Raw genomic sequence first — 57,671 nt, 5'->3', positions numbered from 1 at the left:
AGGTTCTACATCAAATTTAGATAATGCTTCTTTTATTGATTCTAAATCAACATCTTTAAGTTCTATATTTTTAAGGTCTTTATATCCTTCAGCTTCATTTTGAGATATTATATTAATTCCAGTGGATTTAACATATTCTAAATTATCTCTTACTGTCCTTGCAGCGTATTCTGTCATATAAACCTTGTATCCTTTGTCTATATGGTCTTTTATTGCCCTATTTACAGGACCTCCGCCCATAGTTTCCCCGTTTATAAATAAATCTTCATTACTCTTTCTTATTTTATTTGCGATTATTTTGGTTGGAGAGGGCATCACCAATTTTGGTGAGTTTTCTATAGGCTGTGTGGAATCATAAAACATTATATCCTGGGTTCCAACACCCACATCAACTGTTAAAATCTTCATGCTATTATATTTAATTTTATATCATATGAAATCATAGGAATTAAATAACTACAAGTAAATTATAGTACAAATATGTACGACAAAGATTTAAATAGTACCCTAAGGTCATATATTATATATAAAGAGAGATGGTGATTAGATGTATAAAGTTACATTATCAGAGAAAGAAATTCCAAAAAAATGGTATAACATAGTAGCAGACTTACCTGTAGAACCACCAATGCCCGATCAAACAGAAGAGGGGCGACAGATTGAAAGTTTACCAAAAATATTTTCTAAAGGCGTTTTAGAACAGGAAATGTCCACAGACCGGTGGATTGAAATTCCAAAGGAAGTAAGAAAAGTATATAAAATGATTGGAAGACCAAGCCCACTATTCAGAGCAACCGGACTTGAAGATTATCTTGATACTCCTGCAAAGATTTATTATAAAAGGGAAGACTATTCACCAACAGGAAGCCATAAACTAAATACGGCCATTGCACAGGCATATTATGCTAAGCAAGATGGTGTAGAACGACTTACAACAGAAACAGGTGCCGGACAATGGGGTACAGCGTTATCACTTGCATGTTCCATGATGGGCCTTGATTGTACTGTTTACATGGTTAAAGTTTCATTTGAACAAAAACCATACAGAAAAACAATAATGCAGGTCTACGACGGAGAAGTTATACCTTCACCAAGTGATAGAACCGAATTTGGAAGAAAAATTTTAGCTGAAACCCCTGACCACCCAGGATCCCTAGGAATTGCCATATCTGAAGCAATGGAACAGGCATTAAATGATGAAAAGACATATTATTCACTTGGAAGTGTTTTAAACCACGTTATGTTGCATCAAACCGTTATAGGTCTTGAAACCAAGAAACAAATGGAAAAAATTGGTGAAGATCCTGATACAATTGTTGGATGTGTAGGTGGTGGAAGTAACTTCGCTGGAGCCACATTCCCATTCATTAAAGATCAGCTTGATGAAAAGATTGATTGCAAATTCATTGCAGCAGAGCCTTCATCATGCCCAACACTTACAAAAGGAGAATATAAATACGACTTTGGTGATACAGCCGGTTTAACACCGCTTCTTAAAATGTACACCCTTGGGCATGATTTCGTGCCTCCATCTGTACATGCAGGGGGCCTCCGTTACCATGGAATGTCATCATTAGTATCATTACTTGTACATGAAGGAATTGTAGAAGCCCGTTCAGTAGAACAGGAAGACATATTCAAGAGCGGTACCACCTTTGCCAAATGTGAAGGAGTAGTTCCAGCTCCAGAAACCTGTCACGCAATAAAAGTAGGAATAGACGAAGCATTAGAGTGTAAGAAAAATAAAGAAGAGAAAAACATCATAATCAACTTTTCAGGACACGGAATGCTCGACCTTAAAGGATACGATGATTACATAAACGGTACTCTTAAAGGTAAATAATTCCTTTCCCTTTATTTTTTTCTTAATTCATGCTTGTAATCATCTATTACAACTTCGTTAATGGCAACATTAAACCATTCTATAAATCTTCTGGCTTCTTTTTCCATAGAATCCTCATTACCAACTTCTGAAGGTTCTAATTCCACGCCAATTAAAGCTGTTTCATCTGATTCATTATATTTATAGGAAGTTTTTCTGTCGTAATGTCCAACTACAATTCCAAGCATTTTTTCGTATACTTTGTTAATTTCATCAGCTATAAACAGTAATTCTTTTTTATTCTGACTGGATTCTTTAAGATATCTTATCATTTTTAACACAACCCTACGATCTTAAGTATGACTTTGTATTATATATTTATGATTATTATTAATTAGTCTTCTGAATTTGATGCAGAATTTATAAATTCACCCATTCAAAGAGAATAATTAGAATTATTAGAATTTCAAAAAACTAAAACTATTTTAAACTGTAAGAATTATACAATATTTTAGAGTAAATGGAGGATAACAACTATGTATCTTATAGGAGAAGCTTTAATAGGAAGCGGAAATGAAATAGCTCACGTTGATTTAGTAATCGGAGATAAAAACGGCCCTGCAGGGGCAGCATTAGTTAATAGTTTAACACAACTTTCAATAGGACACACACCACTTCTTTCAGTTATTAGACCTAACCTAATGACAAAACCAGCTACAGTAATCATACCTAAAGTAACTGTATGCTGTTTAGAAGATGCAAACAAGATATTTGGCCCAGCTCAAACTGCTGTAGGTAGAGCTGTTGCAGATGCCGTAGAAGAAGGGTTAATCCCCGAAGATAAAGTAGAAGACATCGTGATCCTTGCTTCAATCTTCATACACCCTGAAGCAGAAGATTACCGTAAAATTTATCAATACAACTATGGGGCAACCAAATTGGCAATAAGAAGAGCAATGGAAGAATATCCAACAGCAAACAAAGTTTTAGCAGAAAAAGACCGTGGAACACATGCAATAATGGGCTTTAAAGTAGTAAGACTATGGAACCCGCCATACTTACAGGTTGCACTTGATTTAGACAATATGGATGAAATGGAGAGAATTATAAAGAGCCTTCCAGACAGAGAAAGGATATTACTTGAAGCAGGGACACCGCTGGTTAAAAAATTCGGTGTGGGCATAGTAAGTAAAATCAGAGAACTCAGGAAAGATGCATTCATTATTGCAGATCTTAAAACCCTTGATGTAGGAAGAATAGAAGTTAAAATGGCTGCAGACGAAACTGCTGATGCTGTTGCAATCTCTGGACTTGGAACCATCGAATCCATTGAAAAAGCAATCCATGAAGCAATGAAACAGGGAATATACTCCATTTTAGACATGATGAACGTGGATAATTTCGTTGAAAAGCTTCAATCCCTCAGATACAAACCAGACATCGTATTATTACACAGAAATGTTGACTTGGAAACAATGGCAGCCGAAAGAGGAGAAGAACTAGGAGAAGTCACTGAATGGGGTAATATCAACCAGATTAAAGAAATTCTTGGTAAAGGAAAACGTGTAGCAGTTGCAGGTGGAATAACTCCTAATAAAGTCAATATGGCACTTACAAATGGTGCAGACATCATTGTTGTAGGAAGGTACATCATTGGTTCAAGAGACGTAAGACGTGCAGCTGAAGACTTCTTAGAGCATATGCCCCAAGATCCAGACACAATGAGGCTTGCTCTGGATGAAGACGAGTCAATTTAAAAAAAGAATTTAATTTATTTTTAATTTTGCATAGATCACTCTATGCTAAACCTATTTTTATTTAATTAACTTTTTTTATCAGAGCAAGACTTATCTTTCAGATTAACTATACTATATTCTGGAGGATTAATATGATTGTTGGAATATGTGGAAGTCCACGGCAGCAGGCCACTGATTTTGTAACAAAAGAAGCTCTAAAGATGCTTGAAAAAAAAGGTTTTGAAACCAGCTATTTTAGTACAAGAGGAAAAGATATCGCTCCCTGTATGCACTGTGATTACTGTATAAGGGAAAAAGAGTGTATTAAAAAAGATGATATGTATGAAGTCTACAGCTTAATCAAAGATTGCGAAGGGCTAATAATGGCTTCCCCCTGCTATAACGGCGGAATAAGTGCACAATTAAAAGCAGTTATGGACAGGACTAGAGCAATGGGTGCAGCTGATATCGATTTTTTAAGAAATAAGGTTGGTATGGCCATTGCAGTTGGAGGAGATAGAGCTGGAGGCCAGGAACTTGCAATCCAACAGATCATTACCTATTATGTCCTCACTGGAGCCATACCCGTAAGCGGAGGAGCATGGGGTGCAAATTTAGGTGCCTCATTTTGGTCAAAAGACACTCTCCAAGGGGTTAAAGAAGATAAAGAAGGATTTAAATCCCTTAAAAAAACTGTAAATAAATTTGCTGAGTTTTTAGAGAACATTGAAATAGAATAAATCTTCTGACACAATTAATTTTTAAAATACTTTTTTGTACTATAGAATTATTTTAGATGCTGATTTGAGCAAGACATTTATATCAGATGAATCACTAATCAATTAAATCTGTTAATTGCTGATTTTTTACATGTTATTATTTTTGGTGAGTCAATGGGAAATTCAGGTAAAAATTCAAAGATACTCAAAGGAAGCCTTTTAATGATGGTCAGCTACCTGTTCTTTCGAGCTGGTGGCTACATCTACAGAGCCATATTAACCAGGATGCTTGAACCTGCCGGATATGGTCTTGTAGGCCTTACATTGCCATTACAAGGTATTTTTCAGTCATTGTCGTCAGTAGGATTCCAGCCTGCAATTGCTAAATTTGTAGCACAGCATAATGCTGTTAACGAAGAAGATATATCAAGACAGGTGATTATAACTTCCCTTAAATTTATGATGATTTCAGGTACGCTTATTGGTCTTCTCATATTCTTTTCTGCTGACTGGATAGCGAATTTTTATTTCCATAAACCAGCTATGGTTTATCCTCTTCAAGCTGTTTCACTTATAACCCCATTTAGTGTTATAGTTAGCGTCTTTAGAGGTTCATTTCAGGGTTTTTTTAAGATGGAATTTATCGTGGCAAGCCGTGCAGTAGAACAAATAGGCATGATTAGTATTGCTGTTATATTAGTTTCTATCGGCTTTTATGCAGCTGGGGCAGTACTTGGAACTGGATTTGGATTTATGGCTTCAGCCATAGTTTCTTTTATCCTTTTCAAGAAATACATTTGGGTACATTTTCCACAACCTGCTACCAAAATTAGCTTTAAGGATGAACTGATACTTCTTAAGACTATTTTAACCTTTTCAATACCCATAGCAATAACAGGTCTTTCTGAAATGGGTATATATGATGTAGGACCCCTTGTTATTGGTAGATATTTGACTGTAGAAGATGCAGCGTACTATACAACCGCAGATCCTATTGCAAGACTCCCCCTCATAATTTCGCTTTCTGTAGCAGCCGTGATTCTTCCTGCAGCTTCCGAAGCTGCAAGTTTAAAGGATAAAAAGCTTCTTGAAACTTACATAACCCAGTCCTATCGTTATGTAGTCCTATTAGTACTCCCCATTTGTGTTGGAATTGCAATATTTGCACGACCTCTACTTAGCTTGTTGTTTGACCCTAAATATATTTTTGGAGCTCCTGCTCTGAGTATTCTCGTATTTGGAATGACATTTTACACACTTTTCATGGTATCATCAAGTATAGTGCAGGGAATTGGATATCCAAGGCTTCCCATGTATATTATGCTTGTAGGAACAGCGATCAATATTGGATTGAACTTCCTTATGGTCCCATTATATGGACTTATTGGAGCTGCTGTTGCAACAACCATAGTTACATTTTTAATAATGACTGCAATACTGTGGAAAACAATACAGCTGACTGGAGTAGGGCTTCCATATATTGATTTCGCTAAAATAGGATTTACATCAATTATTATGGGTTTACCCTTAATCTTATTACCTCAAACATATATTGGACTCTTTGTAGCCATTATAATTTCTCCAATCATATTTACAATCGTTTTTGCAGTTATAGGTGGATTTACAAAAAGAGATTTAAGAATGCTTCAAAGGTATGGAAATAAATTCGGACCTCTTTCTGGAGTATTAGAAATAATAGTTAAATTTATAGAAAGATTTGCAAAATAAAATAATAGATAATTCATTTATGTGAAGAGGATTAACATGGCTGACCAAAAAAAGCCAAAATATAAACTGGATATGGAAGTAGAAGTTGACGATAAGATTGTTTCTTTGAATAATAAGAAATCCAGGCTTCTTCAATGCATAGACAAATGCGGATCCATAGTAAAAGCCTCAAAAGAGACAGGTATTCCCTATAGAACTGCCCTTAAAAATATTGAAATAATGGAAAATGAATTAGGGCAGCCCATTGTAGTCACCCATAGAGGTGGAAGAGGAGGGGGAGGAAGCAGCGAGCTTACAGATAAGGGAAGAGAAATGCTGTACAAATTCATCAAGATAAACAGATTTCTAAAAAAACACGCCGATTTAAATGAAATAGAGGGTATTATCTCTGATGTTGATAAAGAAAAGAAAATTATGAAGGTTTATTTAGATAAAAAAGAAATTTTACTCCCTATTTCTAAAGGATTCAATGTTGAAGATAAAGTTCTTATTTTAATAAGTCCAAGCGATATATTTATAACCCTTGAAGCCCAGGAATCAAGTGTCAGGAATATTCTTGAAGGAATAATAACTGAAATGAAATTTAAAAAAGATATAGTGCGTTTAACTGTTAATATCAATGAAAATGATGTTATTGTTGATATAACAGAATTATCAAGAAAAAAACTTGATTTAAATCTTGGAAAAAAGGTATTTATTGGGTTTAAAGCAGCTTCTGTTGATATAATAAAAGGATAATTAAATGTTCAAATTTTACTTTCGAAATAATGGATTTGACTGGAAATGAGAATTGAAGTTGATAAAAAAAAATGCACTGGATGCGGAGAATGTAAGGAAGCATGCCCTAAAGGAGCTAAAATCTGGAATGTTGAAGATAAAGCAATGGCTACAAACCTGAGATTCTGCCACCTATGCACAATCTGCGCTTCAAAGTGCCCTGAACAAGCAATACTTGTAGTTAGAGATGATAATGAACCCCCAGAATAATGATTTATGTTTTGGGAGATGAAAACTATGAAAAGAAAAAAGAAAATGAAGAGAAAAACATCTGAAACAGATATTGAAATTCTGATTGATATTGATGGTGAAGGAAAATCAAATATAAACACTGGAATTGATTTCTTTGACCATATGCTGGATTCATTTGCACGACATGGCTTTTTTGATCTTCAAATTCATGCTGCAGGAGACACCAAAGTGGATGACCACCACACAGTTGAAGATGTGGGTATTCTGCTTGGAAAAGCATTTTCAGAGGCTTTAGGAGATAAAAAAGGAATAAAACGAATGTCACATGCCATAATCCCTATGGATGATGCCCTTGCAACAGTTGCGGTGGATATAAGCGGACGAAGTTACACCATACTGGATATTAAATATAAAAAAGAAAAAGTGGGAAATTTAAGTACAGAAAATGTTGAACACTTTTTTGAATCCTTTGCAAATTCAGCAAGAATAAACATCAATGCCAAAGTTGAGGGTGAAAATGATCACCATAAAATTGAAGCTCTCTTTAAAGCATTTGCAAGATCTCTAAAAGATGCTATAAGGATTGAACATGATATAATTCCCAGTACAAAGGGTGTTCTTTAACTTAATATTTTAATCTTACTATTTCTTCATCTATACCTCTTTTTAGCCTGTCAGCATCTAATTTTAATGCTTTAATGTTTTCATATTCATCTTTTACATCAAATAAATCTTTTTCCATTCCATTTAATTCATACAGGGAGATTTCAGTATCAATATTGTAATAATCAGAAATAATAAGGTCTATTTGGCGTAACATCTCCCCAATTTTTCCATACTTATATAAAAATGTGTTTATATCATCTTCTAATGCTTCAATACCTATCTTAAGACCTTTTAATGAATTTAATAGATTTTGGGGAGATTCCTTCATTAAATCACCATATCCTCTATGGATTTCAGCCATTTCAAGCTTCACATTTTCAAATTTATGTCTGTTGGAACTTGCAAAGAGCATCGTCTGAGTATAGTTATCATATAATTCCTCAAAATCTCTTTGATTCAATTTCATTCCTCCATCCAGCAAAAATCTAAAGTACTTTGCATCATATATTATTAATATAATATTGATGATACAAAAAAATTACTGAAATCAGCTTTTCAAATAATGATTAGTCATTTTAGTAGTCTATGTTCTGAATAATATCATGATCTGGCTTAGAATTTAAGGAGGAATTTAAAGATGGAATTCATAGAATTGGTTAAAAAAAGATACAGTGTAAGGGCTTACAAAAATAACCATGTGGAGGATGAAAAATTGAATACAATCCTTGAAGCCGCCCGTCTTGCTCCAACAGCCGTTAATTACCAGCCTTTTCAAATAATAGTCATTAAAACTCAGGGGAAAAAAGAAGAATTAAGAAGCATTTATCAAGCAGAATGGTTCAGCGAAGCCCCCTTACTGATCTGCGTGTGTACGATTCCGGAAAAGGCCTGGACCCGCAGAGACGGTAAAAATTATGCAGATGTGGATGCTACAATCGTTATGGATCATATCATCCTCGCTGCAACAAGTCTTGGTCTTGGAACATGCTGGATTGGAGCATTTGATGTCGAAGCTGCTCGAAGAGTTTTAAATTTGCCCGAAGGTGTTGAACCACTTGTATTTACTCCTCTTGGCTACCCTGCAGATGAAATTGGAACAAAAAGTCGTAAAGAACTGTCAGAACTGGTTAGATATGAAAAATTTTAATATTTAAAAAAGATTTTGAACAATTACTACCACTGCTTCTTATAGAAATAATCAAAAATTCTTCCAAAATCTGTTCCAGAAATCTTACGGTTTTTAAAATGATTATATATATTTTCTCTACCTTCTTCAAGATATTTAGAAGTTATACCATATTCTATTGATAAATTAGCTTCTATAAATGCTGCGAGTTTATCACAGGCTTTTATAAGCTCACCATCAACCGGGGAAAATTTGTTTTCATTATATTTTTTGTTGATCTCCTCAAATTTAATGCCCTTTTGAGTTTTCTGGCCTTCGTTAATTCTATTTTCAAATTCATTCTCAGTAAAATATTTCATCTCATCATGCCACGTTTTTGGTATAAGAGGCAGTACCTCTTCATTCATGCGTTCATTTTCATAGTCTTTGATTATGTCTTCTAGATCTGCTGCAGATTTGACTGGAGAAATGATATCTCTGGTAGATACTTCTGGTAAATCATGAAATAAACCTGCAAAGAAGTTGTTATATATTCTTTTTTCACAGGGAGGAGTTTTCAGTTCAATAGTGCATAAATAAGCTGTTATAGCTACTATCAGCATGTGACCAAGGACAGAAGTTTCTGGTATTCTGGGTGAATGGGCCCATCGTTTCTGAAACCTCAGCTGACCGCAGAGATCCACAAATCCATAGGATTTCTTTCCAAGCAGTATCTTTTGAACACCGATTAAATCATAATGGTCCTCTATCTGGTTTTCTATGTTTTCTTTTGTCTTTTCTATGCCGTAGATAAAGGGCGCTGCGTGATATATGATTTTGAATTCCCAGTTTGTGGCCAGATAATGTGCAGCACGGAGAATTTTCCGTTCAAAAGTACTTTCAGCTTTAGAAAAATAGATTTCAAACTTCTGCCTGAATTCTTTATTATTAAGTGAATTTAAATCTTCTTTTAACTGTTTCAAGACGTGTGAATTCATTTCTTCCCGTCTTTCACCCATCATTCTGTGAAATACAGGAGGTTTAATATCAGTTAAGACCAGTCTATACAAAAATTCAAATATTGAACCCTCTATTAGATCCAGCCAGTTAACTTTACTTCCTCTATCTTCTTCAATTTTGGCTATAACATATGCTATGACCATTTTATGGGCCTGTTTATCCAGTTCTGTTAATTCAACTGGCCTTATGTGATCATTCCACCGCTGCATGCTCGCAGCTTCAAAAAATCTTTCAATCAGTTTTTCTACCATGAATTCACCAAATGGTTAAACTTAATTATTCTAAAATAATATTATCTAAAAGTATTTATAAATATTGAACTTTTATCTGCGCAATTTACAGATAAAATAAAGAAAATATTTTAAAAATTAGTTCATTATTCAAAAAAAACATAAGATTATGTATAAACTTTTCTATAGCTTCATCACGCTTAATTACAGTGATTCCATGACACTTTTCAAGAGCAAGTACATATAAGGAGGTATAAATGCTGAGAGCGAAAGTTCTATGATCAATTTTGCTACTGGGAAGATTATTTTTTAAAATATTCAGTTGTAATATTAATAAAATTCATTCATCAACGGCTCGAGCATTTTATATCTTCACTGAGGGAAAGATTATAAACTTCAAAGTGATCATCGTACCATTTAGCGGCGCCTTTAACGAAGAATTCTTAAAATCACTGGAACTTTCAAAATCATTTACACTGAGTTTATCAAAATCTTATTCATTTTGATATTATTTTCAAATAAAACCGTCGTATAAAGATTTTTTTAGTTTTGAACTTTAAAAATAAATTCAACCATTAATTAATTGTAGTGAATTGTTTATAAACCCATCAAGGACTTCTTCATGATTTATAAAAGTCTCTCCACGGTGTTTACTAAGACTTATGCCGTATGAAACCATGAAAATAGTAACTGCTAATGCTTTATTGTCTATTTGATTATCAGGGATGTTTTTCTTGATATAAGTGCTTAAATCGTTGATAATTTCTTCTTTAAAAGGCTGAGATTCTTCACTCTTTTCATTATTGGTTATATGGATAAATTCAAAGTTATCGTCCACTATTCTTGCCATGTCCTTGATTAATGTCCTTAAAAATTCTCCAGGATCTTCTGATCTATCTTCTAAAATTACGGATTGAAATTCATCTTTGAATTTTACAATATTTTGAGTTAAAGCCATGTCAAAAAGATTTTCCTTGGTTTTAAATTTCCTAAACAATGTTAATTCACTAAAACCTGCTTCTTCTGCTATAACTCTGGTTGTAGCGCCCTTGTATCCTTTTTCACCGAAAACTTTTAAAGCTGCATCAATTATTTTTTGAACTGTATTATCTGCCATATAATCACTTGTAAAAAACCATTTTTTAATATTAACAGTAGAACTAATTAATAAATATCACTTTTTTTATCTATATAACCCTCTATTTAAGGTTTTTGTTGTTTATGTGAACACATAAACCAAAAAAACACAATTTAAGACTAAATAATGGCCCATTAATAAATAAAATTTTTTAGGAGATAACTGATCATTGCAAAGTATCAAGTCAATTTTCCTTAAACTTTTCTGTCTATAATTTCCCCATAGGTAATTAATAACCAATTAGGTAACATCTATGATTGTATAAACTTAATAAAAGAAAAAGATTGTTTTTATTAAAAATAGATAAATTTATAGAGTTATTCATTTTTATGCAGGGATTAAAAAATATTAAAATTAGACTTCTTATTTAAAAATAAAGAATTTAAGCAGTCCGAAGACCGCTTTTTAACCAAAATTATTCTGGTTTTTTCATTAAATCTGTTTTGGAGAGTGTTTGGCCTTCTCCACCGTGAGGTGTTCTGCAAACGGTGTTTCCAGCTTTTTCTAGCTCTCTTGCTTCTGTAGCTAATTTAGCAGCGGTTGCAATCATTTCGTGTGCTGATGCAACGATTGGTACATATTTGTCCATTTCACGGACCATGAAACAACCTTTAAGGTCAACATCTGCCACTTTTTGAGCCATTTCGTATGCAGCCATTGCTTTAGCTTTAGCGTATGGGTTGGTAAAGTTACCAGCTTCAACGGCTTTATCTGTGGTTATAGCTACTTTTGGTAGTTCTATATTTCCACTTTCAGCTCCTGCAATTACACCGTCGAGTGTTTCCTGAACAACACGGTATGCACCGGTTAATGCTAACACTTTTATAACATCGGAGTTGAATGATGCCATTTCAGTTGGGTCCAGTAATTCTCTTCTTGCACCAATCATTGGGTCTCCCTGAACGATGATGTAACCTAATCCCTGTTCATCCATTTCGTCCTTTTTACCCATTCCAGGAGCGTCTCCTATAATGATAGCAGGTACGTCCATTTCAGATAGTAATTCCCTTGCTCTTGCTGGTCCTGGAGCACCAGGGTTAGGGCTTATAAATACAACAAAGTCTGGATCGAAATCTGCTATTCTTGGTACAACATCTTCAATCTGTTCTGGGTTCATCTTAGCGCCAGAACCTACTGTTCTAACATCTATGTTTGGTCTGTCAGCCCTCTCGTCGAGTAATAAGTCAAGTACTGGAGAGGTACCAATGTTACCACATTTAATGATTCCTATTTTTACAACCATTATATCACCGGCTTTAGCTATTTTTTTTTTCTAATAAGTATTTTTTGATTTAATCTTAGGGGACAATGTTTTTATATGGGATATAAATCAGACTGTAAAAAGAAAAGTAAAATAATTAATATTGGGATTTATTTTAATATTCAAAAGTTTTATAAATGGTGTATTAAACCTATTCGCCCTTAAATTCTTTAAATATATGAATAAAAGTTTTATGGTGCAAATACTCCAACAAACACCAGCCATGCCAGTATGGTTTTTGCGGTGAAACTTAAAAGTATGTAGGCTCTTTCCCCATATAGATAATCCTTCCATTTCCCAATACCCTTGTACTGTAAAATCATGTTTATAGAGAAGGTGTTGAATATAATGAAATAGAATGCTAGAATGGCGTAAACAAATGTCGGAGGCTCTGTTTCTGCTGATCCTAAAGCAGCGATAAAGTAGGCTGCAAGAACTACCCATGGAGTGAAGCCGGCTAAACATCCTAAAAGATATGCGGACCAGTCTGTTTTTTTGGTATAGAAATTTATTTTCTCCATCAGGTAACCGCACATGATCATTACTGCATTTAAAACAAATATCATCACCAATGACCATAAATCCCAAACACCAACGAAAGTAGCGATTATTACCAGCATAATTGAACTGGAGAAGAAGTATTCATACCATCTGTAGGGATTCATCCCCTTCTTTAAATTTTCAACGTAGTTTTTATTTTTCCAGAAGGCTATGCTCAATAGTGCAAATGCTGAAATGAGAAGGAAAGAAGATACAATTATCCCCAAGTAAGAAAGTGTGAAAATCACCTGTGGATCAGGCAATATCTGGAAATTCAGCGGATTAAGGGAAATTACTTTAAAATTAATATAAAATGTGTATATATCCTGATTCCATTCTAAGAGATATCCTATAATAATCATTATTATTCCCTGGATACCCAGGAATATTCCTGCACCGATATTAAGCTTTTTAAGCCCTGAAAAGGATATTGGCGACTTTTCTATTAGTTCTCTTCTTAACTCATTATCCATAATTATACCCCCTACTAACATATGTATAATGATCTGTCAATCTTTTTAATATAATTAACTACATTTGTATTAAGGTAGTTCAGGCGTTATTAATTCAAAACATATAATAAACCATAAAAATAAGCCATACTAATATTATTAAGTAAAAATATTGTTTTACAAATCAATTAAATAAATTAAAATAACTAAAATAGAAAATAAAATTAAATAAATTGTTTTTAATTGGATTCTTGCTCTTTAAATTGAATTTTATTGTTCCGGACAAACACTAAAAGGAATGCAACTGCAAGGAAATAGAATAACCATACAATTGAATCAGTTGGACCTGTTTCAATCCAGATTAATGTATGTGCAAGAATTATAGCATAAATTGCTGTATATGCACTGTCCACTGTTCTCTGGGCAATGTGCATTAATTTTAAGATTAATCCAAGTATGAACATTTGGATTGCAAGTGCAATATAGCCAAAATCGAACATTGCAGGGCCAAAAATCGTTGGCGTTATCATTTTGTGGTATCCAAGTGCTACTTCCCCTACAATATATCTTGGATGGCCAGCAGTGAATGTATTATAAATCATTGCCCCCTTAGTAGCTCCTGCCATGTGAACTATCTTATCAAGAACCATTAATGTGAATCCCGCCCTATAAAATACCAGTTGAATTGGATTAAGAGTCCATTGTTGCCATTCTATAGATTTAACTGCAATATAACCCACTGAAATTCCAATAATTGCTGCAATTACTGCAAAAATTAAAAAGTGCTTGAATTTCAACCCTCTTGTATAATAAACTGTAATAAAGACGCTGATTAATACGGCCATTGTGGTGGTTCTATATCCAGTAGAGGCAAATAGAGCAAGGCCGATTAAAAACAGTGCAAAATACCATTTTCTATGATATTTTGCAATTAAAAGGTTAATTGCCGGTAAAAATACGATATATGAAATTCTCCAGATGTCTGTAGTTGCCTTTGCCTTTAGATAACCACTGAAAAGTGGAATCCCCCCCAGCAAATACATGTTCAGAATCTGCAGGAAGATGCCAATAAAAACGATTGAAAGTAAAACCTTTTCATTTAAAAAGTTATTCAGTTTAGATTTTTGAAGTTTATTTTTTATATTATCTCTCTGGATACTATCGTGTATATTGAAACTTTTAAGTAAATTAAACCTACCAAGTACTTTTGGAGTAAGCACACCAATAACAAAGAATAATGTACCAAAAAATACTACAAAATATGTTTCATTGGATACAAAGTCCAAACCTCTTAAATGATATTGATAAGCAACAATAGCAAGCGCCATATATAATATTATGGCTGCAACAACGATATAAGGTGAAAATATGTCTATATCTTTTACTTTCATGATTTCACTGTTTTAATTTTATTATAGAAATTATATTCTGTTTATCTACATAACCTATAAAAATTTCTCATCTACAGAATTTAATCTCCAGCACTTTGAGTAAAATTAGAAGCAAACTGAGGACATGCGGCAGTATGGGTATGTAGATAACTTGCAACGGTGTTTTTACTCATTAATCCGTCCAATTCCCCTTTAATTCCCCTTCCCCTAAGTATTTTAAAGGCAAATTCAGGTTTTCCGTTTATCAGGACCTTTGAATAATGGAATTCATGTCCTCTAAATATTTCGCCTTCCTTAGTTATAGGATTGTCCTTTTGAGTCTCTGCAATTACATAACTTAAACCCTGAACATTTTTGGTCATTTCTGATTGATAATTAAAAATTCCACACATTTCTCTGCCGTTAATTGAGTTTGTAAGGTACATAAGCCCTCCACATTCCCCATATATTGGATTTCCTTCTTCATGGAATTTGAGGACGGATTTTCGCATGGACTGGTTAGATTCAAGCTCCTTTGCAAAGATTTCAGGGTATCCTCCCCCAAAATAAATTCCATCAACATCCGGAACCTCTTCATCTTTATAAGGGCTAAAAGGAATTATCTGTGCATTGTTGGCTTTTAATGCCTCCAAATTTTCAGTATAATAAAAATTAAACACTTCATCCATGGCAACCCCAATTTTCACCTTTTTACGGTTTTCAGCCTGCCATGTATCTTCTCTTCCTTCAGGGAGCTTTCCAGCATTTTTCATGATAGAAATAAGCGCGTCAATATCTATATTTTCCTTAATCACTTCTCCCCATCTTTCAATATAGTTCAATAAGTTTTCACGTTCCACTGCAGGTACAAGGCCAAGATGTCTCTGTTCAACCTTGATTGCATCATCTCTTTTGATTCCACCAATCACATCGGTCTTTGCAAGGGTTTCAATGGCCTCTTTAGTTTTTAGATAGTGCCTTTTATTTTTTACATGATTTAAAATCACGCCCTCAATTTTAATGCTAGGATCAAGGGTTTTAAATCCAATTACAATGGCCGCAGCGCTTTTAACCAGACTTCGAGAATTAATAATAAGTATTACGGGAGAATCAAGCGCCTTCGCAATTGATGCCGTGTTTCCAACATCTTCAATAGGACTTATCCCTTCATAAAGGCCCCTTACACCTTCAATTATTCCAAAATCAGCTCCAGAGGTTTTTAAACCCCTTTCAAATGAGGTTCTAATTTGCCCATCTGACATGAAAAATGAATCAAGGTTTCTTGAGTTATTCCCAGTTGCGAGGGTATGATATGAGGTATCTATGTAGTCTGGACCAGCTTTAAACGGCTGGATCCGATATTCCTCTGATAATGCTTTCATTATCCCTGTTGAAATGGTTGTTTTTCCTACTGCGCTTCCTGTTCCTGCTAAGACTATTCTCATATAATTTAGTAAGGTGAGATGTTATTTAAAAATTTAGTTGGTTTATAGAAAAATCACATTTAAATATGAATGTGGGTTTGGAGCCTAAAAAGCTCCTCCACCCCCTCCACCGGCGCCACCGCCTACTCCGCCGACTCCTCCAGCCCCACCACCTGTAGCTGTGCTCATACCAGTATCTAAACTGGATGAGAGAAGCACATATCCGCCATAGTAGTGGAAGAGATAAATGTCACTTCGAGCCAGCTCCTCACCTGGAAGACTCATCTCCATTGTTTTTCTGACTTTATCTGCAACTCCGAGGGCAGTTGCATATACAAGGTATTTATTCCAGATGTTAACAGATTCTGGTGGATACTCTTTTATTAAGCTGAAATCCTGGATGTATTTCCTGAAGTTATGCCATTTTGCATCATATTCCTCACCATAAGTAGTCCATTGTCCTGCAACCTTTTGGGACATTATTAATGATATAACCGCCACGACTCCTAAAATAATAGATGAAATCAAAGCTAAATTTGATGTGGGTAGTGGATCTGAAACTGTGAAAAAGAATGTTATTGCTGCAATAATTAAACCAATTATTCCGAAAGCTTTGAGGTATGTATCTCCTTTTTTGAGAATATTTTATTCATGGTTTCATCATCTAAAAATTCATTTTTTAAATTATCCTTCCAGAGGTTGTATGAATCTCTAAATGATTCTGCTGTGCTTTTATCCTTTAAATCATGTTTAAGACTATCCAGATAGATAATACCTTCTTCTTCAAACTCCCTCAAGAAATTAATAACATCTGATTCAAAATTTTTAAGCCCGTTCAAGCCTTTATCATAGTTTATTTTTAATGAAAGAGACGCATCTTTATTCTCATCGAGTTTTGAGGGAATATTCTGCATTAGCAGATATTTACGGTTTATCAAATCCATTATGGTGGCTCTAAATCCATCCATATCAGGTCCCCTACTCTTTTACCTAATCCTCTGCCAGATATGGCATTTACTACAGCAGGTAAATCATCAGTCGGTAAATCACGCTCGTATTCTGCCCGATAATCAATTTTTGGCTCTCTTCCGAATTTGAAATATATTAGTACAGGTAAAAATATGCTTAAAAACATTAATATGGCCAGTATTGAGTATAAACCTGTTTTCAGATTTAATTCATTTTCATAATCCCTTTGAATTCGTTCAATTTCAGGCAATCCATCTATGTTGATTTTTTGTGCAAATTGTGGGTCGGCTGCAAACTGATCTTTGGGTATGGCCATTCTCAACTCAAAATAGTTGCCCGAAGAAATACTTTCACTCGCTACTTGTAGAGTTCCATCCTGCCAGTTATCATTTTGAACAAAGTAGGGCGGATTTAACCAGTATTGAACCCCATCACCTGATTTAAGATGTATATTGCTGTTAACCTGACCTACATCAACATCCCAACCTTCTCCCCATAGTTTATAATGAAGTTCAGCGATGTCATTGTAGATTTTTATAACATTGATAAAATCGTATTCTATGAAAACATCCACATCTCTATCTGTAACTGGAATTGTTTTTTGAGAATTAGAATACAGAAATATCTTTAAAGATTGTATATCTCCATTTCTGTTAACTTGATAACTTGAATACGCTCCCTGGATCGATATTTTAAGGTTTTCTATTTTTTGTCCGCTTGCAAGCGGTATGTCCCTGTAAACTCCATTATAAGTGCCTGAAAACGAGTAATGGAGTTTCTCTTTTACATGAAGATTACCATTCTCTTCAACGAAAAGATCGATATTTGCATAAGGGATTGAATAGCTTCGATCATCATCCTGTGCAAAAGTAACACCAGGAATGATTGAAATTGTAACAAAAAATAGTAAAATTAAGGCGATGAAATGTTTCTTATCCATTATAACACCTAAAATTCAACTTTTGGAACTGAACGAACAGATTCTTCAACTTCAAAGAACTCTGCCTCGGTAAAGTTAAATTGTCGAGCTATTATACTGCTTGGAAACATTTGAATCTTATTATTGTACATCAGCACTGTATCATTGTAGAATTGTCTTGAATATGCTATTTTATCCTCTGTTTCTTGTAACTGGCTTTGTAACTCCAAAAAATTTTCATTGGCCTTTAATTCTGGGTAATTTTCTGCCACAGCAAAAAGACTTTTTAATGTGTCAGTTAAGATATTATTTGCTTCAGCATTTTCTTGAACGGTTTTAGCATTCATAAGGTTAGCTCTTGCTTCAGTAACATTTTGAAATACAGTTTTTTCGTGTTTAGCATAACCCTTAACTGTTTCTATCAGGTTAGGTATCAGATCAGCTCTTCTGTTCAGTTGAACATCTATCTGAGACCATGCATTTTTAACCCGGTTACGCGATCCGACCAAACTGTTATACATACCAACAATTAAAAGCACTAAAACTATTATGACGAATAAAATAATTCCTATAACTAAGATGGACATTTTTAACACCATTTGAAGATGGAAATCTTTTATTATATAAACTTTAGGAATTAATAATCCATTAAATAGGATAAATTACTCTAAAATATGCTTATGCAGATTTGGCTCATTAATATAATTCCCTAAAATAAAAAGGTTAATAAAATGTTTTTTTAATCAAATCTCTGCAAATTCATTATTTATGCTGATCTTAGATATGTTGCACCACGATATACATGTTCTTTACCATGTACTGCGCAGAAATCAGCATCACATCGGGTACAGTACAGCATTCCTTCAGGACATCCTCCCCCTCTGGTGAATCTCAATGTTCCATATTTATGGCACTGCGGACAATAATTTAGCCATTTAGCACGATGCATTTTATAATCTGTAAGTAAACTGCAGGAACATTTACCTCGCACTGACAATACATTGCCTCTCTTAATTTTAGATTTAGCATTTGCTTCAGATATGTAAGAAGCATGATTATTATTCATTCCAGCTATAGCCTTAGAAGAATCAATTGGTTCTATATCAGTTGTTCCATAATTATTTAAAGCCCCAAAAGAAAACAGACTACCTATAAACATGCAAAGCATAAATACTGGCACGTAAGCATATCTTCGCTTAATTGTATCTCCTCCATGAATTTTGAATAATTTTGTATAAATTAGTATTACATTTAAAGAAGTTTTGATATTTAAAGATTTTGTTTTAAAATCCCAAAAAAAGCTATTTATAGGTGCTATTTATGAATTAAAGCCACCATATAAGGAATTATACTACTGAAATAGAAATTTCGTTAATCCGTTCTTATTTTTATCTTTAAATCATCAAAAAATGTTTATTTATTGAAAGGTTAAGTATTTGATGATTTTGCCCGGTTAAAATCTTTTTCAAAAAGGGAAGTATCTTTGATAAGGGATTTTTTTGGAGCAGATACCCTAAAAATACAGTTTTATTAGGATGAAGTATGAATTTAATGGTTTATATTAAATTTTAAGAAATTAAAGAAAAAATCTACTGGATTTATAAAGTTTTTATGAAACGAAAAATCTAATAAATAAATTCAAGATAATAAAACTTGATGAACAGTCAAAAAAAACTCAAAATTCTGGGGGAATCTGCCAAATATGATCTATGTAATTATGTAGATCCAGGTATTGAAACCTATATTTCAGGAAAAATTCCAGGAATATATAATAGCACTTCACCTAATGGACAGTGCATACCAATTTTTAAGGTTTTAATGACTAACAAATGCTCTAATGACTGTAAATACTGTATGAATAGTAGGAGTAGCAAATTAGAGCGTTATGAATTCACTCCAGAAGAACTTTCCACTTTGTTTTTAGACTATTTTAATAGAAAATATGTTGAAGGTTTATTTTTAAGTTCAGGAGCTTCAAAAGATATAGAATATTCAATGGAGAAGGAAATAGAAGTTGCAAGAATACTCAGAGATTATGGATATGACGGCTATATTCATCTTAAAATCCTTCCCGGAACATCTTTTGACCTTATTAAAAGAGCTATGAGCTTAGCAAATCGTGTAAGCGTGAATATAGAATCTGCAACTCCTGATGGATTTGAAGAATTAACCAGTACCAAAAATTTTGAAATTGATATCTTAAGGAGGATGAAGTGGATCCACAGATTATCGAAAAAAGACTCCCATATGGCGCCTTCTGGACAGACCACCCAGTTTATTGTAGGAGCAACAGATGAGAGTGATGAAGATGTTCTCAAGAGATCAAAATGGCTTTCTGATAAGTTCGAGATAAAAAGAAGTTATTTCAGTGCCTTTAATCCTCTGAAAGGTACTCCTCTTGAAAATCATGATATTCCCCATCCCAAACGGACATCAAGGCTTTATCAGGCAGATTTTTTGCTGAATTCCTATGACTTTTCCCTGGACGAACTGGTATTTGATAAAGATGGAAACATAGAAACTGAAATTGACCCCAAATATTCTTTTGCAATGAACAATAGAGAGTTATTTCCCATCGAAATCAATGAAGCATCGTTTGAAGAGCTTATAAGAATTCCTGGAATTGGCAAAATATCTGCAAAAAAAATTATAACCCTCAGAAAGCGTGGGATTGGAATTAAAAAGTTAGAAGAGCTTAAAAATCTTGGTGTGGCTGTAAAACGTGCTGAACCCTTTATCAAGCTGAATAAATCTTATCAATCGGTTTTAAACTTTTAAATTTTTCATTATATTACTTACTTAAAAGTTTTAATTGATCCTGTTATAAGTTATAAATTTTAAGTTATAACTAATAATTGATGTTGTTATAACTGATAACTTCAAAGTTATAAATACTAACTTATAAGGTATAAAGTATAATAAAAAAATGATCTTCAAATCTTGCCACAAAATCGAATTTTCGTGGCACTGATAAAATCTTTGATGTTGGGAAACAAAGTTTTCCCACATCAAATTATACAAAAATAATTAAAAATGCTCTTCAAAGAGGTCCCATATCTCGGGATACTTGATTTTTATCGCGTCTTCAATTAAAAGAGATGCTTCACTGCTTATACTGAATTCGGGCTCTGTTTTTCTTAAAAATCGTAACACCGCTGCAGATTTTGCTGACCAGAGTGAGATACGCGGGTTTTTCTTTACATCATCTAAAATTGCTGCTATTATTTCAGGATCCATTACTCTGGACCGTAATACATCTTCTGATTCTGTTATTTTTTCCTCTTTATTTGTCTCTTTAATATAATTTTTGCCTATTAAAGCATCAAGACCCTTTCCAAGCGCTCCACTTTGTTTTTTGTTGGTCATTCTGTATTCTCCATGCTGATTATTTCTTCTGCAAGTTCATTATAAGCAAAAGTTCCTCTACACTCTTCATCATATAAAATACACGGTTTTCCATGGCTTGGAGCCTCAGCAAGCTTAACATTTCGGGGAATAGCTGTTTTAAAAATGTTTTCTTTTTCTCCAAAGTATTCCTTGACATTTTTAAACACTTCTCTTCCAAGCCTAGTTCTTGAGTCATATAATGTAAGAAGAATGCCTTTTATCTCAGATGGACTGTTTAAACGGTTTCCAACAAGCTGCATAGCCTCTACAAGATCGGCCATTCCTTCAAGTGCATAAAATTCCGCCTGAATAGGAATAATTACACTATCTGAAGCAACCAGTGAATTTATCGTAAGTAAACCCAGTGATGGAGGAACATCAATAAAAATATAGTCAAAATAATCCTTTATGTCTTCTATATTCTCTTTTAATATGGAATGAAATCCAATTTCCCCACTTAATTCTATTTCAGCACCGCTTAAGGAAATGTTACTTGGAACCAGATCCACTCCCTCAATTCCTGTTTGGACAATTGCATCTTTAAGCGGATCTTTTCCAGTTAATACTGTGTATATGGTACTGTTAAGCTCGTTTTTTTCTATTCCAAAGCTTGTTGTGGCGTTACCTTGAGGATCAATATCCACAAGTAAAACATTCTTCCCCTTAAGTGCCAGAGCGGTAGATAGATTAACTGCAGTTGTGGTCTTTCCGCAGCCTCCTTTTTGATTCAATATTGCTATTACCTCACCCATTCCAGTGTCCTCCAAAAATTATTCTAATTTTTGGGGTTCCAAAATCTTGCTTCAAAAATTCTGCGAATTTTTGGTGTAGAGAAACAAAGTTTCTCTAACTTTCAGTTTTGCAGGCAGCAAATCGGAGATTTGCATGCTCCGCATTTTATAACCGGAGAAAACTCTCGAAATTCGTAGAATTTCGGAGCACAAACACTTTGTGTTTGTAAGCTCTGTTTTCTCCGCTACAAAATTTACAATTTTGTAGGCTATCATAATCAAAGATTATGATGCCCCAAACGCTGACAAATTCTTAGAATTTGACATATCGAAAATCGAAGTTTTAGAATGCTACGCGTTTGAGGGCTCCCAAAAATCGGAGATTTTTGAGGATTTTTGATAGATTTTGAGAACCTCCATTTAACTTCTAAATTATTAGTTATAAGTTATAATATTTAAACTATTATCAAAACTTCAAAAACATTTAGTGCCCTCTAACTTTTAGAATTTGCATAAATTACGATAAATACCGATTTTAAATATTATGATATAAAATAAAAAAATTTTATTAATTATTTGCAAGATAAACTATAAAACATCTAATTTCGGGAGTAAGTAAAATGCAACTAATGTTGAAAAATGGTGAGGAATGAGAGGATGTAAAAAAAAAATACACCGCTGGCTGAATGCTCATGGATATAAAGCCGGAGAAGAAGACGGCATATTTGGGGATAAAACTCGGACATCCGTTATAGAATTCCAGAGCGGTGAAATAATTGTAGTTAATGGTATAGCAAGTTCCCGAACGTAACTTACCACGGAGAGAATGGATAAAGAAGGATAATAAACTATTTAACCCTCAGATTTATTTTATTTTTTTATAAAGAAAAAAACTCCAAAAATCAACTTCCAATATAGCCCATAATGTTTATTTTTCCAATAAAACCATGTAAAAAAATGAATAAGCAATAATAAAATAAAAATAGTTAAAGAGTTAATTAAAAGTTAACTCTTTTAGATAATTTTAATGGTAAAGGCAGCGGCCTGAATGGCATTCCTTTTACTTCATCATGTATTCTATTAATGAGTTCATCTTTGTCCATTAAAACTTTTTCATTACTTTCACGAATATTTACAGTGAATTTATCACTATCAAGTTCTTTATCTCCAATTACAATTGTATATGGTACCCATTCCTTTCCAGCATTCCTTATTTTTTTACCAACAGTTTCATGACGTTCATCCATATCAACTCTTATATTATTTTCTTTTAATTCATCTACAAGAGATGATGCAAGTTCTATATGTCTCTCTGCAATTGGAATTACTCTTACCTGTGTTGGTGAAAGCCATACCGGCAGCATTGGAGGCCTTTCGTTTATTTCTATGGCAGTTTTTTCAAGTAAACTGCCTATAACGCGCTCTATGCTTCCTGTGGGGCTGCAATGGATAATTATAGGATATTCTTCTTCTTCAGCTTCATTAATGTATGTTATGTCAAATCTTTCAGCGCTTTCAACGTCTATCTGGATTGTAGGGTTTTCTATAGGCCTTCCAAGGTAATCAATAGCTGCAAAGTCCATTTTAGCAATCCAGTAATGCTTACGCCTTGGCAAAATCTCAAGAAGTATTGGTTTTCCCATTTTTTCTGCTGCATTATATATCCATTCTTTATTTTCTTCAAAGAAGTCTGCTGTCGCCCTGAAAATAGCTTCATAATTCACATCAAGGTCTTTTCCAGTCTGCATGCACATATCAATTTGCCTGTCAAATTCTTCCATTGAGCTTGGAATATCTGCACATACTGAGTGGAAATCAGGCATTGTAAATCCTCTAAGTCTTTTAAGCCCCACTACTTCTCCTCTCTTTTCTAATCGGAAACTATATGTTGAAAGTTCATATACTCCAACTGGAAGATTTTTCCAGGTTAAAAATGAATCTGAAAGCATTCTAAATGCCCCAAAACAGCAGGCAAATCTTAACATGAGTTCTTTTTTAGTACCCATTCTGTACTGTCTTTCTCCAAATTTATCTGCATGTGTCCTTATTGCTTCATCAGCAAGGTCATACATTATTGGAGTTTCAACAGGCATAGCACCGTACTCTGTTACAAGGTTGTAAACATAATCTGAGAGAAGATCACGAACTAATCTGCCTTTAGGGTACCATCTGAGGTGCCCAACATCAGCGGATGGTTCGTAATCTGCAAGACCTTTTTCACGCATAAGCCTTACATGTGGAGGTTCCTCTCCAGTGGATTCTAATTTACCGAGCTCATAATCAGTAAGCTTTTTGAGGTCTTCGTTTTTAAATTCATAATCCTCTGGATCATAAAGTTCTCCTTTACTTAAAACATACCATTTGGAAGGTTCTTCTGTTGCCTTTTCTTCTTCTTTAGGTTTTACAGTAATGGTTCTTGAAAGTTCAGATAATGGATGTCCTTTACATGATATTTCAAATGATTTGTACCATCCAAATGGAACTCTTGAGACTTTGATGTTTTTTGCTTTTAGTTCAGATTCCATATCCTTCAAAATCTTCTTTGCAGATTGAGGAGAGCCTAAAGAAGAACTTAAATGAGCATAAGGATATATAATTACATTGTCCGGTTTTACCTGACCTGAAACATTGATTATTTCTGAAACTGCATTTTTTACAATCTCATCTGTATTCTGTTCATCTTTCTTCTCAACTGCGGTAAAAACCACCAGAGCATTTTCGAATTCCTCACTTTTTTTATCTCCAATATCTTCTGCTATTCTTGTCTTCTGTTTTGTTTTATACTTTAAATAATCAGAATGAATTAAAAGTATCCTCATTTTATCACCCGTGAATCTAAAATAGTTATAAGAGTAATTCTAGTTCTATTAACAGATTTAAACAATTCTGGAATATCCTGTCTTTCTTAAATAAATAAAATATATACTCATAAAAATTTATTTTTTCACTATTTAAATTTTTATTTTAAACAGGATTTTAATTCCCCTAAAAATTAATGAGATTATGCATGTTAAAAAATATTAATTAGACAAATATTATAGCAATTATTCCTATTGAAATGATTAGGGCGAATATTACACCTATCAAATATCCAAATTTTCTTGTTCCAAAAAACATTGCAATAAAAAATTTAACAACCGTATTTGATATCGCTGCAAGCGTTATTGCAGTAACTGCAACTTCATTAGATATTGTATCCCTTGCAAGGATAGCCATACTTATTGTTATAGCGTCCACGTCAGCTACTCCAGATATGATGCTTGTAATGTAAATTCCACTGCTTCCAAAATAAATATCGGCTATTTTAGATATAAATAAAATAATCAAAAACAATAAACCAAATATTAACGCAGGTTTAAGTGAAAAGGGGTTTTTAAGTTTAAGATCCTCACCTACTTCCCTGACTTTGGTTGTTTTCCATGCTAAAAAGCCTAAAAAAATACCTAAAATCCCCATACTAAGCATTGGAGCAACGAGAATACCTATTAAATTAGAATTAATTACTGATACTTCAAATAGAACTCGAAAAAACATCATTGAACTTGCAACAACTGTGGCAAATACTGCTGCCCTGATAACAAAATCTGATTCTTTAACTCTTGCTGCCATGGCAGTTGTAACCGCTGTACTGGATACAAGCCCCCCTATAATTCCAGTAGCACTTATTCCTCTTTCAGCGCCTATAAATTTCATCAATATATATCCAGCAAAGCTTATTCCAGAAATAAATACTACCATAAGCCAGATCTGATAGGGATTAAAAACACCTAAAGGTCCAATAGTCTCATTTGGAAGTAATGGAAGTATCACAAATGCAACTATCAGGAATTTAAGGGTATTTATAATCTCTTTCTGGCTTATTTTCTGTGCAAAAGTGTGTAAATATGGCTTAACTGCAAGTAAAGTGGTTATTATTATTGCAAGAATGGGGACAATTTGTAATCCTTCATCAGTAAAGCATAATGCGCCTAAAATGAATGTAAGAAGTGCCACTACTTCTGTAGTTATTCCAATATCACCAGTTTCCTTTATACTGGGGATATAACTCAAACTTACAATTGCTGCAAGCCCTAAAAACGCTATAATTAAAAAATTAGGATAAAATGTTGATAAAAAAGCAGATGAGGTTCCAAATACCGCGATCAGCATGAAAGTCCTTATTCCAGCAAATTCTTTTATTTTAGACTGTTTTCGCTCCCTTTCAGTACCAATCAGCGCCCCTATTGCAAAAGAAATTAAAAATTTTAAAATTAATTCTATATGCATGATAATAATCTATTGTTTGAATCTTAAATATTTGAGGGAGAAGCCATTATGATTCAAAAATACCTAAATAACAAATGAAGTTTAAATGGATTCTATAAATTCATCATTTCTTTTATTTACCTATGAAGTAAAAAATGATGAAATTTCAATTCTGCCCGCAATATGAATTCTGACACATATTAATAAATACTAAAACTATAAATTATTTTACGCTTAAATCTTATTAACAGTTTTGAACAATTATAATTTATAAGTCCTCAAAAAAGGATATAATATTCAAAAACACTGCTTATTTAAAAATAAGAATAAATTAAATTTATATTATCTAATAAGCCGATTATAAAGCATTAATTAGAGAAAAATTTCAAGATGTGATTCAATGAGAAGTGATTCAATTAAAAAAGGTCTGCAAAGAGCCCCCCACAGATCTCTGCTAAGGGCATGCGGAGTTACAGATGAAGAAATGGATAAACCATTTATAGGTGTTGCAAACAGTTTTACTGACATTGTTCCCGGCCATATTCATTTAAATGAAGTTGCAGATGCAGTTAAAATAGGAATAAGCCATGCCGGTGGTGTTCCTTTTGAATTTAATACCATGGCTATTTGCGACGGTATAGCTATGAATCACGAAGGAATGAAATATTCCCTTGCTTCCCGTGAAATAATAGCCGATACAGTAGAAACCATGGCTCAAGCACATCAGCTTGATGGACTTGTTTGTATCCCCACATGTGATAAAGTCGTTCCAGGAATGCTTATGGCTGCAGCGAGACTTGATATTCCTTCAATCTTTGTTACAGGAGGTCCAATGAAGCCAGGTAAATTCCATGGGAAATCTGTCGATCTAATTGATGTTTATGAAGGTGTAGGCGCTGTTTCATCAGGTAAAATGACAATGGAAGAAATTGACGAACTGGAAAGATGTGCCTGTCCAGGAGCAGGTTCATGTGCAGGTTTATTTACTGCAAACACAATGGCATGCGTAACAGAAGTTTTAGGGATGAGTTTACCCTATTGTGCTACAGCTCATGCAGTTGATGCCAAAAAAATGAGACTTGCAAGAGAATCTGGATCTAAAATAATAGAATTACTGGAAAAAAATATAAATCCATCAAAAGTAATGACCCAAGAGGCATTTGAAAATGCTATAGCAGCGGATCTAGCTCTTGGAGGTTCTACAAATACTACGCTCCATATTCCTGCAATAGCAAGCGAACTTGAGGATAAAGGAGTTAATATAAATCTTGATACTTTTGACTTATTAGGTAAAAAAATTCCTCACATCACCAAACTGAGTCCTTCTGGGATTCATACAATGCTTGATTTAGACCGTGCTGGAGGCATACCCGCAGTCTTGAAAGTAATAGAAGATAAAATAAATCCAGAAGTAATGACCTGTACTGGAAAAACTCTTAAAGAAAATATTAAAGATGCAAAAGTCTTAAACGAAGAAGTTATACGACCATTAAATAACCCTATACATGAAGAGGGCGGACTTGCCATATTAAAAGGAAATTTAGCTCCAAGAGGATCTGTGGTTAAAATAGGTGCCGTAGATGAAGATATGATGGAACACGAAGGGCCTGCAAAAGTCTTCAACAGTGAAGATGAATGCGTTTCTGCCGTCTTTAATAAGGAAATTCAGGAAGGAGACGTAGTTATAATAAGATATGAAGGACCAAAAGGAGGTCCTGGAATGCGTGAAATGCTAAATCCAACATCAGCCATATCTGGAATGGGCATTAAGTCAGTTGCACTTATAACAGATGGAAGATTTTCAGGAGGAACACGGGGACCATGTATAGGACACGTATCTCCAGAAGCTATGGCAGGAGGTCCTCTTGCTGCTTTAAAAGATGGAGATATAATAAAAATAGACATGCATAATCGAAAACTGGATGTTAAACTTGATGAAGATGAAATTAAAAAGAGACTTGAAGAAGTAATCCTTCCAAGTAAAGAAGTTAAAGGCTGGCTTTCACGGTACAGAAAACTTGCAAGTTCTGCAGATAAAGGAGCTATTTTAAGATAATTTAGCAAAAATATAAACCTTTTAAAGTTTAAATAATAGTATAAAAAACGCCGTAAGGGTGAAAAATTGGATCTTAAGGAAATTGCAACTTATATTGTCATTATACTCATTGGAGTTATTTTAGCCCAGCACATGAATGTAGTTGTCTCTGGAAGCATGGAGCCAGTCATGGAGCGAGGGGATATCGTTATAATTGATACAAATCCTGGTGTTATAGAGAATGGAGACATAGTAGTTTATAATGCTGACTGGTATAATCAACCCGTAATTCACCGGGTTATTGACATTAAAAAAACGTCTGAAGGCGAATTATATCTAATAAAAGGAGATAATAATCCCTCACCTGATCCTTCCCTGGTTAAAAGAGAGCAAATCATTTCAAAGGTTATAACTATAAATAATAACCCTTTAATCATACCTAAAATTGGGTATATAACCATATGGATAAGGGGATTATAAATTTATATGGAGAATGACCTTTGAAATCATCGAAAAAACTGATTTCAATCGTACCGGTTGTAATCATTGGTTTTATTTTTGTGGCTGGAATAATAGGAATATATTCTGTGAATTCTAATTTAAGCCCAGTAAATACAAAAATGAATGTAGTTACAGGCGGTAGCATGGAACCGGCGCTCTACCGCGGCGATATAGTAATAGTTAAAAAAATCCAGATAAGGTGAAAATTGGAGACATAGTAATATATAATGCCACATGGTTTGGTCAGCCTGTAATTCATAGAGTAATTAATATAACCAAAACACCTGAAGGGGACGTGTACCTTATGAAAGGAGATAACAATCCTTCACCCGACCCTGTCTTGGTTAAAAGGGAACAGATCATTTCAAAATTTAAAATGGAAGATAATGGTCCTGCTGTTATACCTAAAGTTGGATATATAACACTCTGGATAAGAGGATTATAACAAATTATTTTCACGATTTTTTATGTTAAAAATATTTAAGATCAGAAATCAGATAAACAATATATTTTAATAATTTTTTTATTGATATCTTAATATGAAATATAATTTTCTTAAAATTAGCTCATTAATGTATAATGATTATATGGTGAATTTATGTACAGATTACTTGAAAAAGAAGCAGTGAAATCCCTGGAGAATGCAATTAAAGCCCTAGAATATGAAGTGCCTGAAGAAATCAAAGTTGAAGAACCGCCAAATGCAGATTTAGGAGATCTTGCATCAACAGTGTCTTTTCAGCTTGCAAAAAAGTTGAAAAAACCACCAGTAGAGATAACTAAAGATATTTTAAATGTTATAGAAACTCCTGAATTATTTAAATCTGTTGAAATGAAAGGTCCTTACATTAATTTCTTTATAAATTATGATAATTTCTCAAAACTGGTTTTAGAGAGCATAAATGATAGTTATGGTCAGCTTGAAGAAAAAGAAGAAAAAATAATCCTTGAACACACTTCAGCTAATCCAAATGGACCGCTTCATATTGGCCATATTAGAAATTCCATAATAGGAGATTCCCTTAGCCGTGTGCTGAAATCTGCAGGATATAATGTGGAAACACAGTATTATGTTAATGATATGGGGCGACAAATTGCCATGATTGTCTGGGGACTCCTTAATTTTGATTTTAAAATAGAAGAAAAAGAAAAAGTCGACCATGAAATCGGGAAAATCTATTTCCAGGTGAATGAAAAATTACGTGCCGATGAAGAACTAAAAACAGAAATTGACCTGCTATTAAAAAGATATGAAAGTGGGAAAGACGAAGAACTTGCTGATTACTTCGAATATGTTGTAAGCAAATGTTTAGAGGGCATAAAAGCTACATCAGAACGTTTAAACGTTGCACACGATAAGTATGTATGGGAAAGTAAATTTGTAAAAGACGGTACTGTTAAAAGGATTTTAGATGATTTAAGTAGCTACACTGAAAGAAATGAAGTCCTTTATCTACCTCTTGAAGATTATGGGATAGAAAAAGAGCTTATACTGACAAGATCAGATGGAACTTCTCTTTATTCAACAAGAGACCTCGCATATCATCTTGAAAAATCAGAAAATAGTGATGAAATGATTGATGTGCTTGGATCTGATCATAAGCTCGCAATTGATCAGTTGAGTATAGCATTAAAATTATTAGGCGCTGAAAGTCCGGAAGTTATATTTTACGAATTCATAACTCTTCCAGAAGGTTCTATGTCTACAAGAAGGGGTGTTTTCATTTCAGTTGATGATTTAATGGATGAAGCTGTCGAACGCGCCTATTTAGAGATTAAAAAACGAAGAGAAGATCTTGAAAAATGGTCTGCCATGAAAATAGCAGAAGAAATTGGAATTGGAGCTATACGATACTTTATCGCCAGATTATCTCCAGAAAAACATATCGTGTTTAAATGGGATGAAGCGTTAAGTTTTGAGCGTGGCTGCGCTTCCATACAATATGCACATGCACGTGCGTGCAAATTACTGGAAAAAGCAGATTTCAATGCAGAAAAAGTTGTTGAAAGCTATTACTTAAGCCATCCTTCTGAAATAGAGCTCGTAAAGATGCTTTCAAAGTTCACTTCAGTGATTGAGGAATCTGTAAGGATAAAAAGAGTACATAATATAGCCCAATATGCTTTAGACCTTGCAGGGACATTCAACAGATTTTATAAGTCAGTTCCAGTAATAGGAACAGAAGAAGAATCCCTGAGATTAGTTTTAGTCGATAAATCAAGAATCACTATTAGAAATTGTCTTGAACTGCTTGGAATTAATGCCCCTAACTCCATGTAAAAAAAATAGTTACAGATTAAAATTGTTTAAGCTTCAAGCATTAATGTAGAATGATCTACAAATCTTTCTATTGCTTTTTGATGATCTACAGAATGACGCCCTTGACGTCTGTCAAAAATCAGGAAGTATACAAAAACTAAAATTGTAAATGCCAATAATTGATAATCTATTTTATCATTAGGAGCTTTTTTTGGATGTATTCTCCCAAATGTTTTATAAATGTCTCTATAACTGTCTCGGTCATTCTACATCTTTCATTTAGAAATATTTTAACAAATTCATAGTTATTGTCGATTACATCAACAAGTTTATCCATTAATGATTCTAAAAAATCTCTGGTATTTTCAAACTCTTCATTAAGAAAAATTGAATCAAAATCCTTCAAAATCTTCTCCTGGTTTCGTACTAAAACCATGTTAAAGAGATTTTTTTTAGTTTTAAACTTCCTGAACAATGTCATTTCACTGAAACCAGCTTTTTCAACTATAAGTTGGTTCCAGCGCCTGCATATCCATTTTCAGGAACAAAATTTCAAATCTGCTTCCATGATTTTATCATCTGTTTACTCATCAGATAAAAATCTGTAACAATCCTGTTACATAACTTAATAAGTTTTTATTTGAGTAATTATACAATAAAAAATTGTTATAATATTAAATAAGAAAAGCTTTATTATACTCTATAAATTCTTTAACTGCTTTTTCATGATCAACAAAACTATATCCCATATTTTTATCCAGTATAAGCAGATATAAAAATGATAGTATATTAAAAGCAAATACTCTGCTGTTAATTTTAATTTCTGGATATTTTCTTTCTAAATACTGGCTTAAATGGTCAATAAATTCTTCAAGAATGCTATCAGACACTCTACGTCTTTCATTAACATATATACTGATGCATTGGAAATGGTCTTCAATTAATCTGTAAAAATATTCAATTAGGAGTCTAAAAGACTCTGCCGGGTCTTTTACTTTATTTCTATTAAATATTGAATATATTTCATCCAGTATCAATTCCTTCTTTTCTACCAAAACTGTGTCAAATAGATTTTCTTTAGTTTTAAATTTTCTGAACAATGTCATTTCACTAAAACCTGCTTCATGAGCTATAATTCTTGTTTTAGTTCCGACATATCCTTCTTCTGCAAACAGTTTTAAAGCCGCGTCAACTAATTTTTCTTTAGTTTCATCAGTCATATTACCACTCCCTATTAATTTTTTATTAATTAATTCGTTATTACTGATATATATTAAATAAGTATTTAAAGTTATGGTTTACTTACCTTATAAAACACCATATTAATGATTTAATAGGTAAAATAAGTGATAGCGCTAACTAAAAATAAGAATAAATTATTATTAGTAATAAAAAAGCTTAAAATACCTGTTTAATACATTATATTTACATAAAAAATAATTTAAACATTTATAATATTCAATAAACGGTTTAATAGCATATACATAATTTTTAAGGTGATAAATGCCATCTAATAATAATTAATATAAATCAAAATAAATGTCAATGATCCAAAGTATTATTACTGCAAATACTTATGAAACATTTTCTTTAACTATCAATACGTCTAAAAGTATAAAAAAATAATGCCAAATAAATTAAAGATAAACTATTTTAATCCTTTAAAAGCTTGTAAAGAATTGCCTTTTGAGCATGCAATCTATTTTCAGCCTGATCCCAGATTACAGAATGATCAGAATTAATAACATCATCTGTGATTTCCTGACCTCTTATAGCTGGGAGACAATGCAACACAATAACATCTGGATCTGCAAGTTTTAAAGCCTCTTTATTCACCTGATAATTTTTTAAATCATTAATTCGTTTAGATGTTTCAGCTTCATCACCCATACTCACCCAAACATCTGTATAAATAACATCAGAGCCCTTAAGTCCTTCTTCAATGTTATCAGTAATTTTTATCTTTGAACCTGACATTTCTGCATATTCTTCGGCTTTTTTAACAATTTCAAAGTCTGGTTTGTAGTCTGAAGGACATACAACATTCATATCCATACCCACAAATGCAGATGCAAATAATAAGGAATTACAAACATTATTACCATCCCCAATGTAAGACAACGTCACATCAAAGCTTCCTTTACTTTCATATATTGTTAAAAGGTCTGCAAATGCCTGGCAGGGGTGTTCTCTGTTTGTAAGCCCGTTTATTACAGGTACACTTGAATTTTGTGAAAATTCTAAAACATCATCATGTTCTATGGCCCGTATCATCACGCCATCAACATATCTACTCATGGCTTTGGCCGTATCTTCTATTATCTCACCACGGCCAAGCTGCAGGTCATCTCTTGATAGATAAAGAGCGTTTCCACCTAGCTGATACATGCCTACTTCAAAAGATACCCTTGTTCTTGTAGATGCCTTTTCAAATATCATTGCCAGTGATTTTTTGGCTAACGGCTCTCCAGGGATTTCCCCCTTTTTAAATTTCCCTGCAAGATTCAGTATTTCATCCACTTCATCCCGGGCATCCTCCATTGATAAAAGATGTTTCATTAATTTCACTCCAAATTTTCATTCATTTCCAGATTCATTGAAATAATTGTTTATTTAAATCCTACTATATTTATCTTTCTATATCTTCAAGGTGAATTATTTACCGTTAAATTCTGTATTAATCAGGCATTTAATATGCTCAATTTCCTTCTCAATTTTTTCTAATTCATTCTTTCTATCTTCATGGGGTTCATTATCTCTAATCTCTTCTTCCTGAAGTTTTTTATACCTCGAATTAATTTTACTCATGTATTCTGTGAGTCCCGATTTAATCTCTTTCCTTCTTTCCTGTTTAAGCTTTATTAAAGCAATCTCTTTGCGAATTATTTTATCATTTAAACCGTTGAGGATTTTAATTCCCTTTTTAAGTTTACTTTCAGTATCTTCAATTTCATTCCCTATTTTCTGATTTTTCGGATATTCCCGAGACTTTTTATGGAGTCTAAACATCTTATTCTCCATTTCTTTGATGCACTGTTTTATAATAGGCCTTTTACTCTCATATTTATCTATTTTAAGCTCATTATTAACTATTTTCTCTGTAATCTTTAGAATTTTTTCTTTATTACTTAATTCAGGAATGTATTCATCTAAATTTCGCATAATTCACTCCAATATTCAAAACATCCTTATTTTTTAAGCTGCTCCATATGTCTTATCCTTTTTTGTATTAAATCAGCTGTTCCAACGTCTCTTCTATGGTAAATATCGCCTTTTACATATTTTGTAGCATTTTCGCAAAGTTTTTCTGCTTCATCTATTGTTTCACCTACTGCTACAAGACCTAACGCCCTTGAAGAGGAACTGTACACCTTTCCATCCTTTTCATTAACTGCTGCGTAGTAAACCTGAGCACCAGCATCATTTATCCTTTTTTCATCCACTTCTATAACCTGATTTGGGACTGCACTTCCAGGATATCCTTTGGGCACTATATATTTGCAAACAGTCGCTTTATCCTCAAATTCAGCCCCCTTAAGGTTCCCGTTGACAATACCCTCACAGATATCCACAAAATTAGATTTAAGCAGCTCTAAAACATTCATTGCTTCAGGATCCCCAAATCTTGCATTGTACTCAATGAGCTTCGGGCCATCTCTACCCAGCATGAACTGTCCATATAAAAATCCCCTGTAAGGACCTACTTCTTTATTGATAGCCTTTACAGTATCCTCCATTATCCCAACTGACTTATCATAACTCTTTTTATCTAAAAATGGTAATAATCCACCTTTATCAGAATAAGAACCCATTCCCCCAGTTATTGGGCCTTCATCACCTTCAAATGCATAGGGATGATCCTGAACCGCTGGCATTGGGGCAATATTTTTACCATCAACAAAAGCCTGAACAGTGAATTCTTCACCAATCGCCCTTTCTTCAATAACAACTCGTGCATGACCTCCCATTTTAGTATCTATTACCTCTTTAGCATATTTTTTAGCTTCATCAGCATCCTTTAGTTGCTCTCCCATTATTTTAACGCCTTTTCCACCAGTTAAACCAACCGGTTTGATTACAACGTCCTCTCCAAAATCATCAATAAAATCACTGATATCATCATAATTATCAAATACTCTGTAAACCAGAGAACCGTCTATTTTGTAATTTTCAAACAAATTTCTCATAAAAACCTTATCTGTTTCTATTTTGGCCGCTTCCATGGTGGGACCAACACATCCTATGCCCATTGATTCAAGTGCATCCACAATACCCTTCTCAAGTGGAGCTTCAGGCCCAATTACGGCCATATCAATGTTATTATCAGCCGCAAATTTCTTAACTCCCTCAATATCGTTTTCGCTTCCAATCTGGAATTTGGATATTCTCGCTATTCCCGGATTTTTATTGCTCATAATCGAGTATAATTCTGCATTTCCTTCAATCGCCTTACAAATTGCGTGTTCCCTTGCCCCTGTACCTACTACAAGTATTTTCATATAAATCCACCTCAAATTGTATAAACTTTAATCTGATAATTAATTTCACAGTTAATGTTTTTTATCTTAACTATATATCTTAAGTTAGCCAACATAGGGATAGAGATAATATTTATTCTCTAAAAGAAATAGATATTTAAAGTCTAAATTTCAAGACCAAAAAAGTTAATCAAGGTGTTTTTATGAGAGGCGGCGAAGCGCTAATTAAATCACTCGCAGATCAGGGAGTAGATGTTGTCTTTGGTTATCCTGGAGGCGTTTTACTTCCTTTATACGACGTAATCTATGATTCTGACATGAAACATATTTTAGTAAGACATGAACAGTGTGCAGCCCATGCTGCAGATGGATATGCAAGGGCATCCGGAAAAGTAGGAGTATGTATCGGTACATCCGGTCCTGGAGCCACAAATTTAGTAACAGGAATTGCAACAGCATACATGGACTCTTCACCAATAGTAGCCATTGCTGGACAGGTTGCAACAGGACTTATTGGTAATGATGCATTCCAGGAAGTTGATACCATAGGAATGACAATGCCCATTACAAAACACAACTTCCAGCCAATGACTCCACAGGAAATCCCCGGAATGATTAAATCTGCATTCTATATCGCTGGAACCGGTAGACCTGGACCTGTAGTTGTGGATTTACCTAAAGATGTTCAGGAACAGGAGCTGGACATGGAAAAAGAAGTTAGAATTGATTTACCAGGCTATAAACCCACCAGAAAGGGCCACCCATTACAAATTAAAAGGGCTGCAAATTTAATTGCAAATTCTAAAAAGCCAGTGATACTTGCTGGTGGTGGAGTAATCCTATCTGGATCATCAGAAGAGCTTCTTAAACTTTCAGAAATCATTGATGCACCGGTCGTTACCTCTCTACTGGGTAAAGGATCTTTCCCAGAAGATCATCCATATTCACTGGGTATGCTTGGAATGCACGGGACAAAGCCCTCAAACTTTATGGTTGATGAATGCGATTGTCTGATTGCAGTAGGATGCAGATTTTCAGATAGGACAACTGGAAATGTTGCAGAATTCGCTAAAAATGCTAAAATCATCCACATAGATATTGATCCAGCAGAAATTGGGAAAAATGTGGATATAGATATCCCAATTGTTGGTGATGCAAAGATAACTCTTTCAAATCTTATTAAAGCCCTTAGCCAGATCAATATTCGTGGAAATACTGATGAATGGATGAGATATGTACAAAATTGTAAACGGTCATCTACACCGAGAACTTCCTTTGATGATGTTCCTTTAAAACCGCAGCAGGTTATTAAAGAAATAATGCAGGCTACAGATGAAGAAACCATAGTTACAACAGATGTTGGTTTAAATCAGATGTGGATGGCCCATTATTTCAAAGTAAGGCATCCCCGAACCTTCCTATCATCAGGCGGTCTTGGAACTATGGGATTCGGATTCCCGGCAGCAATGGGGGCAAAAGTCGCAAAACCTGAAAGTGATGTTGTTGCAGTATGTGGAGATGGAGGATTCCTTATGGTTTCACAGGACCTTGCAACAATTAAAGAGTATGATATCCCTGTTGTAATCTGTATTTTAGATAACAGATATCTGGGAATGGTTGCACAGTGGCAGAAGCTATTCTACGAGAAGAGATTATCACATACCCATCTTGGAGAAGTTCCTGATTTTGTTAAACTTGCAGAAGCCTTTGGAGTAGCTGCATACCGAGTGGAAAAACCGGGTGAAGTTAGAGAAACCTTAAAAAATGCAATTAACTCAGGAGAACCAACACTTATCGATATAACAATTGACCCAGAAGAAATACTTCCAATGGTACCGCCAGGCTGTGGACTTACCGAAATGGTTGGAGAGTATAAAATAGAGCTTGAAAGTGCTGATGGCGTGCCATACTATAGAGAAGCAGAAGAAAGGGCAGGTGAATAATATGGAAAACGAAAGAACCCATATAATAAGCGCCCTTGTACTTCACAAGCCTGGTGTACTCCAGAGAGTCGCAGGACTCTTTACAAGAAGGGGATTTAACATAGACAGCATTACAGTGGGAACTTCTGAGCAGGAAGGCATCGCCAGAATGACAATCATGGCAAAAGGAGATCAAAAAGTCCTGGAACAGATTACAAAACAGTTGAATAAGATAATAGATGTTATCAAGGTCAGAGATCTTGAACCTGAAAAAACAGTTAAAAGAGAGTTGTGTCTGATTAAAGTTCATACTCCAACTGAAAAGGTAAGATCTGAAGTAATTCAGTATGCAAACATCTTTAGAGGCAGGATTATTGATGTGAGTCCAGAAACACTGACAATTGAAATTACCGGTGCTTCAGATAAGATCGACGCACTTATAGACCTTGTTAAAACCTTTGGGATCAAGGAAATAGCAAGAACAGGACCTACAGCAATGTCTCGAGGTATTAGAACTATTTAAAACTTATTTTTCCTTAATTTTTATTTTTAGTTCCTGTGTTAGCATGATTGAACCTCTCATTTTAGTTTTAACTGCTGTGACAATGTTTATAGCTACAAATCTTGATGATCTGTTTGTTTTAATGTTGTTTTTTGCAATTAAAGATTTTGATACTAAACAAATTGTTTTAGGCCAATATTTTGGAGTTATAACTTTAATACTGATAAGTGCCCTGAGCTATTTTTTAAAATTCTTTATTCCAATGGAATGGATTGGATTACTTGGATTAGCTCCTATAACTATAGGATTAAAGAATCTTAAAGATTTAAGGGAAAATAACAATAATCTTCCAGATTACAGTGTGAAAAATGAAAATCAATCCATATGCTCTAAATTAAAAAATAACAATTCATTTTTGGTTGCATCAGTTACAGTTGCAAATGGAGGAGATAACATAGGTGTTTATATTCCCTTATTTGCAAGTATAAACTCTTACCAAGTCCTGATTATAATATTAATATTCCTAATTATGATCGGTATTTGGTGTTATATAAGCTTTAAATTAGTTGATAATAGATTATTGGGGAGTAGAATTAGAAAATATGGCCATATTATTTTTCCATTTGTTCTAATCTTTCTTGGACTGGGTATTCTGGCAAAAAGTTTTATTCTATAATCTATAACTGGATTTGGAAATTTTGATTTTCAATTTAATCAGTTCAAAAAAAAATATGGTATGACAAAATTTATAAATTAATCAGTGGAATATTTAAATAGAATTAATTTTTACCTCATAATAACAGGTAATTTTTATTTTAAATCCTAATTGGAGGTTGAGAAAAATACGAAATTATTTTTCTGAACTTATTCGAAATCTCTGATTTCAAATGCCCGAACACAAAGTGTTCGACGGCCCAAATCAAAGATTTGGAGGTTGAAGGAAAAACATAGCATTCGAAAATTGAAATTTTTCGATGCGTCAAAATCAAAGATTTTGACAGTTTTTTCCTGAACCCAATATAGAATATTTGGAGGCATTAAATGAATATACATTATGAAAAAGACGTAGATTTAGACGTTTTAAAGGATAAAACAATTGCAGTTATAGGTTATGGAAGTCAGGGGATGGCCCAGGCCAGAAATATGTCAGAAAGTGGATTAAATGTTGTTGTTGGACTTAGAAAAGGTAGTTCATCAGAGGACATAGTAAAAAGTCATGGCTTAGAAGTTTTACCAGTTGAAGAAGCAGCTAAAAAAGCAGATGTCATTCACATATTAATCCCTGATGAAATCCAGGCAGATGTCTATGAAAACTCAATTAAAGATAACTTAGAAGAAGGAAACACTCTCACATTCTCACACGGTTACAATATACACTACGGCTACATTAAACCACCAAAAAACATAAATGTAGCAATGGTAGCTCCTAAAGCGCCAGGTGCAACTGTTAGAAGAGAATATGAAGAAGGGTTTGGAGTTCCAGGACTTGTAGCTGTTGAACAGGATTACACAGGGAATGCAAAAGAAATTGTGCTTGCAATGGCCAAAGGTTCAGGTCTTACAAGAGCAGGAGTACTTGAAACAACCTTTAAAGAAGAAACCGAAACCGATTTATTCGGTGAGCAGGCAGTACTCTGCGGAGGAGCAACAGAACTTATAAAAGCAGGTTTCCAGACCCTTGTAGAAGCAGGATACCAGCCAGAAATCGCATATTTCGAGACCTGTCACGAATTAAAACTTATAATTGACCTTATATATCAGAAAGGATTTGCTGGAATGTGGGACAATGTAAGTAACACAGCAGAATTTGGAGGTCTCACCAGAAGAGAAAGAGTCATTACAGAAGAATCCAGGAAGGAAATGAAGGAGATACTTAAAGAAATTCAGCAGGGCAAATTCACCAAGGAATGGACCCTTGAAAATCAGGCAGGAGCACCAATGCTCAACAAAATAAGGGAAATGGAAGAAGAATTACAGATTGAAGAAGTTGGTACAAAGCTTAGAAAGCTCTGCGGCTTGCAGAAATAGAATTAAACTTAACAGTTATTAAAACGCGTTTTTCTAAGCAAACGACTGCAAAAAACAAATTTCATTCAATTTTTTAAAATTCTTTTTATAGAAAAACAAAGGTGAGTTCGTGGTATTTGTAGGAATGGATCACGGGACTACAGGAGTCTCTTTCAGCATCATTGACAATGAAATAACTCATTTTAAGATTTCCAGGGAAGATTCTTCCTCAGGAAAGGTCTCTGCAGTAGAAGAACTCTCTAAAAGAGTTGATTTTGATTCTATTGACCTCATGGCAATTACCTATGCCATGGGAGATGCCTTAACCGGAATAACACCCATAGAAAAGGTGAAAGGCAGAGGAATTCTTTCCATGGAAGGTGCTGGTAAGGTAACAGGAGGAGGAACTGCCGTTTATGATGAAATCGAAAATTCGGACATTCCTACAGTTGTAATCCCTGGAATTCACAAAACTACCCCCTGTCTTGATGAAAAGTTTAAGGCAGCTTATTCTCACCATGCAAGCTCTGAAAAGGTGAGCATCTGTTATAATGCCTTCCTTGAAACCGGATTTAAAAATATGATTGTTTCAGATATTAGCTCAAATACTGTGAGCATTCTAATTGAAGATAGAATCATTAAAGGCGCGATAGATGCCTGTCTTGGTGGGATGGGAATTATGCACGGACCCCTTGACCTTGAGATGCTTAGAGACATAGATGATGGAATCAGAACTGCTAATGAATGCTTTTCAAGAGCTGGTGCCGTAAAAATCGCTGATATTGATGAAAAAGTCAGTAAAATGAAGGATAAAATCATCCAGAACTATTTAGATGGTGATGAGAAGGCCAAACTTGCAATTGAAACCATGATCATGACCATAGTGATGGAAATCTACGGATTAGCAGGAATAGCAAAAAATGTGGATGGAATTGTCCTTACAGGTTCAACTGGCTCAATGGAAGAGCCAATCAATGTATTTGGAGCCATTAAAAAAGAAATTAAAGATATCGCCCCGGTTGTGAAAATCGGCGAAAGATCTGGATCTCTTGGAAGCGCCCAGATTGCAAGAGCCGTTTTTATGGGTGAAAAAGATATTTTGGGTATCCCTGTTTTTAAATAGAGGATTTTTGTCTATTTTTAAATTTATTTGTCCTTTTTTTATATCCCCTGATTTTTCTTTTTATGTCTCATTACCATCCATACAATTATCAAAAAGAGAATAATTAGAGCTATAACGAATCCTAATATCTGCCATATGGATATTTCTGTTGTAGTTGTTGTAACGGTTGAAATCATAATTATTTCTTTGCTATTAGATTACTTAAAATCTAACCCCCGCCAACACCTGGTCCATCAGTTGTATCAGAAATTTCAACTGGAATTTCAATTTCAAACTTTTCTGATTTATTCTTTAGCTTATTCGGCTTATTCCGTTCTATATAAGCATTATTACCCTCAATAACTTCGATATATTCGCTTCTATAATAAAGGCCACTTGTATCTATTTTAACCCAAAAAGCACCATTTTCAGAGATTATTTTATCAACCCTTCCTACTGTATGGGTTCTTGTATATTTAACCATTAATCCCTGATTGATTTTTTTTCCATTTGAATCTAAAGTCTCCATATGACCACGCTTATTTTTAAATTTGTTTGCTAATATCAATCAAGCCAGTTTTTCATTAAATCAATATTAGAAGTAGAATCGAGTGATAAAGGCGTTATAGTTGGGCATCTATCATTTCTAAGTGTAAATACATCTGTCCCTTCTTCATCTATTCCAGAGGGGTCTCCATCAATCCAGTAATATTCTCTTCCCCTTGGATCAAGTCTTTTTTGTATGTGGATTGAATACATTTTCTTTCCAAGTCTTGTTAACTTGATTTTATGGGTTTCAGGGTGTGAAGGAATATTCACATTTAAAAAATCAACTCCATCCGGAAGACCTTTCTGTAATATCCTGTTTGAGACTTTCCTGAGCACTTTCTGGGCAAATTCAAAGTCAAGATCCACGTGACCATCATGGAATTTAATGTCATCCTGTGTTACCTGGAGTGAAATTGAAATTGCGGGCACTCCGTGAACTGCAGCCTCCATTGCAGCTCCAACAGTTCCGGAGGTGGTAAGTTCTGCCATTCCCAGATTTTCTCCTATATTAATCCCCGATATTAATAAATCAGGTCTTTCCTTCATTATTTCGTATATTCCAATTATCACAGCATCTGTTGGTGTTCCTGATACTGAATAAGCTCCGCTGCCATCTCTCATTGTTGATGATGTTACTCTTATAGGTTCGAAGAGCGTTAATGCATGTCCAATTCCACTTTGCTGGGTTGCTGGTGCCACAATATTAATATCTCCCAATTCTTTGACTGCATTTTTCGCTGCTATAATACCTGATGAGTTAACCCCATCGTCATTTGTTATCAAAATTCGCATAGAGCATATCTATTTTTTGATCTTCAAAAAGTTTACTGGAAAATTAGTTTATTAATTTTTGAATCGTTAAAACTAAATACTACATATTAAATAATCACAATGTAGAATATAAGATCATATTACTTGATTTATATTTATCCCCCCACTTCTAAATGGTGAGAAAGTTGGAAAAAAATAGACTGGTGGATTTTGTAGCAAAAATAATGGAAAAATCTGGATTCAAAGTCCAGAAGTATTATAAAACAACAAAATATGTTGTGGATATTTATGGAGTCTTACCTACTGTTTTAGGGGACATTGGCATTGTTGTAGCATGTAAAAACTATGAAGAAAGATGGAAAGTCGGTTTAGATGTTATTAAAGAGATGGAAATGGTAGCAAAAACCCTTAATGCATCTAAAGTTGTAATAATAACTACATCCACCTTTTCTGATAATGCGGTAGGCTATGCACAGGGTAGAAATGTCGAACTTATAGATAAAGATGAATTGATGAGAATAGCAAAATCCCTTTCCAACAAGAAAATAGAAAGTTATGAAGACGCTGAATTGGAAGAAGAAGATGAAGATGATGATTATGATCCTTCATTTGGGTCAAAAATCAGCGGTTCTTTTCCTAAATCAGGTAAAAGAAGTTCTCTTTCCGGAAGAAAACGAAGTGTTGCATCAAATAAACTGCAGGCGTGGGGTAAAGTAATATTAAGCAGCACAGCTGCACTTATATTGATTGTTTTAGCCATATCAACAGTCGTAACATATCTTGTGGCTCCGAATCGGGCCCTTTTAGGTGTATTAAGGATTGTTATAGCTGCAATTTTATCTTATGGAATAGTCATAGCCGTTGAACGAGATTTAACCGTTACTCTGATTAAAGGGTCTACAGTATTCTTTGTCTGTTTGATGGTTTATATTGCCTTGATTATTTTCACTTAATTTCAAAAGAATCATTAAAATAAGTGTAAAACTGTGTTTTTAAAAGCTTTATAACTTTTTAATAGAATACTTTATTTTAGAAATCATCAAATTATTCAATGTTATTGTTTTTAGAAATAGGATTCGTTTTTATTCCTTCTTCAGCAGCGAAGCGAGGCCTGTAAAAACAAAGTTTTTGCTGCCTGCAAATCTTTCGATTTGCGGTTCAGGAAATGAAAGCATACGAATCTTCGATTCGTTGCGTCAAAATTTACGAATTTTGACAGATTTCCTTCAACATAAAAAATCAAAGATTTTTAAAGAACTTGGGTCTGTCCTTTCAAAAAAGATGGGCCGGACGAGATTCGAACTCGTGATCACCTCGTTGTAAGCGAGGTATCATACCCCTAGACCACCGGCCCTAATTGAGTATTTTTGAGTATTGGATGGCAGCATATATAAACTTTTCTGATTTAAAAAGGAATTAGTTGAATTTTTTAATAACCCCACAGCTTATTATATACAATTGATAATATCTAATTTAATGACATGGATTCATCAAAATAATAAATAGATTTCTAATAGATCAATAGAGCAAAAAGAGGAATTATCATGGCTTTTAATGAAGAAACAGGGAAAATATGGTTTAATGGAGAATTCGTAAACTGGAAAGATGCAAATATACACGTTCTATCTCACGTTGTTCATTACGGCTCAAGCGTATTTGAAGGTATAAGGTGTTATAACACAAAAAATGGGCCTGCTGTATTCCGTTTGCGGGAGCACGTTGAGAGATTATTTAATTCAGGGAAAATCTACAGGATGGACATCCCATATTCTGTAGATGAAATCTGCAATGGAATTATTGAAACAATAAAGGTCAACAACCTCAAGGACTGTTACATAAGGCCTATTGCATTTCGTGGATATAAAGAATTAGGAGTTTATCCCTTGAACTGTCCCCTTGACACAGTTATCGCTGCCTGGGAATGGGGAAAATATCTCGGTGAAGATGCACTTGAAAATGGTGTGGATTTAGGTGTTTCCACATGGAGGCGAATGGCGCCAAACACACTTCCTAATATGGCCAAGGCTGGTGCCAACTATATGAATTCTCAACTGGCAAAGATGGAATCTGTGTTCAATGGTTTTGATGAGGCAATAATGCTTGACTACAGTGGGATGGTAAGTGAAGGAAGTGGAGAAAACATATTTCTGGTTAAAGAGGATGTAATTTATACCCCGCATTCCTCTCTATCAATACTTTCAGGAATAACAAGAGATTCTGTAATTAAATTAGCTGAAGAATTAGAGATTAAAGTCAAAGAAGAATCAATACCAAGAGAAATGCTGTATTTAGCTGATGAAATCTTTTTAACCGGTACTGCTGCTGAAATAACTCCAGTTAGATCTGTTGATAAAATAAAGATCGGTAGCGGAAAAAGAGGCCCATTAACAGAGAAATTACAGACAAAATTCTTCAATATCGTTGGAGGTGTGGATGAAGACAGATTTGGCTGGCTTACTTTTGTAGAATAACCATAAACAATTTTTATTTTTTGTTGTAAAAGATAATTACAAGGTTTAAGTTATTAGTTATAAGTTATAACTTGTTATTAGACAAGATTTAAATACCACCATATTTAAAGAATGATGGGTAAAAAGGAATTAAAGCGTTGGAAAGAGAATAAATCTAATGATTTAAAATATTCTAATTAATTTTTAATGCATTAATTATTTGGTGAAATAATGGATATTACACAGATTTTAACAGGAATCATCATAGGGACAGTTCAGGGACTAACTGAATTTTTACCAGTAAGCAGTTCAGCACACCTTGTATTCATGCATGAACTCACAGGATTCGCGCCTAATTTAGCTTTTGACACTGTATTACACATAGGAAGTCTTGTAGCAGTAATTGGGTACTTCTGGAAAGATGTAGTACAATTATTAAAGTCATTCGTCTCCAGTTTAATGGATATACCTCGCCGTCAGTTTAAAAATGAAATTAAAGAAGATCAATTTAAAAAACTGACATGGTTCATAATTATTGGTACAATACCTGCCGGATTAGCCGGAGTATTTCTCGAAGATTTCTTTGAAAGTTTGTTCAGCGATATAACAGCTGTAGCATTCTTTTTGCTTATTACCGGTTTCCTGCTTTGGGGATCAGAAAGAATATCAAAAAGAACTCTAAAGAAGAGTAGTTTAAAGGAAATGAATATTAAAAACTCCCTATTAATAGGTATTGCTCAAGCATGCGCCATTGCTCCAGGCATATCTCGTTCGGGGGCTACAATCTCTACAGGGTTATTTTTAGGTCTTGAAAGAGATTTAGCGGCACGTTACAGCTTTTTACTTTCCATACCTGCAATTTTAGGAGCAGCCTTAGTTCAGGTAAAAGATATAAGTACAGGTTTAGACATTAACGCAAGTGCCTTTATAGCTGGTTTTATCGCAGCAGCAATATCCGGTTATTTAGCCATTAAATTGATGTTAAAATTAGTAAAAGAAAGAAGTTTACTGTTCTTTGCTTATTACTGCTGGATCGTTGGTGCTTTTGTTTTAATTTTAACTTTAGTATTCTAATCATCTTTTTTTTCTTCCTCATCATCAAAAATAAAGAGCTCATCAATATTAGAATTTAAAGCTACTGCAATATCATGAGCTAATTTTAAAGATGGGTTATATTTTCCTTTTTCAAGAAAAACTATAGTTTCTCTTCTAACCCCTACCTTTTCTGCAAGTTCTGCCTGGGTTAAATTGTATCTGGCCCTGAATTCTTTAATTCTTGTTCTCATTTGATCCCATTTTTAGTTAAAGATTATTTCAACAGTTTAATCTATAAATCTATATCTCCTGTACGGCTTAAAATGGCGTTAGCCACAAGCATTGTAGATACCATGACAAAAATTGTTAGTCCCATTAGTTCAATAGGATCATGAATCCTCTGCGCCCAGTACATTGATACAACAAGGAAAGAGACAAATACTAAGGTGATGTACCATGACCATGTGGCTGCAAGTGTTCCAATTTTCCTTAAACGCTCGTCCCTGGCTGTTTTCTCCATCCCAATAGATGCAAAAAAGCTGGATACGTAAATTAAAATACCTAAAAGCAGCCCTATAGCTGCAAAATCGTTCATGGTTTTAGTGGCCATTAAATAAAATGAACAGACGAGTAATATGGCTGACCCAATCCACATACTTATTTTATACATGTCATAATTTCTTTCACGTTTTTCTTTTTTCTCTCCTTTTTTAGCCCAATTATAGACGGGAGATAAAAAGAACAGGAAAAATGCAAAAAATGCATAGTACACCGGATTTCCTAACACGTACCCTAAAAGCCCTAAAATACCGAGAAGACCCCAGAAATAATTGAAATTCACATCCATTTTAATCACTCCTATTATTAGTTAATTATTTCAAACATAATGTTATACATTTCTAACCCAATGTTATATAATTCTAACATAACACTATTTAAAGTTTTATATTAATAGAAATATCCTAAATTAAAAGAACAGAATATGCGCCAAAATAAAACTCATACCATGAAATATAATGATCTGTGAGTATGTAAACCCACCATGTGCTCCAGAAAACCTCTAAAATAGCTGCGAATGCTAAAAGCAATATAATCCGCAAAAATATAGGTAAAAATTCTTTTAAAACATCTTCCTTAAATACAGTGATATCATGTTGCCTTATTGAACTTATAAAGGAAATATAAAACTTAAAAAAGGCGTCAATAGCCAGAAGTGCGGCTAAAAACTCGAAGTAAATATGAAATGAACCTATAAGAACCAAAATTCCTGTAAAACCCAGTTTTTCAACAATAAAAAATGTTGTAGTTCCCATTTTCATGAAAAGACCAATTAAAATAACTGGGATTAGGGCAAACCCTGAAAAAATACATAAAATCATTAAAACCAGATTATTTAAAAAAATACCCAATGAAACGGCGCCAAGATAGTAAATAAACTGATTCAAAATATAATCTAATGTAATATCCATAGGCATCTGTATTTTCACTTCAATGCCATCCAGAAACATCCCCCCAGAAAAAGTGAAATGTGCAAGAACCGGATTCATAAAAGCAAAAATAATTCCCCATATATAAAATAAAATACAAACTATGGAAATCTTTTTAGAGGGTAAAAACTTTATAAGGAAATTTTTAAGGAATTTAAATTGATTCATAAATATTAAAAATAATAAATGATTTTTAGAAGATCTTTTTACAAAGATCCTCAATTTTCTCCCTTATATCTTCCATATCAGCACCTTTTAATGTTGCAGCCATCATAGCACCGCCAGCACCTACTCCTTCCTTCACAGAACCATTTAAATAACTTTTAAGCCCTGATACAGTTGATTTTTCGAATTCTGGATCAACTGCAAAAACAGAGATATCTGCTATTTGGTCCACAATATAATTAATATCTGCTGTTTCATCCTCTGCAACAAAAATGGTTGTTGCAATACATATACTGGAGAAATCAAAGGCAGGATCAACGTTTTTAATAACAGAACACACCGCAGTCATCTGTGTGCCGCCTGCTAGCGTGACTGGAACAGATGAACCAATTAAAATCCCTGCAACAGCCGGGATCATTGGATCTCCCACAATTTCAACTGCTCTAAGAGCGTCCTCCACAATATCGCCTTCTTCATATCCTGCTGCTTTAAGCCCTTCTAAAACTACCTCTTGTTTTAAATCATGGGGGTTTTTCGGCATGCTGCCGCTTACCTTCATTCTCGCATCGTATCCGAGAGCTGTTAAAACTCCCAGAGCAGTAGTTGTACCTGCAGGGGTGCTTTCTCCAATTACAAGATGATCAGTAAGTTTGGATAAAGTTTTACCAAGCATCACACCTTTGTCAAATAATTCCTTCGCGTTGGGAACAGCTTTTCCGGTTCTTATATCTTTTCCAGGTTCATTACCCAATTTAATATAAGGCAAATCTGGTTTTATTCCAGCGCCAGCATCAGCAACCATTAATGGTATATCAGCAAGTTCAAGACATGCTTTTGTTATTACGGCCGGTGTTGGGGCCACATCATCTCCAACTATTGTTTGGGGAATTTCTGGAAGACATTTAGGTGCTCCATGTATCACAAGTTCTAAATCAGCTGCGGGTGTATAATCAGTAAGTTCAGGTGTAGCACCAGCACCAGTTATTCCAGGAATATTGGATGTCTTTGTAGTTGCAATAACACATAAAAATAAAGGATCCTTATTTTCAAGTCTCTTGAGAATTTCTGATGAGCCGTAGCATTTTATATTGTTCATTGTATCACCATTGAAATTTATTAATGATCAGATTATAATATGAATATAGTTTTAAGCTAAATATATGGATTTATTTTAATTAATTTATAAAGATAAAAAAGTGAATATTGAATTTATAAAGGATAAAATAGGTCGATAATTCTAATTAAAGTGATATAATTGATATGTATTGGAATTGAAGGAACCGCGGAAAAAACAGGCGTTGGAATCGTCGATGACGAAGGAAATATCCTCGCATCTTGTGGAAAACAGTTAATCCCAGAAAGTGGAGGAATACACCCCAGAGAAGCAGCTGAACACCATGCTGCTTCAATAGTCCCACTAATAAAAGATGCGCTTGCCGAATCAAAATTAGATATCGATGACATAGACCTTGTTGCGTTTTCACGCGGGCCGGGACTTGGCCCTGCACTTAGAACCACTGCAACTGCTGCAAGATCACTTGCAATCTCATTAAATGTTCCTATTGTTGGAGTTAACCACTGCTTGGGACATGTTGAAATAGGAAAGCTTACAACTGGTGCTGAAGATCCTGTATCACTTTATGTGAGTGGGGGAAATACTCAAGTAATTGCCTATGAATCTGAAAGATACAGAGTTTTTGGAGAAACCCTGGACATTGCCATGGGGAATTGTCTTGACCAGTTTGCACGTGAAGTTGGGCTTGGACATCCTGGCGGCCCGAAAGTCGAAGAACACGCGAAGAATGCAGATGAATACATAAAACTTCCCTATGCTGTTAAAGGAATGGATCTCTCTTTTTCAGGAGTTCTTACTGCAGCTATAAGGAAATATGAATCAGGAGCTCCACTGGATGATGTTTGCTACAGTTTACAGGAAACCGCCTTTTCAATGCTTGTTGAGGTCACAGAACGTGCTTTGGCCCATACAAAGAAACAAGAAGTAATGTTATGCGGTGGAGTTGCAGCAAATTCCCGATTACGTGAAATGGTCAGTATTATGGCAGAAGAACATTTTGCAGATTTTTATATGCCCCCCATAAAGTACTGTGGTGATAATGGCGCTATGATTGCCTGGATGGGCCAATTAATGTATAAACATGGATTAACACAGCATATAGAAGATACAACAGTGATCCAGAAGTACAGGACGGACATGGTGGATGTTCCATGGATGAAATCCTCCACAAAACATCTGCAATTACCTGCTGAAATTGCAGAAAAAGGAGCTGAAGCCAATCTCTATGAAAGTAACTGGCTGAATCATAATGCTTTCATTAAAGAAAGAATCCCTAAAAGCTACAGAATTCCCGAAATCGACCACCATTTAAGGAAGAAGAGAACAAAAAAAGAAGCCAAGCTTTTAAGCGAAGCCAAGAGCTGTGGAGTAACAACCCCGCTAATTTATGATATAAATAAAGCCATATACTCGCTAACGCTCCAAAAAGTTGATGGAAAGATGATTAAAGATGTTTTTGAAGATGTTTCAATTGATGAAATTAAAAAGATCTCCAGAAAAATTGGCAAGGACATAGCGAAGTTACATAATTGTGGTATAATTCACGGTGACCTCACAACATCTAATTTAATTTTAAAAGATGAGAAAATTGTCTTTATAGATTTTGGGCTTGGAAAAAATTCTGATTTAGTTGAAGATAAAGGAGTTGACCTTCTGGTATTTAAAAAAGCAATTTCAGGGATTCATTATAAAATTGCAGATATATGTTTTGATGAAATTTTAAAAGGATATAAAATCGCTGATAACTACCAGGAAATAATTCAAAAAATTGGAGAAGTTGAAGGGAGGGGTAGGTACACTGTAAACTCGTTATAAAGTCTTTTCTAAAATGAATAGGTTTATGATGATTAAGATCATCATATCTACATTTTCCTTTTATTTTCTCCAGTAATTCCCCTATAAGGCAATTTTTCTTCCGATGAGATATAATCATATACAAATGCTGCAATTACAGCCCCTACAATGGGCCCAACTACATATATTGGGAAATATTGCCATAGATTACTTCCACCAAGAACAAGATCCCCCAAATAGGGTCCAAATGTCCTTGCAGGGTTGATTGAAGCTCCTGTAATATTTCCTATTGTTGTTATGACTCCTGCTACTGTAAAACCAATTGCAATACCTGCAAATCCAGGAGCAGCTCTTTTATCAACTGCTGATCCCATTATAACAAGCATAAGGAGAAATGTACCTATTGCTTCAACAAGTATCGCCTGAAAGTATCCAATTCCTTCAAAGGGGGCAGTTGCTCCAAGCCCTCCAATAGTAACTGCACCCATACCTGCACTTGCAGCAAATAAGAAACTTGCAAGAGATGCTCCAATTAACTGTGCAACAATATATGGAACAACATCACTTGCAGGGAATTTTCTTGTAGCCCAAAGACCAATTGTAACTGCAGGATTTATATGACACCCCGAAATATGGCCAATAGCGTAAATTAGAACAGCGACAGTTAAACCAAAAGCTAAACCTATGGCTAACCAGTCCCCTAATCCGCCTAAACTACCTATACCTATATTAAATGTATTTGGAAGAGGCGCCCCACTGCTGATCATTAATGTTATAGCTGCAGCACCCGCCCCTATATATACAAGGAAGAAAGTTCCTATTAGTTCTGCTAAAAACCTTTTTTTTAAAGAAATCATTGTAAATCACCCTTAACCGCTTTGATATGCTTCATAGCACCATTCACATAAAAATCGGGGCAATGTCTTTTCAAATCTCTTTGAAGGGAATGGATAATCGCCTTCCCAGATTTCAAGTTCTTCTCTAATAAGGTGATCCATACAGACACCCATTCCACAGACTATGCAAATGGCCAGTGCATCTGTATCTTTCCCTTCTAAAGCACACATGTAACATTTCATTTTATCACCTTAAAAAATAAATAAAGGAATTATACTGCTTCTTTCCACTGGCAGTAACTGTGTCTGAAATCAACGAGACATGCTGAAGCACAATTTTTACATGCCCTGACTGGGGATGCAGGAGTTTCTTTGTGCAGGGCTATAATGTTGGTCATCATGGTAGCAGTTATTGGTTCACTGGTAATCAGGCAAGGATAATCAGCCAATCTCATTAAAGAGGAGAATCGAACTGTTATAGCGCATGCGGGATATGTGTATCTTTGAGGATTCATTATAACTTCATTTTTATCTACTGGATCTAAATCTACTTTAAATCCTGCTACATCTGGTTCTAATTTTCCTTCACTTCCATTTCTCATTCTTCTTGCCTTATCCAGGCTTTTCCATCCTCTGTAAATGGTGTCCATAAAGTCACAGTTGTGAAGTTCTGCTGCAGCTCCTCTTGTGGGATATAGCTGCACATAATTGTGGAATCTTCTTGTAAGCAGCTCAACCACTGTTGGGGCGTTAAATCCATCCAATTCCAGTATATATTCCACTGCACATGCAGCAGACCCTGTAGCTACTGATAATAATTGATATTCACTTTTAATGTTGCTCATGGCATTTTTAAGGGTTGATTCCATCACATCAGTTGTAGCTTCAATTATGGCCATTATAACATCATCTTTACACATGTTATAGGTTGATTGAGATATATGGTGAGATATATCACCAACACAGTAAGCAGGGACAGTAACTATGTTTCCATAATGTACCCCGTCTTCTACAGCATCCATAACAGTTCCTTTCATGTTTTCTTTGTATTTTGCCATGTATTTCCTTACATCAAATGATTCATGACCTAATGAGTCCATTAATTTTGCCTGGGCATCCACAGGAGTTTCATATATGGATTTAACCATTTCTATTTCTTCTTTTATGGCCTCACTAACTGTTACGCCTTCTTCTACCTTATTTGCAAATATTTCACCTATACCGTAAGATGTGTTCATTCCCCATGATTTTGCAGCCAATATGGTCCTTTTATGATCATCGGGTATATCTGTCTTTTTCAATATCCTATTTACCACATTACTGCTACTTCCAGGAATCATGGCGAAATCAACAACACATGTAGGCCCATAAAATCCAGAATACCTTCTTACAGAGTCAAGCCCTATAATATCTTCGGATTTCCCAATAACATCTATAAACTTATCAACGCTTTTTTTAAAGTCATCGTCTTCTTCGTATAATATCTCAAGTATCGCTGGTGTCTGGTAATGTTCTACAAAAGGATCATCCTCTGGTCTTACAGAATCAGTAAGGCTACTTAGAATGTCAAAATGATTGTTAATAGAATCTACATGGAGGTTTATTACCGCTTCACTTTGTCCGTCAATGGCTTCCATCTTATTTGCAACATCGACATAAGCTTTTGTATGTTCCATTTTAAATTCCTGTCCTCTATATTTTTTCACAGTATTTACATCTGCTCTTTGAGCTGCAAGAGCCTCGTTTACCATTTTATCATAAATATCTGCCATATACATCACCATCATATATTATATAAATTATTTAATAAAAAATATTGGGTAAGTAATAAAATTAAATTTTTAAACCTATTTAATAACAAAAGGGAATGCATTTTTTGAATATCTAATCCAAATAATTCAAATTGACAGTTAAAATATCAGATCATTTTTGAGGATTTATAAGAATATAACACGAAAAAATTAAAAAAATTTCTTTTATACTTATTCTGTTTCTTTATCCAGAGCTTCAAAGATAAAACGTGGCCTGTTACCATATTTTCTTATATATTTTCCAATTTTTTCATCATCAAGATCCCTATGATAACTTCTAACAATTTCCATCATCTCTTCTTTGGTGTAAGATATCATAACCACGTCAAATAATCTTTTCAATAAAAAAACCAAAATTCTGGAGAAAAAACCGAAATCAGTGAGAATATCATACCTAACTCCCCGAAATTTTAATATCCATGCTGTTTGAGCAACGATATTAACCTTTTTCAAATCATTGTAGTGTTTAAAATATTCATATAAAACTTTTAAATATAAAGGGAATGTATCAGGGCCCTTTTCTTCAGTCCATAACCCTAAACCCATCTTATCCCCATCAATGTATTCTGAATCAAGGAAAGGATCAGCAAAGAGAATCAAATCATATTCCGATGCCTTTTTATAAACCTCTTTTTTGGATTTAGCACCCATATCTTTTTTAAGGGTGTCCCAGAAAATCCTGAATACATCTTGAGGTGTTGAATGAGCATCTATAAATAGAAAAGTATCATAAACATCAAAATCAAGCAAAGAAAGTGCCTGATATATGTTGGCAGATTTACCAGTGCCTGGCGTGCCCAAAACAAGTACAAAATGGCCTTTAGATGTTTTTAAAGTTTTTAACAATGAATATAGTTCATAAAAAGATGCTGTCTTTATGAAATTTCCATTATCTTTTGCTGAAAAAACTTTATGAATGGCCATTGATATTATATTAATCTGATTAGTATTGATACTTTTCATAATCTGGAAAAAAAAGAATATTTAAATACGCGGGGTTCTGTTGATTCAAGTGAATTTTAAAAGGATTAAATCCAATAAATAATTAAAAGATAAAGATATTTTAACAGAAATGAATTTATTTCAGGTTGAGTGGTATAAAGTGGCAAAAATCATTACATTTATAACAGGTAACGAACACAAAGTTAAAGAAGCCAGAGGAATTTTTGAAAAATTTGGCATAGAACTTGAGCATATCGATCTTGGATACCCTGAAATACAGGGATCTCTTGAAGATGTGGCCAGATACGGCGCAGAATATGCTGCAGGTAAACTTAAAGGACCAGTCATAGTAGAAGATGCCGGTCTTTTTATAAGAGCCTTGAACTGGTTTCCAGGAACATATTCTTCCTACGTGCAGGAAACTCTTAGAAATAAAGGCATTTTAAAGCTCATGAATGATGTTGAAGACAGATACGCCGAGTTCAGGTCGGTTATTGGGTATTGCACGCCCAAATCCGAACCCGAGATTTTTTTAGGCCTTGTCAGTGGACATATAGCATACGAAGAGCGTGGAAATCATGGCTTTGCCTATGATCCGCTTTTTATTCCAGAAGGTTTTAATAAAACTTTTGGAGAGCTTACAAGAGTAGAAAAAAATGAATTTTCTCACAGAAGAAAGTCACTTGAAAAATTTGCATCATGGTTAAATTCAACAAGTGACTAGTCGAAGAATTCATTTAACCTATTAAACTTATATAGAGGTGAGAAAAATCATAGATTTTTCGAACCACAAAAATAGAAACTACCGAAAATCGAAGATTTTCGAGTCCCAAAAATCTATATAGATTTTTGAGGAATTTTTGAGGTGATTTTATGGCAATAAAGCCTGAATGGATTGAATATTCAAACGAAGAAATTGAAGAGATAATTTTAAAACTCACAAAAGAAGGTAACTCCACAAGTAAAATTGGGATAATTTTAAGAGACCAGTATGGTATTCCCAATGTGAAACTTGTAACCGGGAAGAAAATAACCCAAATACTTGCAGACCACGGCCAGGAACTTAAATACCCTGAAGATCTTATGAATCTCATAAGAAGAGCAGTTAATATAAGGGACCATCTTGAAGAAAATCCAAAAGACCTTCACACAAGAAGAGGACTAAGAATTATCGAATCAAAAATAAGAAGATTAGTCAGATACTACGTAAGAGAAGGCGTACTTCCTGAAGGATGGAGATATGACCCAAGAAGCGCAGCACTCCTTGTTAAATAGGGCTGACGAAGCCTGCTCCCTCATAAAAGAGCATATAGAAAAGGATCATATTGTGAGAATTATCTCTCACAATGATTCTGACGGATTATCCGCCGCTGGGGTAATGTGCAATGCAATATCCAAACAGGGCGGAAAATTCCATGCTACAATAGTTCCAAGACTTAAAGAGGAATTTATAAAAAAACTCCGGCAGGAAAGATATAAATTATTTGTTTTCTGCGATATGGGAAGCCCATATCCTCAACTTATAAGTAAATTTAAAGCAGATTCAGTTATTGCTGATCATCATCAGGTTTTATCAGAGGATGAAGAAAAATACGACAATGTGGTTCATGTTAATCCACATCTATTTGGATTAGACGGTACACGCGATATAAGCGCCTCTGGAGTATCATATCTATCTGTAAAAGGAATGAACAATGTAGATCTTTCAGGACTCGCCCTTGTCGGCGCCTTTGGAGATATGCAGTGTCAGGAAGAAATTACAGGCGTAAACAGGATGATACTCGATGAAGGCCTTAATGCAGGGGTCATTGAGGAGCGTGAAGACCTTAAAATAACATATAAAAGAGAAGAGCCCATCTATAAATCGCTTGCATATACATTTAATCCTGCCTTAAAAGGGATTTCAGGGGATCCAGAAGGAGCTAAAGCATTCTTACAGGATCATGGTTTATCCTACGGGATTAAATTTGAAGACCTGAGTAATGAAGAAAGGGATATTCTCAAAGAAGAGCTGATCAAGGTAAATCCCAAAATATTCAGCAAAACCTACAGCGTTCCAGATGAAGCGCCTGCTCTAAGAGATATTGAAGATTATTCCAGAATCCTGGATGCCTGCGGTAAAAATAAAAAGTACGGTGTTGGATTAAGCATCTGCATGGGCGAAAGAGACCCATCACTTAATGAGGGAATTGAATTTGCCAAAAAATACAGGGAAAGCCTGGTTAAAGGAATAGAATGGATCAAAAAGGAAGGATCCACCGAGCTTGACAATATACAGTATATCTACACAAATGATAAAGCTAAAAAAAGTTTAATGGGCACAATAGCAAGTATAGGGCTTGAACTCGAGATTTTAGATCCCCAAAAACCTGTGATCACCATATCCAAGATGCATGACATTGTGAAAATATCTGGAAGAACCACAATGGAAATGATTAAAAAAGGAGTAAACCTCGGCTATGCCCTTAGTGAAGCTGCAAAAAGCTTTAATGGAGCTGGTGGTGGCCATAATATTGCTGCAGGCGCCGTTGTACCCTTTAAAGAAATGGATAACTTTACAGATATTGTTGATGAGATAGTTGGAACTCAGATAAAACAGTAATTAAACCATTTAAATATGATTAAGCTTAAAACAGCTGAATTATTAAATTAAGGCTAAATTAACATAAACGTGATTTTTATGTACCTCACACCAGAAGAAGAGAAAATGGAGGCAGGGGAATACGGAGCTGCCGTTCAAAAGAGTATGGAAATTCTTATAGCATTAGGCGAAATCTACAACGCCGAAAGACTGGTTGATATAACATCAGCCCAGATAGCAGGGGTTTCATATAAAACCATTGGAGATGCTGGACTGGAATTCCTGGAAGACATGGCTAAAGATGCCAGAGTCATAGTTCCATCCACTCTAAATCCTGCTGGTGTGGACCTTGAAAGGAGAGACCTTGGATTTTCAAAGGAATTCACAGATAGGCAGTTGAAGATAATCGAGGCCTACAGAAAAATGGATATCACCACAACATGCACCTGTACGCCATATCTCGTTGGAAACGTTCCAGTTAAAGGGGATCATGTTGCATGGTCAGAATCATCCGCCGTGGCCTACGTGAATTCAGTTATAGGCGCTAAGACCAACCGTGAAGGTGGACCGGGGGCGCTTTCAGCCGCGATTTGTGGTAAAACCGCTGAATACGGTTTTCATCTTGATGAGAATCGTAAAGCAAACTTAATTGTTGAAGTTGAGGATGAAATTAAAGGTGCAGATTACGGCGCCATCGGCTATTTAGTTGGTAAAGCGGTGGGAGATGGTGTTCCTTATTTTAAATTCCAGAATAGATCCTCTATAAATGATCTTAAAAGTTTAGGGGCTGCCCTTGCATCATCCGGCGCTGTGGCGCTTTATCATGTTGAACATTTAACTCCAGAGTACAAAGAAGCCCTCCAGGGATTAGAAGTCAGTGATTTAGAAAAGATCAGTATTGATAGAGCTGATATTAACGAAACAAGGGAAAAACTTTCAACTGCAAGTGGAAAACCCGATCTTATCTGTTTAGGATGTCCTCACTCATCAATTGAAG

At 34.5% G+C, this 57,671-nt stretch carries 63 protein-coding genes and 1 tRNA gene (1 of these 64 running past the window's edge); 28 read left to right on the top strand and 36 right to left on the bottom strand.

Going from position 1 to position 57,671, the window contains the following annotated elements:
- Positions 1–408: the 5' end (the start) of a DUF1786 domain-containing protein gene (locus tag QMD61_04265; protein ID MDI6723838.1), read on the bottom strand. It extends 633 nt beyond the left edge of the window; only the first 408 of its 1,041 coding nucleotides appear in the window; it begins with the start codon at positions 406–408; its stop codon lies beyond the left edge, outside the window.
- 139 nt (positions 409–547) lie between these two features.
- On the opposite strand from QMD61_04265, the gene QMD61_04260 reads away from it, so the two are divergent.
- Positions 548–1,843, top strand: a complete 1,296-nt coding sequence (locus QMD61_04260; protein ID MDI6723837.1) for a TrpB-like pyridoxal phosphate-dependent enzyme — start codon at positions 548–550, stop codon at positions 1,841–1,843.
- Positions 1,844–1,854: 11 nt separating this feature from the next.
- Here QMD61_04260 and QMD61_04255 read toward each other — a convergent pair whose 3' ends face one another.
- A complete protein-coding gene (locus tag QMD61_04255) occupies positions 1,855–2,154 on the bottom strand; it encodes a hypothetical protein (protein ID MDI6723836.1) in 300 nt (99 codons plus the stop codon).
- A gap of 204 nt (positions 2,155–2,358) precedes the next feature.
- Between QMD61_04255 and QMD61_04250 the strand changes: the two genes are divergently transcribed.
- The 6 genes from QMD61_04250 to hisB all read left to right on the top strand — a co-directional run bounded on the left by QMD61_04250 (position 2,359) and on the right by hisB (position 7,598).
- On the top strand, positions 2,359–3,579 hold the full coding sequence (locus tag QMD61_04250) for a bifunctional 5,6,7,8-tetrahydromethanopterin hydro-lyase/3-hexulose-6-phosphate synthase (GenBank protein MDI6723835.1): 1,221 nt from the start codon (positions 2,359–2,361) through the stop codon (positions 3,577–3,579).
- 131 nt (positions 3,580–3,710) lie between these two features.
- Complete coding sequence (locus tag QMD61_04245; protein ID MDI6723834.1) at positions 3,711–4,298, top strand: flavodoxin family protein; 588 nt, start codon at positions 3,711–3,713, stop codon at positions 4,296–4,298.
- Between the two features lie 153 nt (positions 4,299–4,451).
- On the top strand, positions 4,452–6,005 hold the full coding sequence (locus QMD61_04240) for a flippase (GenBank protein MDI6723833.1): 1,554 nt from the start codon (positions 4,452–4,454) through the stop codon (positions 6,003–6,005).
- A gap of 36 nt (positions 6,006–6,041) precedes the next feature.
- Positions 6,042–6,743 (top strand): TOBE domain-containing protein, encoded by a 702-nt coding sequence (locus tag QMD61_04235; protein ID MDI6723832.1) that lies wholly within the window; start codon positions 6,042–6,044, stop codon positions 6,741–6,743.
- A gap of 45 nt (positions 6,744–6,788) precedes the next feature.
- Positions 6,789–6,992, top strand: coding sequence for a 4Fe-4S binding protein (locus QMD61_04230; protein MDI6723831.1), 204 nt, complete (start codon positions 6,789–6,791; stop codon positions 6,990–6,992).
- Positions 6,993–7,019: 27 nt separating this feature from the next.
- Positions 7,020–7,598 (top strand): imidazoleglycerol-phosphate dehydratase HisB, encoded by a 579-nt coding sequence (hisB, locus tag QMD61_04225; GenBank protein ID MDI6723830.1) that lies wholly within the window; start codon positions 7,020–7,022, stop codon positions 7,596–7,598.
- Between the two features lies 1 nt (position 7,599).
- On the opposite strand, the gene QMD61_04220 is transcribed toward hisB, so the two are convergent.
- The gene (locus tag QMD61_04220) at positions 7,600–8,040 is read right to left on the bottom strand and encodes a hypothetical protein (GenBank protein MDI6723829.1); all 441 of its coding nucleotides are present in this window, start codon (positions 8,038–8,040) and stop codon (positions 7,600–7,602) included.
- A 177-nt stretch (positions 8,041–8,217) separates the two neighbouring features.
- Between QMD61_04220 and QMD61_04215 the strand changes: the two genes are divergently transcribed.
- The gene (locus QMD61_04215) at positions 8,218–8,727 is read left to right on the top strand and encodes a nitroreductase family protein (GenBank protein MDI6723828.1); all 510 of its coding nucleotides are present in this window, start codon (positions 8,218–8,220) and stop codon (positions 8,725–8,727) included.
- Between the two features lie 26 nt (positions 8,728–8,753).
- On the opposite strand, the gene QMD61_04210 is transcribed toward QMD61_04215, so the two are convergent.
- From QMD61_04210 to QMD61_04160, 11 genes are all read right to left on the bottom strand, one after another.
- A complete protein-coding gene (locus tag QMD61_04210) occupies positions 8,754–9,956 on the bottom strand; it encodes an HD domain-containing protein (protein MDI6723827.1) in 1,203 nt (400 codons plus the stop codon).
- 547 nt (positions 9,957–10,503) lie between these two features.
- Positions 10,504–11,052, bottom strand: a complete 549-nt coding sequence (locus tag QMD61_04205; protein ID MDI6723826.1) for a TetR/AcrR family transcriptional regulator — start codon at positions 11,050–11,052, stop codon at positions 10,504–10,506.
- A gap of 436 nt (positions 11,053–11,488) precedes the next feature.
- Positions 11,489–12,316 (bottom strand): F420-dependent methylenetetrahydromethanopterin dehydrogenase, encoded by an 828-nt coding sequence (locus QMD61_04200; GenBank protein MDI6723825.1) that lies wholly within the window; start codon positions 12,314–12,316, stop codon positions 11,489–11,491.
- 209 nt (positions 12,317–12,525) lie between these two features.
- Complete coding sequence (heR, locus tag QMD61_04195) at positions 12,526–13,347, bottom strand: heliorhodopsin HeR (GenBank protein MDI6723824.1); 822 nt, start codon at positions 13,345–13,347, stop codon at positions 12,526–12,528.
- 218 nt (positions 13,348–13,565) lie between these two features.
- Positions 13,566–14,717 (bottom strand): oligosaccharide repeat unit polymerase family protein, encoded by a 1,152-nt coding sequence (locus tag QMD61_04190; protein ID MDI6723823.1) that lies wholly within the window; start codon positions 14,715–14,717, stop codon positions 13,566–13,568.
- Between the two features lie 80 nt (positions 14,718–14,797).
- Complete coding sequence (gene cfbB, locus QMD61_04185) at positions 14,798–16,141, bottom strand: Ni-sirohydrochlorin a,c-diamide synthase (GenBank protein ID MDI6723822.1); 1,344 nt, start codon at positions 16,139–16,141, stop codon at positions 14,798–14,800.
- An 84-nt stretch (positions 16,142–16,225) separates the two neighbouring features.
- Positions 16,226–16,699, bottom strand: a complete 474-nt coding sequence (locus QMD61_04180) for a DUF2207 domain-containing protein (protein MDI6723821.1) — start codon at positions 16,697–16,699, stop codon at positions 16,226–16,228.
- Between the two features lie 20 nt (positions 16,700–16,719).
- Positions 16,720–17,088, bottom strand: coding sequence for a DUF2207 domain-containing protein (locus tag QMD61_04175; protein ID MDI6723820.1), 369 nt, complete (start codon positions 17,086–17,088; stop codon positions 16,720–16,722).
- Positions 17,064–18,029 (bottom strand): DUF2207 domain-containing protein, encoded by a 966-nt coding sequence (locus tag QMD61_04170; protein MDI6723819.1) that lies wholly within the window; start codon positions 18,027–18,029, stop codon positions 17,064–17,066. The genes QMD61_04175 and QMD61_04170 overlap by 25 nt, the downstream gene beginning before the upstream one ends.
- A gap of 8 nt (positions 18,030–18,037) precedes the next feature.
- Positions 18,038–18,595 (bottom strand): LemA family protein, encoded by a 558-nt coding sequence (locus tag QMD61_04165; protein ID MDI6723818.1) that lies wholly within the window; start codon positions 18,593–18,595, stop codon positions 18,038–18,040.
- A 179-nt stretch (positions 18,596–18,774) separates the two neighbouring features.
- The gene (locus QMD61_04160) at positions 18,775–19,176 is read right to left on the bottom strand and encodes a hypothetical protein (protein MDI6723817.1); all 402 of its coding nucleotides are present in this window, start codon (positions 19,174–19,176) and stop codon (positions 18,775–18,777) included.
- A 488-nt stretch (positions 19,177–19,664) separates the two neighbouring features.
- Here QMD61_04160 and QMD61_04155 point away from each other — a divergent pair, with 488 nt between their 5' ends.
- Positions 19,665–20,786 (top strand): radical SAM protein, encoded by a 1,122-nt coding sequence (locus tag QMD61_04155; GenBank protein ID MDI6723816.1) that lies wholly within the window; start codon positions 19,665–19,667, stop codon positions 20,784–20,786.
- A 249-nt stretch (positions 20,787–21,035) separates the two neighbouring features.
- Here the strand turns inward: QMD61_04155 and QMD61_04150 are convergent, their stop codons facing one another.
- A complete protein-coding gene (locus tag QMD61_04150) occupies positions 21,036–21,374 on the bottom strand; it encodes a hypothetical protein (protein ID MDI6723815.1) in 339 nt (112 codons plus the stop codon).
- Positions 21,371–22,147: a ParA family protein gene (locus tag QMD61_04145; GenBank protein MDI6723814.1), complete on the bottom strand. Its 777-nt coding sequence runs from the start codon at positions 22,145–22,147 to the stop codon at positions 21,371–21,373. Before QMD61_04145 ends, QMD61_04150 begins: the two co-directional genes overlap by 4 nt.
- 628 nt (positions 22,148–22,775) lie before the next feature.
- On the opposite strand from QMD61_04145, the gene QMD61_04140 reads away from it, so the two are divergent.
- Positions 22,776–22,937 (top strand): peptidoglycan-binding domain-containing protein, encoded by a 162-nt coding sequence (locus QMD61_04140; protein ID MDI6723813.1) that lies wholly within the window; start codon positions 22,776–22,778, stop codon positions 22,935–22,937.
- Positions 22,938–23,124: 187 nt separating this feature from the next.
- On the opposite strand, the gene QMD61_04135 is transcribed toward QMD61_04140, so the two are convergent.
- Positions 23,125–24,945: a threonine--tRNA ligase gene (locus QMD61_04135; GenBank protein ID MDI6723812.1), complete on the bottom strand. Its 1,821-nt coding sequence runs from the start codon at positions 24,943–24,945 to the stop codon at positions 23,125–23,127.
- Positions 24,946–25,150: 205 nt separating this feature from the next.
- Positions 25,151–26,392, bottom strand: a complete 1,242-nt coding sequence (locus QMD61_04130; GenBank protein MDI6723811.1) for a DUF4010 domain-containing protein — start codon at positions 26,390–26,392, stop codon at positions 25,151–25,153.
- Positions 26,393–26,771: 379 nt separating this feature from the next.
- Between QMD61_04130 and ilvD the strand changes: the two genes are divergently transcribed.
- The 5 genes from ilvD to argS all read left to right on the top strand — a co-directional run bounded on the left by ilvD (position 26,772) and on the right by argS (position 31,188).
- The gene (gene ilvD, locus QMD61_04125) at positions 26,772–28,427 is read left to right on the top strand and encodes a dihydroxy-acid dehydratase (GenBank protein MDI6723810.1); all 1,656 of its coding nucleotides are present in this window, start codon (positions 26,772–26,774) and stop codon (positions 28,425–28,427) included.
- Positions 28,428–28,493: 66 nt separating this feature from the next.
- On the top strand, positions 28,494–28,886 hold the full coding sequence (locus QMD61_04120; GenBank protein ID MDI6723809.1) for a signal peptidase I: 393 nt from the start codon (positions 28,494–28,496) through the stop codon (positions 28,884–28,886).
- Between the two features lie 20 nt (positions 28,887–28,906).
- On the top strand, positions 28,907–29,110 hold the full coding sequence (locus QMD61_04115; GenBank protein MDI6723808.1) for a hypothetical protein: 204 nt from the start codon (positions 28,907–28,909) through the stop codon (positions 29,108–29,110).
- The gene (locus tag QMD61_04110) at positions 29,107–29,352 is read left to right on the top strand and encodes a hypothetical protein (GenBank protein ID MDI6723807.1); all 246 of its coding nucleotides are present in this window, start codon (positions 29,107–29,109) and stop codon (positions 29,350–29,352) included. Before QMD61_04115 ends, QMD61_04110 begins: the two co-directional genes overlap by 4 nt.
- Positions 29,353–29,505: 153 nt before the next feature.
- Positions 29,506–31,188, top strand: coding sequence for an arginine--tRNA ligase (argS, locus tag QMD61_04105; protein ID MDI6723806.1), 1,683 nt, complete (start codon positions 29,506–29,508; stop codon positions 31,186–31,188).
- A gap of 26 nt (positions 31,189–31,214) precedes the next feature.
- Here the strand turns inward: argS and QMD61_04100 are convergent, their stop codons facing one another.
- From QMD61_04100 to purD, 6 genes are all read right to left on the bottom strand, one after another.
- Complete coding sequence (locus QMD61_04100; GenBank protein ID MDI6723805.1) at positions 31,215–31,343, bottom strand: hypothetical protein; 129 nt, start codon at positions 31,341–31,343, stop codon at positions 31,215–31,217.
- Positions 31,344–31,354: 11 nt separating this feature from the next.
- Complete coding sequence (locus tag QMD61_04095) at positions 31,355–31,573, bottom strand: hypothetical protein (GenBank protein MDI6723804.1); 219 nt, start codon at positions 31,571–31,573, stop codon at positions 31,355–31,357.
- Positions 31,574–31,841: 268 nt separating this feature from the next.
- Positions 31,842–32,387: a TetR/AcrR family transcriptional regulator gene (locus tag QMD61_04090; GenBank protein ID MDI6723803.1), complete on the bottom strand. Its 546-nt coding sequence runs from the start codon at positions 32,385–32,387 to the stop codon at positions 31,842–31,844.
- A gap of 433 nt (positions 32,388–32,820) precedes the next feature.
- A complete protein-coding gene (argF, locus tag QMD61_04085; GenBank protein ID MDI6723802.1) occupies positions 32,821–33,726 on the bottom strand; it encodes an ornithine carbamoyltransferase in 906 nt (301 codons plus the stop codon).
- Between the two features lie 96 nt (positions 33,727–33,822).
- Positions 33,823–34,329 carry a hypothetical protein gene (locus QMD61_04080; protein MDI6723801.1) on the bottom strand — a complete coding sequence of 169 codons (507 nt, stop codon included), beginning with the start codon at positions 34,327–34,329 and terminating at the stop codon, positions 33,823–33,825.
- Between the two features lie 26 nt (positions 34,330–34,355).
- Positions 34,356–35,666: a phosphoribosylamine--glycine ligase gene (purD, locus tag QMD61_04075; GenBank protein ID MDI6723800.1), complete on the bottom strand. Its 1,311-nt coding sequence runs from the start codon at positions 35,664–35,666 to the stop codon at positions 34,356–34,358.
- 182 nt (positions 35,667–35,848) lie between these two features.
- Between purD and QMD61_04070 the strand changes: the two genes are divergently transcribed.
- The 5 genes from QMD61_04070 to QMD61_04050 all read left to right on the top strand — a co-directional run bounded on the left by QMD61_04070 (position 35,849) and on the right by QMD61_04050 (position 41,199).
- Positions 35,849–37,588, top strand: a complete 1,740-nt coding sequence (locus QMD61_04070) for an acetolactate synthase large subunit (GenBank protein ID MDI6723799.1) — start codon at positions 35,849–35,851, stop codon at positions 37,586–37,588.
- A 1-nt stretch (position 37,589) separates the two neighbouring features.
- Positions 37,590–38,090, top strand: coding sequence for an acetolactate synthase small subunit (gene ilvN / locus QMD61_04065; protein ID MDI6723798.1), 501 nt, complete (start codon positions 37,590–37,592; stop codon positions 38,088–38,090).
- A 43-nt stretch (positions 38,091–38,133) separates the two neighbouring features.
- Complete coding sequence (locus QMD61_04060; protein MDI6723797.1) at positions 38,134–38,745, top strand: cadmium resistance transporter; 612 nt, start codon at positions 38,134–38,136, stop codon at positions 38,743–38,745.
- 365 nt (positions 38,746–39,110) lie between these two features.
- The gene (gene ilvC, locus QMD61_04055; protein ID MDI6723796.1) at positions 39,111–40,097 is read left to right on the top strand and encodes a ketol-acid reductoisomerase; all 987 of its coding nucleotides are present in this window, start codon (positions 39,111–39,113) and stop codon (positions 40,095–40,097) included.
- Positions 40,098–40,206: 109 nt separating this feature from the next.
- On the top strand, positions 40,207–41,199 hold the full coding sequence (locus QMD61_04050; GenBank protein ID MDI6723795.1) for a methanogenesis marker 12 protein: 993 nt from the start codon (positions 40,207–40,209) through the stop codon (positions 41,197–41,199).
- Positions 41,200–41,237: 38 nt separating this feature from the next.
- Here QMD61_04050 and QMD61_04045 read toward each other — a convergent pair whose 3' ends face one another.
- From QMD61_04045 to surE, 3 genes are read right to left on the bottom strand one after another with little or no spacing between them, the layout of a single operon-like run.
- Positions 41,238–41,375, bottom strand: a complete 138-nt coding sequence (locus tag QMD61_04045; protein ID MDI6723794.1) for a hypothetical protein — start codon at positions 41,373–41,375, stop codon at positions 41,238–41,240.
- 32 nt (positions 41,376–41,407) lie between these two features.
- Positions 41,408–41,707, bottom strand: a complete 300-nt coding sequence (locus QMD61_04040) for a DUF2098 family protein (GenBank protein MDI6723793.1) — start codon at positions 41,705–41,707, stop codon at positions 41,408–41,410.
- Positions 41,708–41,742: 35 nt separating this feature from the next.
- Positions 41,743–42,519: a 5'/3'-nucleotidase SurE gene (gene surE, locus QMD61_04035; GenBank protein ID MDI6723792.1), complete on the bottom strand. Its 777-nt coding sequence runs from the start codon at positions 42,517–42,519 to the stop codon at positions 41,743–41,745.
- Between the two features lie 164 nt (positions 42,520–42,683).
- Between surE and QMD61_04030 the strand changes: the two genes are divergently transcribed.
- On the top strand, positions 42,684–43,451 hold the full coding sequence (locus QMD61_04030) for a restriction endonuclease (GenBank protein MDI6723791.1): 768 nt from the start codon (positions 42,684–42,686) through the stop codon (positions 43,449–43,451).
- 329 nt (positions 43,452–43,780) lie between these two features.
- Here QMD61_04030 and QMD61_04025 read toward each other — a convergent pair.
- Positions 43,781–43,852: transfer RNA gene (locus QMD61_04025), tRNA-Val, on the bottom strand.
- Positions 43,853–44,042: 190 nt separating this feature from the next.
- On the opposite strand from QMD61_04025, the gene QMD61_04020 reads away from it, so the two are divergent.
- Both QMD61_04020 and QMD61_04015 read left to right on the top strand, forming a co-directional pair.
- Positions 44,043–44,969, top strand: coding sequence for a branched-chain amino acid transaminase (locus tag QMD61_04020; GenBank protein ID MDI6723790.1), 927 nt, complete (start codon positions 44,043–44,045; stop codon positions 44,967–44,969).
- A 210-nt stretch (positions 44,970–45,179) separates the two neighbouring features.
- A complete protein-coding gene (locus tag QMD61_04015) occupies positions 45,180–46,022 on the top strand; it encodes an undecaprenyl-diphosphate phosphatase (GenBank protein MDI6723789.1) in 843 nt (280 codons plus the stop codon).
- Here QMD61_04015 and QMD61_04010 read toward each other — a convergent pair.
- The 4 genes from QMD61_04010 to QMD61_03995 form a co-directional block, all read right to left on the bottom strand.
- Positions 46,019–46,234, bottom strand: a complete 216-nt coding sequence (locus QMD61_04010) for a helix-turn-helix transcriptional regulator (GenBank protein ID MDI6723788.1) — start codon at positions 46,232–46,234, stop codon at positions 46,019–46,021. The genes QMD61_04015 and QMD61_04010 overlap by 4 nt on opposite strands.
- A gap of 41 nt (positions 46,235–46,275) precedes the next feature.
- Entirely contained in the window at positions 46,276–46,830 is a 555-nt protein-coding gene (locus tag QMD61_04005; protein ID MDI6723787.1) for a hypothetical protein, read from the bottom strand.
- A gap of 115 nt (positions 46,831–46,945) precedes the next feature.
- Positions 46,946–47,491, bottom strand: a complete 546-nt coding sequence (locus QMD61_04000; GenBank protein ID MDI6723786.1) for a stage II sporulation protein M — start codon at positions 47,489–47,491, stop codon at positions 46,946–46,948.
- A 172-nt stretch (positions 47,492–47,663) separates the two neighbouring features.
- A complete protein-coding gene (locus tag QMD61_03995) occupies positions 47,664–48,731 on the bottom strand; it encodes a TIGR00303 family protein (protein MDI6723785.1) in 1,068 nt (355 codons plus the stop codon).
- A 159-nt stretch (positions 48,732–48,890) separates the two neighbouring features.
- Between QMD61_03995 and QMD61_03990 the strand changes: the two genes are divergently transcribed.
- Complete coding sequence (locus QMD61_03990; GenBank protein MDI6723784.1) at positions 48,891–50,525, top strand: bifunctional N(6)-L-threonylcarbamoyladenine synthase/serine/threonine protein kinase; 1,635 nt, start codon at positions 48,891–48,893, stop codon at positions 50,523–50,525.
- 47 nt (positions 50,526–50,572) lie between these two features.
- Here the strand turns inward: QMD61_03990 and QMD61_03985 are convergent, their stop codons facing one another.
- From QMD61_03985 to QMD61_03970, 4 genes are all read right to left on the bottom strand, one after another.
- The gene (locus QMD61_03985; GenBank protein MDI6723783.1) at positions 50,573–51,361 is read right to left on the bottom strand and encodes an MIP/aquaporin family protein; all 789 of its coding nucleotides are present in this window, start codon (positions 51,359–51,361) and stop codon (positions 50,573–50,575) included.
- A gap of 12 nt (positions 51,362–51,373) precedes the next feature.
- Complete coding sequence (locus tag QMD61_03980; GenBank protein MDI6723782.1) at positions 51,374–51,583, bottom strand: DUF2180 family protein; 210 nt, start codon at positions 51,581–51,583, stop codon at positions 51,374–51,376.
- Between the two features lie 29 nt (positions 51,584–51,612).
- Positions 51,613–53,112, bottom strand: coding sequence for a DUF2193 domain-containing protein (locus QMD61_03975; GenBank protein MDI6723781.1), 1,500 nt, complete (start codon positions 53,110–53,112; stop codon positions 51,613–51,615).
- Positions 53,113–53,322: 210 nt separating this feature from the next.
- Positions 53,323–54,075 carry a hypothetical protein gene (locus tag QMD61_03970; GenBank protein MDI6723780.1) on the bottom strand — a complete coding sequence of 251 codons (753 nt, stop codon included), beginning with the start codon at positions 54,073–54,075 and terminating at the stop codon, positions 53,323–53,325.
- Positions 54,076–54,262: 187 nt separating this feature from the next.
- Here QMD61_03970 and QMD61_03965 point away from each other — a divergent pair, with 187 nt between their 5' ends.
- The 4 genes from QMD61_03965 to QMD61_03950 form a co-directional block, all read left to right on the top strand.
- Positions 54,263–54,817, top strand: coding sequence for an XTP/dITP diphosphatase (locus QMD61_03965; protein ID MDI6723779.1), 555 nt, complete (start codon positions 54,263–54,265; stop codon positions 54,815–54,817).
- A gap of 149 nt (positions 54,818–54,966) precedes the next feature.
- A complete protein-coding gene (locus tag QMD61_03960; GenBank protein MDI6723778.1) occupies positions 54,967–55,368 on the top strand; it encodes a 30S ribosomal protein S15 in 402 nt (133 codons plus the stop codon).
- Complete coding sequence (locus QMD61_03955) at positions 55,334–56,695, top strand: DHH family phosphoesterase (protein ID MDI6723777.1); 1,362 nt, start codon at positions 55,334–55,336, stop codon at positions 56,693–56,695. The genes QMD61_03960 and QMD61_03955 overlap by 35 nt, the downstream gene beginning before the upstream one ends.
- 78 nt (positions 56,696–56,773) lie before the next feature.
- On the top strand, positions 56,774–57,671 hold an 898-nt coding region (locus QMD61_03950; GenBank protein MDI6723776.1), incomplete at its 3' end, for an aconitase X catalytic domain-containing protein.

The organism is Methanobacterium sp., assembly GCA_030017655.1.
In the GTDB taxonomy this organism is placed as follows: domain Archaea; phylum Methanobacteriota; class Methanobacteria; order Methanobacteriales; family Methanobacteriaceae; genus Methanobacterium_D.
This window is presented reverse-complemented; position numbering and strand designations above follow the sequence as displayed.

Excerpts from the sequence above, each read along its gene's own strand:
- QMD61_04260 (MDI6723837.1), top strand. The coding sequence starts at position 548 with ATGTATAAAGTTACATTATCAGAGAAAGAAATTCCAAAAAAATGGTAT.
- QMD61_04255 (MDI6723836.1), bottom strand. The coding sequence starts at position 2,154 with ATGATAAGATATCTTAAAGAATCCAGTCAGAATAAAAAAGAATTACTG.
- QMD61_04250 (MDI6723835.1), top strand. The coding sequence starts at position 2,359 with ATGTATCTTATAGGAGAAGCTTTAATAGGAAGCGGAAATGAAATAGCT.
- QMD61_04245 (MDI6723834.1), top strand. The coding sequence starts at position 3,711 with ATGATTGTTGGAATATGTGGAAGTCCACGGCAGCAGGCCACTGATTTT.
- QMD61_04240 (MDI6723833.1), top strand. The coding sequence starts at position 4,452 with ATGGGAAATTCAGGTAAAAATTCAAAGATACTCAAAGGAAGCCTTTTA.
- QMD61_04235 (MDI6723832.1), top strand. The coding sequence starts at position 6,042 with ATGGCTGACCAAAAAAAGCCAAAATATAAACTGGATATGGAAGTAGAA.
- QMD61_04230 (MDI6723831.1), top strand. The coding sequence starts at position 6,789 with ATGAGAATTGAAGTTGATAAAAAAAAATGCACTGGATGCGGAGAATGT.
- hisB (MDI6723830.1), top strand. The coding sequence starts at position 7,020 with ATGAAAAGAAAAAAGAAAATGAAGAGAAAAACATCTGAAACAGATATT.
- QMD61_04215 (MDI6723828.1), top strand. The coding sequence starts at position 8,218 with ATGGAATTCATAGAATTGGTTAAAAAAAGATACAGTGTAAGGGCTTAC.
- QMD61_04210 (MDI6723827.1), bottom strand. The coding sequence starts at position 9,956 with ATGGTAGAAAAACTGATTGAAAGATTTTTTGAAGCTGCGAGCATGCAG.
- QMD61_04205 (MDI6723826.1), bottom strand. The coding sequence starts at position 11,052 with ATGGCAGATAATACAGTTCAAAAAATAATTGATGCAGCTTTAAAAGTT.
- QMD61_04200 (MDI6723825.1), bottom strand. The coding sequence starts at position 12,316 with ATGGTTGTAAAAATAGGAATCATTAAATGTGGTAACATTGGTACCTCT.
- heR (MDI6723824.1), bottom strand. The coding sequence starts at position 13,347 with ATGGATAATGAGTTAAGAAGAGAACTAATAGAAAAGTCGCCAATATCC.
- QMD61_04190 (MDI6723823.1), bottom strand. The coding sequence starts at position 14,717 with ATGAAAGTAAAAGATATAGACATATTTTCACCTTATATCGTTGTTGCA.
- cfbB (MDI6723822.1), bottom strand. The coding sequence starts at position 16,141 with ATGAGAATAGTCTTAGCAGGAACAGGAAGCGCAGTAGGAAAAACAACC.
- QMD61_04175 (MDI6723820.1), bottom strand. The coding sequence starts at position 17,088 with ATGGATGGATTTAGAGCCACCATAATGGATTTGATAAACCGTAAATAT.
- QMD61_04170 (MDI6723819.1), bottom strand. The coding sequence starts at position 18,029 with ATGGATAAGAAACATTTCATCGCCTTAATTTTACTATTTTTTGTTACA.
- QMD61_04165 (MDI6723818.1), bottom strand. The coding sequence starts at position 18,595 with ATGTCCATCTTAGTTATAGGAATTATTTTATTCGTCATAATAGTTTTA.
- QMD61_04160 (MDI6723817.1), bottom strand. The coding sequence starts at position 19,176 with ATGCTTTGCATGTTTATAGGTAGTCTGTTTTCTTTTGGGGCTTTAAAT.
- QMD61_04155 (MDI6723816.1), top strand. The coding sequence starts at position 19,665 with ATGAACAGTCAAAAAAAACTCAAAATTCTGGGGGAATCTGCCAAATAT.
- QMD61_04150 (MDI6723815.1), bottom strand. The coding sequence starts at position 21,374 with ATGACCAACAAAAAACAAAGTGGAGCGCTTGGAAAGGGTCTTGATGCT.
- QMD61_04145 (MDI6723814.1), bottom strand. The coding sequence starts at position 22,147 with ATGGGTGAGGTAATAGCAATATTGAATCAAAAAGGAGGCTGCGGAAAG.
- QMD61_04140 (MDI6723813.1), top strand. The coding sequence starts at position 22,776 with ATGAGAGGATGTAAAAAAAAAATACACCGCTGGCTGAATGCTCATGGA.
- QMD61_04135 (MDI6723812.1), bottom strand. The coding sequence starts at position 24,945 with ATGAGGATACTTTTAATTCATTCTGATTATTTAAAGTATAAAACAAAA.
- QMD61_04130 (MDI6723811.1), bottom strand. The coding sequence starts at position 26,392 with ATGCATATAGAATTAATTTTAAAATTTTTAATTTCTTTTGCAATAGGG.
- ilvD (MDI6723810.1), top strand. The coding sequence starts at position 26,772 with ATGAGAAGTGATTCAATTAAAAAAGGTCTGCAAAGAGCCCCCCACAGA.
- argS (MDI6723806.1), top strand. The coding sequence starts at position 29,506 with ATGTACAGATTACTTGAAAAAGAAGCAGTGAAATCCCTGGAGAATGCA.
- QMD61_04090 (MDI6723803.1), bottom strand. The coding sequence starts at position 32,387 with ATGACTGATGAAACTAAAGAAAAATTAGTTGACGCGGCTTTAAAACTG.
- argF (MDI6723802.1), bottom strand. The coding sequence starts at position 33,726 with ATGAAACATCTTTTATCAATGGAGGATGCCCGGGATGAAGTGGATGAA.
- QMD61_04080 (MDI6723801.1), bottom strand. The coding sequence starts at position 34,329 with ATGCGAAATTTAGATGAATACATTCCTGAATTAAGTAATAAAGAAAAA.
- purD (MDI6723800.1), bottom strand. The coding sequence starts at position 35,666 with ATGAAAATACTTGTAGTAGGTACAGGGGCAAGGGAACACGCAATTTGT.
- QMD61_04070 (MDI6723799.1), top strand. The coding sequence starts at position 35,849 with ATGAGAGGCGGCGAAGCGCTAATTAAATCACTCGCAGATCAGGGAGTA.
- ilvN (MDI6723798.1), top strand. The coding sequence starts at position 37,590 with ATGGAAAACGAAAGAACCCATATAATAAGCGCCCTTGTACTTCACAAG.
- QMD61_04060 (MDI6723797.1), top strand. The coding sequence starts at position 38,134 with ATGATTGAACCTCTCATTTTAGTTTTAACTGCTGTGACAATGTTTATA.
- ilvC (MDI6723796.1), top strand. The coding sequence starts at position 39,111 with ATGAATATACATTATGAAAAAGACGTAGATTTAGACGTTTTAAAGGAT.
- QMD61_04045 (MDI6723794.1), bottom strand. The coding sequence starts at position 41,375 with ATGATTTCAACCGTTACAACAACTACAACAGAAATATCCATATGGCAG.
- QMD61_04040 (MDI6723793.1), bottom strand. The coding sequence starts at position 41,707 with ATGGAGACTTTAGATTCAAATGGAAAAAAAATCAATCAGGGATTAATG.
- surE (MDI6723792.1), bottom strand. The coding sequence starts at position 42,519 with ATGCGAATTTTGATAACAAATGACGATGGGGTTAACTCATCAGGTATT.
- QMD61_04020 (MDI6723790.1), top strand. The coding sequence starts at position 44,043 with ATGGCTTTTAATGAAGAAACAGGGAAAATATGGTTTAATGGAGAATTC.
- QMD61_04015 (MDI6723789.1), top strand. The coding sequence starts at position 45,180 with ATGGATATTACACAGATTTTAACAGGAATCATCATAGGGACAGTTCAG.
- QMD61_04010 (MDI6723788.1), bottom strand. The coding sequence starts at position 46,234 with ATGAGAACAAGAATTAAAGAATTCAGGGCCAGATACAATTTAACCCAG.
- QMD61_04005 (MDI6723787.1), bottom strand. The coding sequence starts at position 46,830 with ATGGATGTGAATTTCAATTATTTCTGGGGTCTTCTCGGTATTTTAGGG.
- QMD61_04000 (MDI6723786.1), bottom strand. The coding sequence starts at position 47,491 with ATGTTTCTGGATGGCATTGAAGTGAAAATACAGATGCCTATGGATATT.
- QMD61_03995 (MDI6723785.1), bottom strand. The coding sequence starts at position 48,731 with ATGAACAATATAAAATGCTACGGCTCATCAGAAATTCTCAAGAGACTT.
- QMD61_03985 (MDI6723783.1), bottom strand. The coding sequence starts at position 51,361 with ATGATTTCTTTAAAAAAAAGGTTTTTAGCAGAACTAATAGGAACTTTC.
- QMD61_03980 (MDI6723782.1), bottom strand. The coding sequence starts at position 51,583 with ATGAAATGTTACATGTGTGCTTTAGAAGGGAAAGATACAGATGCACTG.
- QMD61_03975 (MDI6723781.1), bottom strand. The coding sequence starts at position 53,112 with ATGGCAGATATTTATGATAAAATGGTAAACGAGGCTCTTGCAGCTCAA.
- QMD61_03970 (MDI6723780.1), bottom strand. The coding sequence starts at position 54,075 with ATGGCCATTCATAAAGTTTTTTCAGCAAAAGATAATGGAAATTTCATA.
- QMD61_03960 (MDI6723778.1), top strand. The coding sequence starts at position 54,967 with ATGGCAATAAAGCCTGAATGGATTGAATATTCAAACGAAGAAATTGAA.
- QMD61_03955 (MDI6723777.1), top strand. The coding sequence starts at position 55,334 with ATGACCCAAGAAGCGCAGCACTCCTTGTTAAATAGGGCTGACGAAGCC.